The sequence below is a fragment of the Tepidanaerobacter sp. GT38 genome (genome assembly GCF_021991635.1).
Lineage (GTDB): Bacteria > Bacillota > Thermosediminibacteria > Thermosediminibacterales > Tepidanaerobacteraceae > DTU063.
Window position 1 is genome coordinate 1 of record NZ_JAFFJA010000010.1, and the last position, 54864, is coordinate 54864.

Sequence of the window (54864 nt, forward strand, 5' to 3'; positions counted from 1 at the left end):
ATTATCATAAAATAACCACATATTAGTAATCATTCTTCTTTACTAAATATCAGATAAATGATATAATTGTGATAAAATTTACAAGATAAGGGGACATATAATGAAGCTAATACAAAATAAATTGAGCTATAAAATCAATTTGTTAATACTTTCGCTTGTCATTTCGGTAATAGTTATTATGTCGGCATTAGTTATTCGAAATAGCTATGAATTACTCACCCAAACGCTGGGAACTACTGCAATGGAAGTAGCAGCAGTCACATCTGCCACAATCGACCCTTCTGAATTTAATAAAATCCAAACTGTAGATGACACCAAAAGCGATTATTACAAAAATTTACAGGAAAAAATAAGCTACATAAGAGAAAAGTCCGGCTCAAAATATTTATACACAATGAGGAAAAATGATAAAGGCGAATACATTTATGTTATCGATGGTTCTGAAGAACCGGCAGAGTTCGGCCAGGTGGAAAAACATTATACAGAATTTGATCGGGCCTATGCAGGGGATTCGTTCATCAACAATAAACTCCACATCAGCAAAGAGTACGGTGTATTAGTATCTGCTTACCATCCTATAGTTTACAATGGTGAAGTTATTGGCATCGTCGGTGTGGATTATGATGTAGAAAAGGGCTACATAATTTTGAGAAAAATGATCAACAATATTTTGATATTAGCTGTAACACTGGCCGCTTTTGCGCTAATAATTGGATTTATCTTTTCACGTAGGATTTCTCGTCCTCTTGAACGTTTGGCCTTTGCTACAAATAAAATATCTGACTTCGATCTAAATATAGAAACAATAGACATAAACACAAAAGATGAAATAGGCAACCTTACTAAAGCCTTTAATCTAATGGTGACAAGCATAAAAGATATTATAAAAGACACAAAGCGTTCTGCAAACACTGTTTTGGAAATGTCAAAGTCATTATTTAAAATTGCTGAGCATGTTGACAGTCAAAGCAGTGACATATCTCAGGCAATACAACACGTGGCTGAAGCTATAACGGAGCAGGCCTATGATATAGATAAAGGTTCAAAGCAGACTGGGGAACTTGCTGAAAGTATTGAAAAAGTAGCTGATTCAATCAATGCCATAACGGATATTTTCAGCCAAGTTTATAATTTAAATGACAGAGGTTCAGATGCCATAAACTTATTGATTCAAAAATCTAAAGAAGAAGATGAGGCAGTTAAAGAAGCAGAAATAAATATTAAAGATATGGATGAGAGTTCCCAAAAAATCAGCGTTATTCTCGACACAGTAGAACAAATATCAGATCAGACAAATCTTTTAGCATTAAATGCCAGCATTGAAGCCGCACGCTCCGGAGAATACGGCCGCGGTTTTGCAGTTGTAGCTGAAGAAATACGAAAACTTGCTGACGAGTCGGCAAAATCAACGGAGCAAATTAAAGAATTGATTAGTGCCATTGAAGATAGATCAAAAAAAGCGGTAAAATCCATGGAAATTAGCAAAAAAATAGCCGGAGAACAAAACAACATTGTAAATGAAGCTGGCAAAATTTTCAAAGAACTTTCGGATACTATCAAGAAATTGGCAGGAAACATTGAAACTATTGAGGCACTAAACAGAGATATGAATCTTAAAAAAGATGCCATTGTATCAATGATCGGGGCTATACAGGAATCTACTGAAGAAATATCGGCGGTATCCCAGGAGACCTCTGCATCATATCAGGAGATACTGTTCTCAGTAAATCAACTGAAAGAACACTCTCAAACTCTAAGCAATCTTGCAGAAGAACTGGGTGTAAAAGTTGACCGATTCAATACTTAATCCTTTTGCTTTATTGCCTGCTGACACTATCGCATAAATGCGGTAGTGTTTTTTATTTGCATGTAGTTTTTTGTCGTTTAACATTTTTTCTATTTTCGAAGAAAATATGGATTAAAATAGAGAATTACATGCATATATAGCCGAACGTAAAACTATAAGCATTTTTTGTAAAAAATGTATTTACTTAAAAATTTTGTCCAATTTTATGGTATAATAGGGAAAAACAAGAAAAATTTAGGGAAAGCTTGTGCATGGAGGTAGAGAACGTGACTTTTCTTAGAAAAAGCATAGTAATGCTAGTAATTTTAACAGTTGTTGTTTCACAATTTTCGCTGTATCCGCTAGTTGTTTATGGAGAGTTACACAGCACGCCAATAGACAATGAACAGACTCCTAAGAATGGTTCTGCCCAGGAGATCATTGAAACAACTTATCCTCTGAACAATCAAACCGATGTGGAAGTAAAGCCCGCGATAAAAATTGTATTTAAATACCCTGTTGAAATAATAGATAAAACTAAGATCACCTTAGTTTCTGGTGGCGAAAAATATCCATTAGACTCAGCTGAAGAATCAGAAGAAATATACCTCCTGCAAGATGATAAAAGAACCCTTTATATAGATGTAGGGAGAATCGGGAAACCACCTTTGAGGCGCGGCACCCTTTACAATTTAACTTTAGCAAGTGGTGCCATACAAATTGAAGGTTCAGATATAACAAATGACGATATCACCATTACCTTTGTTACCCGAAGTGAAGGCGAAAGCCCCAAAATCGTAGGTTACTCTTCTTCTGAATCGGGCGGTGATGACATTACATCACTTTCAACAACTAAACTTTCCCGAGAAGGTTATATACATATTCGCTTTGATCGCAATATTAAGTTTGAGAAAAATACCGATAAACAAAAGTTCCTTGAAGGGACAAAGCTTTATCGCATACCAAAGCCTGTGGAGCAAGATGAAGCTGGCAATGACAAAGTCTTTGAATTTGTGCCTGGTATTACCGAAGCTGATTTAAAGGGAGAAGACTACCTACAACAAATAAATGTGGAAGATGTAGAGATAATAAACAACAATACCCTTCGCATAAAGCCGAAATGGCCTCTTTTGAACCTGAACCAATATCGGTTGACTATTAAAAAAGAACTGATAGAAGATATAAACGGATATGCCCTGGAAAATGATGTGGACTTTTATTTCTGGACAGCCTCTTTTACTGAAAAACCGCAGTTTAGCTGGAAGCATGTTGAAGGTACTTTGCCCGGAAGCATTGTAGACAATCCTTCTACAGGAGGCAAATCCTGCACCGTCATCGGAACTTCCATTTACGGTCCTAGTGCACCGATTATCTTGATAATAGAAGGTCAAGCAATTCCCAAGGCTGGAGATATATCTTCACTTAGCAAAATAACTTTAGCGGAAGGATTTGAGCCAAATAAAACGCTAAAGATTTCTAAGGTTCGCTTCGAATATTATAATGAAGGCGATGCGAAAAATACGAAATTGGTCATATATCCTGAAACGGAATTAAATGCAGGCAAATACTATGTGCTCACTGTTCCAAGTGTGATACAAGACCGCAGTGGTCAATACCTGCCAAGGCTTGATTTATATTTTACGGTGGGCGTGGATATTTCAGAACCTGCGGGAATTTCACAAATAGAGCCGGATACTTTTGAGCTAAAAGACATCTATAAAGGCACGGCGGCCTTTACTATAAAAGGCTATAACTTCAATGAAGATATAGAATATATTTCATTAAAACTACTCAGTGGCGAAAATCCAGGGACAGTTCAAACTGCAGTTTATAAAAAAGATATAGTGTTTAAAAGCATTACCCAGTTAGATGTAAAACTGAGAGACCAAAAAGTAATAAATGATCTTCTCGCTGCAGGCGGTGGAGAATACACTGTTGAGCTGCATTTTAGCGGCCGCGAGCCGGTGTCAAATGACAGTGTAAAATTTAAAATTCTATCCCGGGGAAAACCAAAAGTCATTGCAACAGATCCTCCAGGCGGTGACATATGGTCTAATGAGAAAAGGCTAAATACAAAAACCATCGACGGCACAACCCGTTACTTTTTAAAGATCACCTTTGATGATTTTGATGGCAGTTTGCGCTTTGATAGAGATTTAGGCCTTAATTTGCTCAGGTCGTCCACTGTATATTCCGAAGGCCAAAATGAAGTGTCCATGATTGACACGGAGTTCATCAATTTTATACAAAACATAGATGATTCCAATCTAAAGAATTCGTATATTTCTCAATACATTTTTGTGAAAGACAGCAAGGCAGGAGAGGCTCATCTTTATGTGCCCGTGAAGCTCCTCAGGTCGCAAACAACTTATTATGTCATGATAAATGCCGGCATAGTATACTTTGATGGCGACCAAACCAGCGGAAATGATCCGATACAATGGACCTTTACAACCACTGCTAATCCGGTGATAACAGGCAACCAGGCGGGAAGTGTTGTGGAAGACTACGACGAAGACGAACCTATTATATTATACGGAGATTTCTTTGACGAAGATAATGTAGATGTTTATTTCAACGATACTCGGGCAAGCAGAGTTAGAGTAGATACAGATGAAAACGGCCAAAGATTTCTTAGGGTTTATTTGCCTAGCGGTCGGAATAGGTTAAAACCGGGTATATACACCATACTCGTGCGAAATGATGGAGATCATGAATTTGAGGCATTCGGCGCTTTAAGCGTAGTTAAAGCAGGCAGCCACATTCCAAATGAAGAATATAGGGTTAAGGATGAACTTAGAATAGGCGATGTTATAAGCGATCTATTTGTAAGTGAAGATACTTTGATTCTGGACAGGCCTTACACTGACAGAAGGTCTTTGGAAATTGATCTTGATGAGATAATGGGACATCAAGTTCTCACGAGGAAAATCCGCTTTGATGGCAGAAGAGATGACAGGATTTCAACTCTTGAGACCCTTTCCAAATGGGCAGATATCACATTATACGACATTGGCATAGATGATTATAGAAGTGATGAAGATGCTGAAATTATTTTAGGCAGAGTCGAACCACTCACAGCTCAAAGCCTAAGGCAAAGACTAGGCAGGACAAGGATCAAATCAGAATTTATCCAAGTATTGGGGCAAAATGTCCGCTTTAGTAGTTTCACAATTACTATGCCCTTTAAGGAAAGCGATGGATACAATCTAAAAGTGCTAAGATACGACCCCGATACAAGGCAATTTCTCGAACAAGACTTTTCTGTAGACCTGATTGAAAAAACTGTTACGGTTAGAAGCTATAGTCCCGGCATCTTTATAGTAGTTGAAAAGTAGGGAGGGGAGAAGATGAGAAAATGCCCGCGAATAGTGTCTTTGATATTAATATTTGCATTGCTTTTCACTACAATTCCTGTAGCTGACTTTAGAGAAGCATTTGCCTTTGATCCGAATGATTTTACCGTGACTAAAGTTACCATAAGAAAGGACTTTGACAGTGCCCAAGTTCAAACAGGAATGCATATAACAATCACCGGCAAAAACTTATCCGGAGCCAAAGTGCTGGCCATCAGTTCTGGAATACCGATAGATTTAGGCAAGCCGGCTATTGATTCTGATGGGGTACTGTATTTTGAATTTAAAACCAGCTCACAGTGGGAAAAACTTAAAGACATAACAGGAATCATGGTTGAAGGCGAGGAAATTCCCTTGGGAAACAAAGGCCAGGTGCCCACAATTACCTCGGTTACTCCTAAAGTAAAGGCTGAAGAGGATACGCTTGTCATTAAAGGTGCAGATTTTAAGCTATTAGTAGATTATGACAGTGAATTTGTAGTTAAATATGGCCGAGGTGTATCCTATAAGGAAATCGACAAAAGTTTGTTTGATGTTGTAAATAATGTTGCCAATATAGATAAACCTTCGGGAGAACTTGGCCTTCAAGACATAAACATTGAACGGCGGTTTGCAACTGCAGAAGTAGAATTTGGTGGAAATAAAAATCCTGTAGACATAGAGATATTATATGTGTACAATGGACAATTCCGACTGATAAAAGATCTTGATATTAGTAATGATATTGAAATGTATCCAAACCGTGGAATTCCGGGTAGTCGTGTGTATTTCACGGGCACAACACTGGGCGATTACGATGTGTACTTTTTAAAGGATGTAGATGGCATCGATACCTACAAGACAACCAATCGAGGCCAAAATCCCACCTACCAGCCGGGAAAAATCGTAAGCGGCACTAAAGAACCGGACATCCTCACAGTAGAAGTGCCAAATATTTCTGCTGGTGAGTATTTTGTGGTGCTTACCAACAAAGTAGGGAGTGGTAATCCTGCTGAGTTAGTAACCCGTGAGCGGGTTCATTCGGAAAAATTTACTGTAATCCAAGGGGCTCGAAGTGCGACTATAGATACTGTACAACCGAATCAAGGGCCTGATTCCGGGTCAAGGGTTACCATAACCGGTAGATATTTAGGAAGTTTGAATATTGATGATCTTAAATTAGGTTCCTATAAGGTAAATTTGATAGAAACAGATGAAGGAGAACTAAAGATAGACTACACAGAGCTAAACGATAGTACTTATCGAAATGCAAATGTTACTGCTTTAGTCAAGAAAGTGAAAGTCATCATTGGAAATCAAGCTAGAGTCCTTGCGACTTCGCAATTTAGTCCAGATATAGATAGATTAGAAGTGGAAATACCCCCAATTGACATAGGAAACGAACCTGTAAAAGATGTTGTCGTTGAAATGGAAACGGAAATCAAAACCGAAAATAATACATATGTTTTTACCGAGCGGGCAGAACTGCCTAAAGGTTACACCTTTATCCCAAGCAGAATTAAGCCTGAAGTTCAAAGTGTAGTTCCAGAAGAAATCCATGTAGTCAGAAAAGATGGAACTTACGATGAATACATAATCCCACAAGACTTAATGATAGGCATTTATGGAAAAAATTTCGCCGTTACTAGATTCATATACAATGAAGAAACAAGAGTATCATATCCTATTATAAGATTTGGAAATGTGGAGATAAACAAAAATCAGCAACCTGACATCGAACTATATGTAATGGACGATAGTGGCAATATTATTGACGGAACACCTGGCAATGAATTGGGCAGCAAAATCCTTGTGATTATTCCCGAAGGTACAAAAATACCAAAAGAATATGTTGACACTAATGTGTCTGTTGTAGTAACAAATCCAGTCAGAAATTCATTAAGTCCAGGTCTCCCTTCAGAAGAGCAGGTAATGGTAAAATTTACACTTGCAAAAGAAGGAAAAATACCTGTTATATCAAGTGTGACACCAAATGTGGTTACAGTAGACGGCGGTGAAACTGTTACCATAAGCGGAAGCAACTTCTTACCAGATGTAAAGGTATTCATCGACGGTAGGGAAGTTTCCGGGGTTACTCGGGCTGGAGACGGCAAAACCCTCACTTTTAAAGCACCTCCTGGCCGGGAGGGCACCACTCAGCTCCAAGTGATGAATCCTGATGGTGGCATTGCTATAAGGGAATTTAACTATGTCAAAACATACACGAATCCTAAGATTGCTGATTTCTCACCAAAAGCAGGTAATACCGGCACCTTAGTTTTAGTCAAAGGTGATAATTTTCTTCCACCAGATCCCACATCAACAGCTCAAACTACGTCAGAAATATATAAACTAGTTGGCACCAGGATACTTCTCCAAAATAGGGATATCAACGATTATAATGTCAACCCAAATACTCAGCGCATTGAACTTCAATATTATGCATCACCGGAAAACAATGAGATTTTAAGAATTGGAACAGCTGATGATGGAAGACAGTATTTGCAAATGGCCGATTACTGGCATAGTGTGGTTTTTACAGATGGTTTAGGCAAATTTTACACCCTGCGCCAAGATGCTCAAGGCAGTCCTATCCTTACCGATGGAGTAAAAAATACTTATAGGCTAAATGTTAAGTATGATGGTGGAGAATTTAAAATATTTGCCTCCAAGGAAGGGGCTAGTGACTATCTTGTAGAGGTAAAGACAGACAACGAAACAATTGGTGGTAAAGAGATAAAAGTTACTACATTAACCATACACGAACCCGATGAAGTGAAGCTCTACATGCAGACTCTGTATAAAGTAGACAACAACGGCATAATTGTAGGCAACAATGTAAAAGTAATCGATAAAAACACGATTATATTCAGAGTGCCTATTCTTACATTAGGTGACGGCTATTATGATCTAACGGTGCTAAACCCAGATACTAAAAGAGACAGCCGCACAGGAACTCAAGGGTTTTACTACTACACATTGCCTCAATCAAAACCTGAAATCCATAAAATTTTCCCGGATAAAGGTTCTATAGACGGAGGATATACCATCGATATAATTGGCAATGACTTCAAAGATGATGGCACATACAAGTCAAAGGTCTTCATAAATGGCGTACAGGTAAAGGCAGAAGACACATTTGTCAGCGTTGACGGAAAAACCATCACAGTAAAAGTTCCTCCTTTTACCGGTGATTTATCAAAGGAAAAGGAAACAGATCGCATTACCGTTCCTGTGGTGGTGCTAAACCCAGACGGTGCCAGCGCCAGCAAGGAAGACGGATTTACGTATATGGTGCCCACCAGCTATCCTGAGATAACAAAGATAGTGCCTGCCCAAGGAAGTGCAGCAGGCAAAGAAATCGTAGAAATCATCGGCAAAGACTTTCGTTACTTTGAACCCTACAGTGATGACAACAGGAATCAAACACGGGATGACAGTGAAACGTATAATGATTTAAACGGCAACGGAGAATGGGATGACTTTAGGAATAAATCGATAGAGGAATTAAAAGAAGAGTACGATGATAACTTTGAAAGCATGGTCTCACCAATTTTGCCAAAGGTTTATTTTGGCAATAAAGTAGCCGAAATAATGGAATTTGACGATGGATATCTTAAAGTCAGGACTCCTGCCGGCAGTGCCGGTACCGTGGATGTATACGTTGTAAACAATGATTCCGGCATATCCAATAAAGTCAAATACACTTACACTGCTACAAATCCGGTCATAACGCGCATAGTGCCGCCTGAAGGCAAGAAACAGGGCGGTGACCGGGTAGAGATTTTCGGCTCTAATTTTGTAGAAAGTGAGATTAAAATCTTAAACAAAGATGGAGAGCTTGAAACACTGCCAATGATGCAGGTTCGCTTTGGCAATGTTACAAACCGGGATATACCCAGAGAAGAGGAGAACTCGGGTAGAATAGACAACCAGCGCACTACCGTAAACTTGCCTGGAGGCCTAAGGGTACAATACGAAAATGGCAGGATACATCTTCAGATTTTAGAAGGCGGTATAACATATGTCACAATAATAGAACCCACGATTTTTGACGGCAGCCCGCTATTCGTATCAACAAGGCTTCTTAAGGATGGAGATAACCCTTATCCTCACGATGAGCTCATACGCCTTGAAATCAGCGACAGAAGGCTTTACGTAGAGCGGGGCTATGCTCCTAAAGTGGAGTTCTTAAACAGCGGTCAGCTGGTTGTCACAACACCGGCCTACTATACCATTGGGCCAGTTGATGTATTTGTGATAAATCCCGATGGAGGTACTGCAAAAGGTCAGTTTACTTACAAATACCCAGACAGCAAACCGTATATTACAAACATAACCAAGGATGGTCAGTCCCCTGAAATAGTAGAAATAAATGGCAGAGAGGTCAAAGTCCTGTATATGACCTACAAAGGCGGAAATACGGTCAGCATCATCGGTGGAGACTTTAGGGAAAACGCCAGAATTCAAATTTCCGATGTAGCAAGCATTGAGCCCCGAGATATAACCTATATGCTGCCAACAAAGCTTACCTTTAAAATGCCAGCAGTTCCTGAAGATGCTGTTGGTAAACTCCATCGGGTTGTGGTTATAAACGAGGACGGAGGTTCTGCCGCATCTGATGAGGCTGTGCCCCTTCCCATATACATCATGTTTATAAAAGGGGAAACTGCTCCAGCGATTACAAGGCTAGTTCCAGCTAAAGGCCCGACTTCAGGCGGCACTCGCGTGAGAATCGAAGGAAAAGATTTTAGAGAAGGCTTGAAGGTGTTCTTCGGAGAGATACCTTTGCCACAGGAAAACGTCCAGGTTGTGGATTATAAGACAATACTAGTGATAACACCGCCTCATCCGCCAGGAAGTGTAGAGGTGAAGGTTGAAAATCCCGATGGTGAGCTTTCAAATCCCAGCGGCATATTTACCTATATTAGCAGTCCTAAAGTAGCTGCAGTAGTTGATCCAGATGACCCCACCGAAACCACTCGAATAACGCGAATCTCGGTAGAAGGCGGTCAGAGGATCAAAATCAAGGGAACATCCTTTATGCCTGGGGCCAGGGTAGTATTTGCTCCAACTATAAAACGGATTGATAGCGAGGAAGATGTATCAGGAAATGTAATTTACATCGATGGAGAGCCCTATCTCTTAGAGGAAGGCACAGAGGCAAGAGAGGTAGTCTTTATTGACTCCGAAACTTTAACCGTCGTTACTCCGCCTGGGAAATTAGACAGCAGAGGCATAATAGTCATTAATCCGGACGGAGGTGCAAGCGACATCTATGACCAGATAGTTTACGGTTTGCCGGAACTTGAGGCTCCTGGCAATGTGGTGGCAGAACTTATTTATGACCGCTACATAAAAATCACCTGGTCTCCTGTGGAAGGCGCCGAAGGATATGAAATATTTGCGATTATAGATGACAATGAAATGGACTTTATAGGCACTACCAATCTCACCGCATTTGTCTTTAGCGATCTGGAGCCAAATACGAGATACTCCTTTGTAGTAAAAGCACTGGGTCGGTTTGGTTCATCACCACCTTCGGCCCGCAGTAACACTGTAAAGACGGGTAAACAGGTAGGACCGCCCGATGACGATGGAGAACTGGTTGAGGAAACTGTTAAAGAGCGTATAGGCGATACAGTAAGCGTAGTAATAGGCACTGAGGATTACAGGAAAGATATCACTGTAGACTTAAATGACGTCAGTTTCGCAGGCACCAAAAAAGTAGTTGTTACTCTACCGGCAGAAGTGATAGCAAGGTCCAATGCGGGAGATATAAAGATTGTAGGAAAGGATTTTGACCTGAGATTTAATCCGTCTGTTTTTGACACTTCCAGAGTCAGACAGTATCGCAATAGCAGCGATGCCGGAGTCAGATTCGAACTGGCAGTGGCAAATGGCAATGTGAGTACCCAGGGGAAAACCCTGCTTTCCACCCAATATACAATGAGTGCCAACTTTTACGTAGGAAAAGATGTGACTGCTATTGACTCTTTAAGCGGCTACATGGAATTTACGTTAGAGTATGACAAGGCAAAAGCGGATTTGAGGAAAATTACAGATATTGCCCTTTACCGCTACAATGAAGCAAACGGTGATTGGCAGCAGATTTTTGCAAGATATAACAGCTACGATACCGTCATACGGACAACTATTAATAGGCTAGGAACATATGCCATACTCGGGGCCAGGAGGTAATAACATGAAAAGATTTACAATTAGTATCGTGCTAATAACTCTGCTGTTTGCAATTGTATTCACATACAACAGAGCGGAAACTTTGGCCTATCCGATAATTGAAGGGTATATTAAAAGTATAAATATGGCTGAATCCCGGATAGAAGTGGAAGAGTACAGGGGCAATGTAAGAGCGTTTAACATAGCACCAGGTGCAGTTTTATTAATTGACGACATTCCCGTCAAATTAAATGACTTTAAAATTGGCATGGAAATATACGCTGAGTACTACGGAAACACCTTAACTCGCTTGGAGAGCTGGTCCACTGAAAATCCGGGATATATCCCTCCTGGAGGCAAGGTCAGAACGGGTGTTATAAAAAGCATCGATAGAAATCAGCTGATTTTGCGGCTTACTACCGGTAAGGAGGAAACCTACTTTACCAGCCCTGCTACAATTGCATTAAAAAATGGGACAAATGTGCCTCTTACCACCTTGTATGAAGGGGACAGGGTGAGGCTGTATTTTGATGAAAAGGACACTGATATTATAAGCAGGATAAGTATTGAAGGGGATTCTGCAAAGCTTAAAGGCCTATATAAGGGCATATTGGAAACCCAGAACCTTATGAACAACACCATCTTATTAAAAGATGTGGAGGTTTTTCAAAATGGAGCCTGGCATGAGCTGAAAAATATACTCAAAATGGAATTTACGCTGGAGGCTCCGATCTATTACAGCGGGCAGAAAATTTCGCCCAATAATTTAAAGTATTTCAGCGGCAAGACCGTATATGTAGCTGTTAAGGACTTTTTTGGCAAAGAAACGGCTGAACAAATGGTCATAAAAAGCCTGTATGAAAGTACATTTAGCGAAAAAATAGAGGAAATAAATTGGTACGCATCAGCTTTTGAGCTAAAGAATAAGCGGAATATCGATTTTAATGAAGGCACTATCATTGTTAAGAACAACCGACTGGTAGAAAGCTTTGCACTTTCGCCAGGACAGGATGCCTTTGTGGTAGCTGATGGCAGGGGAGCAAAAGCCCTCGCCAGCGTGGTATATATCTACAACCAGGATATTAATAATTCGAACATGGGTCAGTACCTGTTGTATGCAGGTAAATTGGACATGGTTATAGACAATAAACTTGTGCTAACGGACTTTTTCGTTCTGAACCAAAATGAATGGGAGTCCTTTGATGATGAAAAAGAGCTCTACTTTGACAATGACACTTTCATATTAGATTTAGAAGATATGAAGAGGATTACCCTTGAAGAATTTATAGCAGGTCATTATGCAGTAGATGAAGACAGCAATTATGGGCGTCGTCAAGGCTTAAGGTCTTGGTATGCATACGCATATACCGATGGAGATCGGGTTGTGGCAATAGCCCTGAAAAAAGACATGGACTCACTGCTCAGACAACGGGTGACAGTTGCAGCTATAGACAGATTGGAAGATGATGCATTCGTAGGAAAAACTGTAATTCTCCGGGATGCTCGTGACTGGAGCAGCCGCAATGAAAAGTGGATGGAAAAAGGCCTTCCGGTCAGAATGCGGGTTGAAAAGGCCCTGCTAATAAAAGATGACAAAATGATATCATGGGATGAACTAAAACCAGGGGATGACGTGTATTGCATTAGGGACGACTTTGAATGTATATTCTTATTAGTCAAATAGGAGGAATGAACTTGATAAAAAAGATTATAGCCGCGATTTTAGCAATAGTGTTTGTTGCCAGCCCCCTGGTTTCCTTTGCAGCCCCTGCAGGATTTGAAGGCGGTGTGCATAATGAATATCGATATCAGGAAGTTGTATTTATTACAGGAGAGCCCAGGGTGTTTTCAGGCGAGCTGAAGATTACTGAAAATAGTCGCAGTGGGACAGATAGGATTACATACAAGTTTACTTTAACAGATAAGGATGCTCTTGAAAAGACCAAACTTACCAGAACGGTGACTTTTGAAACTGTATATACTGATAAAAATGACAAGGGCCAGACTATAGCCCGCACTTCCCTTACAAGATTTTCCGAGCGCATTGAAATAGGAAGCGATAGATTCGAACTAGAGGATTATCAGTTCTCAAAATCGGATGTAATTGACAACCGGCCCGCGTCGGATTTTTACTCAGGGAACTTTGAGGCTAAAAAGACCTATAGTATCAACCGGGATGAGGGTGAAGTTATTATTACCATTTCCGGAGGCAATGTAGGATATGAAAACTTTTGGGGCAGCACCGAAACTCAAACAATCAATTACTATATTACCTCTAAGCGAAGAGTGACAGATGAGGACGGCGAAACCCAAGTTGTCAGTTGGGAAGGCACCGTAAAGGCAGAGGTTTCAGACAGCATGACAAAGCGGCTTGTATATTCAGAAAATGAAGCCAGCCTCTCCAGTTTTTACGGAGGATATGTGCGGACCACTAATAGAGAAATTGTATCAAGATACGAATATGATTTGCCTCGAATGAGAGACAATATTCCCGACAAAAAACAGCGAATAAAGGACAACATCAAACTGGCTGAAAGCATGGTGCCAAAGGTAGAGCGGCTGCCTGTGCCCAAATTCAGAGATGTGATGGGCCACTGGGCTGAGGAATATATAGCAAAACTATATTCTTTGGATGTTTTCGATGAAAGCCAAAATTTCTTTGCGCCAGAAGCTCCTATGACCCGTGAAGAATTTATTAAAGGCGTCATCCGGGCCTGTGATATTAGAACATCTATGGTTGATGAAAGTAAAAACAAAAGCACCAAGCGACGGAGAAACGAACCACCCGAAGAATCTCCTTTTAAAGATGTAAGTGTAAATGATGAAAATTATCAATACATCAAACAGGGCCTGGAGAAAAATATCATCACAGGTGTATCAAAAGACCTTTTTATGCCCAAAGCTTCACTGACAAGGGCGGAAGCCGTGACTATACTGATGAGGGCTTTGGGTTTTGTCAGCAAGGCACCGAATCCCGGGTATTACACTTGGTTTTCCGATGATGACAAAATACCTTCCTGGGCCAGAGACAGTGTATATGTAGCAAGGGAAGTAGGAATCATCCAAGGTGACAGCTATAACCGGTTTAACCCCGACAAAGTCATGACAAGGGCTGAAGCTTCAGCTATGTTGGTGAGATTCTTAGAGTTTCTGGAAAAAGACCTTCAGCGGGATTATAGAGAAAATATAATATTATTTAACTGAAAAAGGGAAGGGCTCAGCTATCAACCAACTGACAGCTGAGCCCTATCTTATTGAGAAACCAAGGTTTTCCAGACCCGAGGGAATCTCCTATGCGTTGTATACGTAATAGCAAAAACTATACCACAAAACAAAAGTTTCTAGGTCCAAATTCCCATTGAATATTTATATCAACATTATTGTGGATAAGTTATCCCCAATGGGGAAAAGTTACCTGTCCCTAGTAAAAATCTTTGGGACATGGTTTGAAGTTATTAACACCTGTGCATAATTCTGTGGATAACTTTAAGAATTTAGGCCTACAAGACAGTTCCAAAATTTTATGAAAAATGACCATTTTCGACTAATAACTTTCAAAAAATTTATTTTTTAATTTGTGAGGCTCTGTATAGGTGGAGGAACTTGACCGCCGCGGCGTACAAATACCGTGGAGTCAAAGGAATTTACGGGCATTATAGGAGCACGTCCCAAAAGTCCACCAAATTCTACAAAATCCCCCGCTTTTTTACCAGGAGCAGGTATTATCCTGACGGCAGTAGTCTTTTTGTTAATAACACCAATGGCCATTTCATCGGCAATAATAGCGGCAATTGTTTCAGCGGAGGTATCGCCGGGAATTGCTATCATGTCAAGGCCTACGGAACATACACATGTCATCGCTTCAAGTTTTTCTAAAGAAAGGGCACCATCTGCCGCAGCACGAATCATACCTGCATCTTCACTTACTGGAATAAAGGCTCCGGAAAGGCCGCCTACATATGATGTTGCCATGGCGCCGCCCTTTTTTACCGCATCATTTAGCAGTGCCAATGCTGCCGTTGTTCCAGGGGCACCACAACGCTCAAGACCCATAGTTTCTAAAATGTTGGCAATGCTGTCCCCGATGGAAGGAGTAGGGGCCAATGACAAATCTATAATTCCAAAGGGTATTCCAAGTCTTCTTGATGCTTCACGGCCGATAAGTTCACCGACGCGGGTAATCTTAAAGGCCATTTTCTTGATAGCTTCAGAGACCTGACCCAGATCTGCATCTTTTGGGAGATTAGACAAAACGGCATTTACCACGCCGGGGCCGCTAATTCCCACATTTATTGTGGTTTCCGGTTCCCCAGGCCCGTGAAACGCTCCTGCCATAAAGGGGTTGTCTTCTGGAGCATTTGCAAAAACTACAAGCTTTGCCGCACCTATGCCGTCCTGGTTGGCTGTTAGCCTTGCAACTTCTTTTATAATCCTGCCCATGGCAAGGACTGCATCCATATTGATTCCAGCTTTGCTGGTAGCCACGTTTACCGAGGCACAAACCCTTTCAGTTTGTGACAGAGCATCAGGAATGGAATTTAGCAGGTTCATGTCACCGCGGGTAAAACCCTTATGCACCAAAGCCGAAAAGCCGCCTATAAAATCGATGCCTAAATCTTTGGCTGCTTTATCCATGGCGCGGGCTATGGGAGTATAGTCGCTCTCTGCACAGCTTTCGGCTACCAAAGCAATGGGGGTTACAGATATTCTCTTATTTACAATTGGAATGCCAAATTCCTCTTCCAGCTGGCAGGCAGTAGGCACAAGATTTCTGCCTATCTCCATTAACTTGTCATAAATTTTATCAGCAACTTTTGAAATTGAAGAATCTGCGCAGTCTCTGAGGCTTATTCCCAATGTAATAGTCCTGATATCCAGCTGTTCCGCCTGGACCATGCGAATTGTTTGGATTATTTCGTCACGGGTGAAGTTCATCGAAAATCCTCCTATATCCTATGCATGAAGTGAAATATTTCTTCCCGTTGGGCATCAACTCTAACTGACAGCTCTTGGCCCCGCTGTGCCAGTTGATTTTTCAACTCATCGAAACTCACTGTTGATTTAGCAATATCCACTACCATAATCATAGTAAAGAGGCCTTCGATAGCTGTCTGAGTAATATCTAAAATGTTGACATTGGCTTTTGCCAGTACATCTGATATGCCGGCAATAATTCCGACCCGGTCTTCGCCGATTACCGATATGACAGCTCTGACACTGGGGGTGCCATTAGAGTTAGCGGGCTCGCTTACCTTTTCATCTCCAATGAAAAGCTCTATGCCATTTTTTGCGGCGTAAATTCGGGCTTCTTTAGTCACAAGGGTATTTGGGGGAAATTTGACTACTTTTTTATCACTGTGCTGTTTTAAGACATCTAGAGTTACCAGGATTTCCATAAAAATGTAACCGATTAGTTAACAATCGGTTAATTTACACCACCTTTCAAACTTTGAATATTATGTAACTAGTATAAATCAAAAAAACCGAGGTATCAAGGGCAGCCAGAACCTTATCTTATTAGCGTATGCAAGTCTGCATCACAGTAATGTCTAATATAAATACGTTCTGAAATTTCTTTACACCGCTACAATGGCAATGATAAAATAGCAATAATTAAAGGCTTTTTAAGGGAGGTCTAACATGGGGATTTTACCTTTGGCCATAAGCATTATCATGTTTATCTTGGGTTTATTGGGAACCGTATTGCCTGTTTTACCCGGTGCCATACTGATTTACGGTGGAATGCTCATATATGGGATAATGACCAGCTTTGAAAGCCTCAATGTGAATTTCTTCCTATTACAGGCTTTAATTCTGATAATAATTTTTTTAGTGGATTTTATAAGCACTTTTATTGGTACACGGCACTTTGGCGGAAGTAAACAAGCTATCTGGGGTGCGGGGATCGGCACCATTTTAGGTTTATTTTTAATGCCTCCTATAGGCATTTTTATAGGTCCATTTCTAGGTGCTGTCATTGCGGAAATAGTTCTTGGCAAGGAATTAAAAGAAGCAGTTCGGGTTGGAATAGGAAGCCTCATCGGCATAATAGGGGGAACCTTATTAAAATTATGTATGGAAATCATAATGATTATTTATTTTTTTGTTCAAATTTATTAATGCAACTCTCCTTAAAAGTTAAGCCATTTTCCAAATGCATAAAGTGTGCCCATAAAAAATGGCGCCAATGAAAAATGATTGGCGCCATTTTATCGTTTTTCATTTGGCTGCAGCACAGGTCTTTGACCACTTCTCATCGGCAATTTTTGCCCACCTATCTGAATAGTCTTTAAGCTTTTGGGCGAACTCTTCAGGTGTCTCATCGTCGCTTAATTGGGTTGAATATGCACCGCTTTCCTTTACAATTTCCACCATTATTTCAGGATTGTCAATGAGCGGACATGGCCTGTGATGGTTTAAGTTAAAAGGCTGCCGCTTTTGATATGCCTTCATCAGCGGCGAACCCAGGGCTTCTTTCAATGACACGTCTTTTATATTGCATGTGGCATAGTGCACAAAGGCACAAGGTTCCACATCGCCTCTGGCATTAATATGCAGATATCGCTTTCCTCCTGCGATACAGCCGTGGGAAATCTCACCGTCATTCCAAAAGTCCATTATAAAGATGGGTTTTGTCTTTCTATATTCAAGGATTTTCTCATACATATAGGCGCGCTGTTCAGGAGTCGCCATCAGCTCTAAATCCACATCTTTCCCCACAGGTATGTAAGTAAAGTACCACGCATAGGCTGCTCCCTTGTCGACAAGCATATCTACAAATTCCTCGCTGGCTAATTCTTCAGTATTTTGCCGGGTATATGTTACTGATACTCCAAAAATGAGGCCGGCATTTCGCAACCGAGCCATGGCTTCCATTACTTTTTTGAATACACCTTTGCCGCGCCTTGCATCAGTGGTTTCCTCAAAGCCTTCAATGCTAAAGGCCAAGGTGATATTGCCAACTCGCTTCATCTCTGCTACAAACTCATCATCTATCAAGGTGCCGTTAGTAAACAGAAGGATTACCTGTGATGGGTGCTTTTCAGCAAGCCTTATAATATCTTTTTTCCGAATAGTGGGCTCACCGCCAGACATGAGGATAAAATATATGCCCAATTCTTCGCCTTCTGTCATTACCCTGTCTAATGTATCAAAATCCAGTTCTTCGGTTCGCTGATAGTCTCCTGCCCAGCAACCGGTACAGTTTAAATTACATCTTTCAGTAGGATCGATTAAAATTGCCCAGGGCACCGAATAACCCAGCTCTTTTGCCATTTTATTCTGTTTTTGAACACCTAAAAAGTTTGCATTTAAGAAAAAGTTCATGCCGATTTTGTCTTTTACGTGGGGATCAGTTTCCGAAAGAAGTCTTTGGGCAAACTGATACCAGTTGGAATCTTTGTCTTCTAAAAATTTCTTAGCACTTTCAAGATATTCCCTGTGATTTTTCGGCATTGGCAATTTTTCCGCCCAGTCAATTAACTGGTCAATATCATCCATATCTTTTGACAGCAAATATTTTAAACCCTGGCCTATAATCTTTTCACCAAGTTGAGTGCGGGCCAAATCCATTTATGAAGACCTCCTTTAAATTTCGTCATATAACTATATAACGATATGTTAGTTTTATTATAAACTCCTGGAAAAATTTCGTCAAGAACTGAACCATCTGGAAAAAGCATAAAAATTTGAAAGCGGCCCATTCATAAAATAAGCCAATTAAGACAAGAATAAATAGAGATAACATTTTTGTGAGGATGTTAATTATGGTGGAAGTAATAAAAATGTTGGCAGACAACGTAGTGCACAACATATCTTTTACCACCTTGGCCGTCTTTATTTTAAGTGGCATTTATCTTCTAACAATAGATAGGCTGGACCTTTCCATAAAGGGCCTGAAAACTGAAGAAAAAGCCGTTACCATTATTGGTATCTTATACATATTTGGTTCCCTGGCGGTTTTTGTGTTTTTCAGATACTTTGTCATGTGAGAAACTGAACCATCGAAAAAATAAGTTTGAGCGAACGGTATCTCCTGACAACGTTAACAGTGAGCTGACAGCACAAACGTATCACACGACAATACAGCTTTACCACCAAACAACAATAACAGCAGTATCTGAAGACATTTACTGTATCACTTGAGCAATACTAACGGCATTACACGACAACAATTAATTCTCTTTGATTATTTTGTGCATAATCCAGCAGCAAATTGGGAGTGTCCGTATGACCAATATATTTTCAAAGCTATATAACAACAAAAAAGAAGAACTTTTCTTTGAAAGGGACATGTCGCCGGATAAGAGCAGAAAGCTTAAAACAAATATAGGGGAAAATTTACGAATTGTTAACGAGTATCTTTCCGATTGTGATGATGTCATTACTCGCAATTTTTACATGGGTCAAGGCGGCAAACATCAGATGTCTTTGATGTTTATTGATGGAATGGTCCAAATGCAGACAGTGCAAGATGATATTTTAAAGCCGCTGATGTTATTTACCCGTCAATTTCCGCTGGAATACAATGTGGGGGAAAAATTTTTTAACATGGTAAAAGAAGGCCTTTTGACGGCAGGAGACGTAAAAGAAATTGACAATTTCGGTGAGGTTATACTGGGCATTTTATCCGGTGACACCATACTGTTTATAGATAAAATGGAAAAGGCATTGATTATAAGCACCAGGGGATGGGAAAAGCGGGGAGTCCAGGAACCTTCCACAGAAGCGGTTATTCGAGGGCCAAGGGATGGCTTCACGGAGACATACCGAACGAACGTTGCTCTTGTCCGGCGGCGGTTAAAAGATCCAAACCTTAAGGTTAAGACAATAAAGCTTGGCAGGCATACAAGAACTGACGTGGGCATTATGTATATTAAGGGCGTAGCCAAACCGTCTATAGTCGATGAAGTTTTAAAAAGGCTAAATACAGTTGATATAAGCACTGTTCTGGAAAGTGGCTATATAGAGCAGATGATCGAAGGAGACTGGCTTTCACCATTTCCGCAGCTTCGGCGCACAGAGCGGCCTGATGTGGTGGCTGCATCGCTTATAGAAGGCAATGTGGCAATATTATGTGACAATACGCCCTTTGCGCTGATTGCCCCCACAACCTTTCTGAGTCTGTTTCAGTCGCCGGAAGATTATTATGAGCGCTGGTATATTGTATCGATGATCCGCATTCTGAGATTTATAGCGGGATTCTTTGCCTTTACCTTTCCGGCACTGTATATTGCCATGACCACATTTCATCCGGGTATGCTTCCCACAGATCTTGTGCTATCAATAGCCGCAGCCAGGGAAGGTGTGCCCTTTTCGGCAGTAGTAGAGAGCTTGATTATGGTAATTGCCCTGGAAGTATTAAGAGAAGCGGGAGTAAGGCTGCCGGGGCCCATAGGCCAGACAATAGGTATAGTGGGCGGCTTGGTAGTTGGAGAAGCCGCTGTGAGAGCCGGTATTGTCAGCCCTATTATGGTCATTGTTGTGGCAGTAAATGCAATATCGTCTTTTGCTATTCCCAACTACAGTGTTGCCATTGGTTTTCGCCTGTTGACCTTTATATTGATGGCACTGGCCGGTGTCGCAGGGCTGTACGGGATAATGCTGGGACTTCTAGGGCTGACAATTCATCTGGTTACATTAAAGAGCTTTGGAGCCCATTACCTGTCACCTTTTGTTTCTTTTAGATTTTCCGAAAGTAAGGATACCTTGATTCGCGGCCCAATGCCATCAATGGAAATAAGGCCTGGATATACGAGGCCTCAGGACCTTGACAGGATAAACGACAGGCGGCATGATACCATAGATAAAGCGGGGGATGAAAGTGCTGACCAATAATGATTTGATAACTGTGCCACAGGCAGTAGCTTTGATAATAATGACCGTTTTAGAAGTTGGCTTACTTAGCCTGCCGAGGGAAGTGGCCACGTATGCGGAATCAGATGGTTGGATTCTTGTTATCATAGCATGGCTATTAGCTTTTATCTGCAGCCTTGTCTTAAGCACCCTTATAAGAAGGTTTCCGGGCGAGACCTTCATAGAGTATTCCCAAAAGGTAATAGGTAAATTCCTGGCATTTGCAATTGGTGTTATTCTTATCATTCATTTTGTTTTAGCTACTGCAGTTGTTATCAGAACCTTTGCCGAAGTAACCAATGCCTTTATGCTCCCAAACACTCCGCGGGAATTCATAATAATAGCGCAAATGCTGCTTACGATTTATTTAATTCGTCATGGCATAGAACCAACTGCAAGAATAGCGGAAATTCTATTTCCATTGTTGTTAGTACCCATATTTGCCATGTACATGATTGCTTTACCAAAAGCTGATTTTACGGAACTGCTTCCGGTTTTTAATACACCTATAAAAACAATGGCAGTTGGAAGCCTCTATACCATGCTCAATTTTTTTGGATTAGAGATTTTACTAATATTAGGCCCCTATTTAAAAAGGCCGGATAAAATTTATTGGACTATGTTTGTAAGCGTAGGTGTTATTGCTCTGATTTTTTTATTTATTGTAATAATAACTTTTTCAGTACTTGGAGTGCAACCTGCCAAACAGTTTATATGGCCGGGCATGACGATTATCCGTATGATAACGGCGCCTGGTAGGGTCTTTGAAAGGCTGGATGCTCTGGCAATGGCTTTGTGGACGATTGCATCTTTTACTGCATCAAACAGCATGTATCTGGCAGGGGCACTGACATGTTTCCATCTTACGAAGGCCAGGGAATTCAAGTTCTTTATAACCATATTGTTTCCTTGGATTTATTTTCTCGCCTCACTTCCCCCCAGTATCATTGCAACAGAAAAGTTGAGGCATATTGTGCGATGGGGTAGCGTTTCCGTTGGTATTGCTGTACCTGTTATTGTTCTGTTGCTGTCCATCATTATGAAAAAGAAAGGTGAGACAGCATGAAAAAGTATGGAAAGATACTGACTATATTAACATTCCTTTTGGTTTTAGTTGGTTGTTGGGATATGGTTGAAATAGATAGGCGGTTATTTGTAGGTATTGTTGGCATTGATGTAAGTGATGAGCCCAACAAATACACCTTTCACTTTTCCATACCCATAGCTAGAGAGATAATGGGTGGAGAAGGCGGTGGCGGTGGCGGCGGTGTCGGCGGCGAAAGTGTGAGCCAAATAACAACAGAAGCCTATTCTTTAATTGATGCAGCAAGGAATCTTGCCCTGAGGATAAACCGGGATATGTACTTCGAACATATGAGGATAGTTGTTATCAGTGAAGAAGTGGCAAAAAAAGGCCTTAAAGATGTGTTAAATCCTTTTGCGCGCCAGACAGAGTTTAACAGGCGAAGTCGCATAGCAATTTGTGATGGGAAAGCGGAAAAGGTTATGCAAGTTAAACCTTGGGCAGAAAAGCTAAAGGCAGAATATATGGAGTCTCTATATGCGTCTAGAGTCATGTCAGGAAAATTTATCCAAATGGATTTAGGAGATTTTTTCCACAACCTCTACACCCAAAATGGCAGTACCCTTGTGAGCAAAATAACCCCTAACGGCACTGAAGTAAATATAGGGGGAGCAGGAGTGATAAAGAATTTTAAGTTTATTGGGTGGCTTAATGAAGAAGAGACCCAGGGCATTAACTTTTTTCTGGGCAAAGTACGAGGTGGGGAAATAGTGGCAGAGGATATAGGAGGCACCGGAACGGTAACTTTCACAATATTGGGGGAAAAAGCGCAGCTTTCACTTAAAACAGCAGAGCCCATCCCTGAATTTGACTTTAAAGCATACGTGACGGGGGATATTGCTAGCACCTCTCATGCTGTTACCTACGACCATGACAAATTAGGGACAAAATATATCGAAGAGCTGGAAAAAGTTATATCAGAAGAAATAAAAGCACAGATATTAAAGGGAATAAAAAGACTTCAAGAGGACTATCGAGTAGACTTATTAAAGCTTAACGAGCATTTAAAAAAATACCGGCCAGACCTATGGAAAATATATGAAGAGGATTGGGAAGACATCTTTCCACAAGTCAGCATTGAAGTAGATGTCAAGACCTCCATAAAAAATGTGGGTATTTTACGATAAAAAGATATTCGCTGATTATAAAGGCCGATTATGGGAATAATAATAACAAACTTATTTATGGGGGAGAGGACAAAGTGATATATAGGGCAAAATTACTAAAAAAAATCTTCACAGTAACATTGGGGATATTGATACTTTCAATGCTTTGTGCAATTATAAGCACCAGCGGCCTGGCTGGAGGTATAGATGATAGTGCTAAAATTACAGCAAAAGAGCTGTCAAATAAACTCATAAGGCTTCATGTCATTGCAAATAGCGATTCTTCTGAAGATCAACAGTTAAAACTTAAAGTAAGAGATGCTATCATATCTGCCCTCAGCAGCGAATTTGAACATATGGATAATATAAATTCATCACGAAGATTTATAAAGGATAATCTTAAATATATTGAGGAAATAGCAAGACGGGAAATCAGAAAAAACGGCAAAGACTACGATGTCAAAGCAATATATGGCAAATTTCCTTTCCCAGTGAGGACTTATGGCTATGTAACCCTACCTGCCGGAGAATATGAAGCCCTCCGGGTAATTATAGGCAGCGGCAAAGGTGCCAACTGGTGGTGTGTGCTGTTTCCACCACTGTGTTTCGTAGATATAACCCAGGGACAGTCAGAAGATGAGGCAACTGCGGCTATGAGCAAATACTTAACAGAGCAGGAGCTGGAAGCTATAAAAAATCATAGGGCTACCAGTAACCGAGCTGTAGAAATTCGCTTCAAAGTGCAAGAATTGTGGCAAGAGGCAAAAGGCAAGCTCAACAAGGCCGTGAAACTTGCTTTTTCAATATAACATCAAATCCAAGATAGTACCACTTTAACAGAAACTATAAGCCCGGCATTTATTTGTCGGGCTTTTAGCTTTTCTATAAATATGTATCTTTATCTCTATTTACTACAAGATACTGATGAGTCGATGCAATATAGCTAAAACAACCTGATATAACCAATAAAAAACGATTTATACTATTGAAATCAGACAAAATTTGTGCTTTAATTGTATTGTTTGATATTTGACTTAACATAGAAAGGGGAGTGACTCCGGATGAAGCTTGAAGAGCAGCAAAAAACCCCGCTTTTTGCCGCACTGAAGAAGTATGTGGAAGATAAGACGGTACCATTTCATGTGCCCGGTCATAAAGGCGGTAAAGGTATACCTGAATTTCGCAGTTTTGTAGGGGAAAATATATTGTCTATAGATGTTACTTCAGGGCTTTTGGACTTGGATACCATTTGTAATCCTTTAGGAGTAATACATGAGGCAGAAGACTTGGCAGCTAGTGCTTTTGGGGCAGATTATGCTCATTTTCTGGTAAATGGTACTACTTCAGGCATCCAAGCTATGATATTGTCGGTGGCAGGACCCGGTGATGAAATCATTATTCCAAGAAATGCTCACCGTTCAGTAATTGGAGGCCTGATATTAAGCGGTGTGCGGCCGGTTTATATAAAACCAGTAATTGATGACTATATGGGGATAGCCATGGGTATCACTCCGGAGAGTGTAAGACGGGCTTTGGTGGAACATCCAAACGCTAAAGCGGTCTTTGTAATAAATCCCACGTATTACGGCATCGCTTCTGACCTTCGTCAAATTGTAGAAATAGCCCACTCTTACGGCAAACCTGTTATTGTGGATGAGGCCCATGGTGCTCATTTAGGATTTCATCCGGATTTGCCGATGTCGGCTATGGAGGCTGGAGCCGATATGAGTGCTGCTAGTGTCCACAAACTATTGGGCTCCATGACTCAAAGCTCCATCCTCTTGGTGAAAAGCGATTTGATAGATGACAGAAAGGTCAAAAGTGTCATCAATTTAACCCAGACAACCAGTCCTTCATATCCGCTGATGGCCTCCCTTGATGTTGCTCGGAAGCAAATAGCCTTAAATGGCAGGCAAATGCTGCAAAGGACTATCGAGCTTTGTGAGAGAACACGAGAGCGGTTAAATGAGATAAAGGGCATTTACGTTATGGGCAGGGAAGTTGAAGGGACTGAAGGCTGTTTTGCTTTTGATCCCACAAAGATTGCCATAAATTTAAGAGAAATAGGGCTATCAGGCTTCGAAACGGAAAAGATATTAAAGTATGAGTACCATATCCAAATGGAACTTTCCGATTTATACAATGTGCTTGCAGTAGGTTCTATAGGTGACAATGAAGCAAGCATGAATATGTTGGTAAACGCGATCAAAGACATTGCACAAAAATACGGCAATAAAAACGTTGTAAAAATAACAACGGAACTTCCGGAAAATCAAGAAGTGGTGGTTTCACCTCGATTTGCGTTTTACAGTGAAAAGCGTGTAGTTCCTTTAGAGCAAGCAGAAGGGGAGATAAGTGCAGAAATGCTGATGGCTTATCCGCCTGGAATCCCAATCATTTGTCCCGGTGAACGCATAACTAAAGAAATTATAGAATATGCCAAAACACTAACTGCCGAAGGGTGTCATCTGCAGGGCACTCAAGACCCAGAAGCAAAGACAATAATGGTACTGGCAGATAGAGAATCGGTTAAATTTTACGAGAGAATAAAAGAAGTGGTTTAGAAGTAAGTGGTGTCGTAACTATTTTTTTATAGTTTAGACACCTTTTTTTATCTTTTGTCACATTTTTGTAATAAATCTATTTTATTTATGGATACTATCAAAGTTCATCTTGATAAGGTATAATAAAAGCAAAAAACAATCTAAAAAATCTTTTGGAGTTGAGAGTTATGGCGATTTCTATGATTGTTCCCGTATTAATTTTCGCTATTCTTGTATGTGTAGTTGTGGCTGTTGTATCGGCAAAGAGCGAATATAGTGAAGGAGGAGAAGATGTGATAAAAAATGCTTATGTATATTTGGTTTTATTTGCCACTTTAATGATGGTCATCGGAGGCAGCGTATCTGCCTTTATGGCAGCAGCGGATATTTTAGTTCCCACTCCTTATTACCAATCCTTTGAAGATTATAAAAGGTTCGAAATGGAAAGGAAAGATATGACAGGTTCTGAACAGGACTCGGTAAAACTTACTGAAGAAGAGCTGAGAGAAAAATACGATGACATGGTTAGAGCAGAGAAAGAAAAGCAGATTCTTCGGGCAAAAAACAGTCTGATTAAGAGTTTTGGTTGGATTGTAATACCGCTGCCGGTTTTTATATACTATCAAAAAAATTTAGTCAAAAAAACTGCTTAGAAATTACCATCATAAAAAACATTGCTTAAGGCAACATAATAATGGTGCGTTAAAAAAATAAGGAGGTATGCTCATGGCTCGTCGTCGTAGTGTCATGTCTGAGGACCTTAAGTATGAGTTGGCTAAGGAACTTGGTGTGGCTGATACGGTGGCGACAAAAGGATGGGGAGAAGTTTCATCCAGAAATTGCGGTAATCTGGTGAGACTTGCCATTGAAAAAGCGGAAAAGGCCCTTGCCGCTCAAAATGGCAACCCACAGAAGTAGCAGTACTCCTGAAGACGCACAAAAAACCAGGGTAATTCTTTTAACCCTGGTTTTTACCTTTTCTTTTAACCCTTACCCACCCCGTAAGTATAGATTGGCTTTTGGCAATATCCTCAGTGTGGGCCAGGTATATGTGAAGCATAATTGTCATGATAAAATAGATAGAGATGAAATATTTGGTAGTTCGAAGCTGCTGCGGCAAAATCAGCTTTGACATGATAGATAGCACAGTGCTTTTTGATACAAAGGCTGGGTTTAACAGCATTATACCAGCAAACGTTTGATAAAAGATGCCGATTAGCCAAGACAGTATAGTGATTTTCTGCCCAATATTGTATTTAGTTCTCAAGGGCGGCGGATTTTGTCTTAAAAAAAGATAGTATTTGGCAAGCTCAGGAAAAGTCTTAAAATCTTTAAGTTTTATGGAAAAGTTGATATAGTCGCCAGATACAAAAGCATATCCCAGGCGATACAGCACGATGCTAAAGGCCACAAATCCCGCGGATATATGCACAAACCTTATGGTCCTCATGGGGAAAAGGGCGTAAGCAAAGCTTATCATCAGACCGCTGATTATTGTAAGAGACAGACTCGCCACGAGTACCCAGTGGAAAACCCTAATTGGTAGCGGATATAAAAGTATATTTACATATGAAGCTGAAGTGCTTTGTACAGTTTTCAAAGGTTCAGGCTGTGTCCGCTTTAGTTCCTCAGAGGATTTCAATGTAATTCTCCCGCCCTTTCATGTCAATCATATGTATGGCACAGGCAAGACACGGGTCAAAACTTCTGGCTACTCGTCCAACTTCTATGGGTTGGTCAAAATCTTCTATAGGTGTGCCTACCAGAGCCTCTTCTACGGGTCCTCGTATGCCCCGGTCATCTCGCGGTGAACAATTCCACGCAGATGGAGTAATTATCTGATAGTGAGTTATCCTGCCGGCTCTCAACCTCATCCAATGCCCCAGGCCCCCTCGCATAGCTTCCACCATTCCGATTCCCTCTGCATCTTGTGGTATGTCATATGGAGTAAATACCGGTTTTCCTATTTCCACGTCCCCGCACCATTCTTCCATCATTTGTGCTACTATTTTGGCCTCAATTACACGGGCGGCGATCCGGTCCATGGTGCTGTAGCCGCCATCGTAATAGCCGCTTAAGATAAGCCTTGCCAAGGGACCACTTTCCACCGAATGGCCTTTGTACCTGGGGGCCTTTACCCAGGAATATGCCTCCTTTTTGTTGGTATCAGGCTGAGTTTCCCCTTTTTGGGGCTCAAGAGGTGGAGAATTTTTGTACCAGGAATACTTTACATGCTCAGTGATTGAATTGGCATCTAACTTTTCCTGTTTGCTGCCGATTATGACCCCTGGCTTAAAGTAAAAAGCATCCTTTTTATCCGGATGCGGAAACATACCGAACGCCATTAAATTTCCGTGACCGATGCCTATCTTATAATAATCTTCGTAAGCTGTGGCGACTTTTTCCAGATCCGCCATCATCTTATTTTCAATAAAGTTACGCACTCGGGAAAGCATTGACAAAAACATGCGTATATTGTCACCGGTTGGAGTAACGGTAGCGCCACCTGCCAAAATGCCGTGATTGTGGGGGATTTTACCGCCGAATATGGTGACCATGTCGTGAGCAGTTCGAGATATATGTATGCTTTCCAAATAATTTTCATAAATCTTTTCGCTTTCAGCTTTTGACAGCCGATAGTCTACTTCATATCGCGGCGTAAAAGGGGGTCTATCGGGCCCTCGCACAAAATCCGGTATTGTTAAAAAGTAAAAGTGTCTAATGTGGTTTTGAAGCAAATCTGCTCCAAAAATCAAATTTCTAATAATGATGCCGTTTCGGGGAGGTTTTATCTTAAAAGCGTCTTCCAGGGCAAGACTTGCTGCCATACTATGAGCTGTAGAACATATACCGCATATGCGCTCCGTCAAATAAACAGCGTCCCTTGGATCCCTGCCCTGCAAAATCTTTTCAATTCCCCTGAAGAATATTCCGCTGGAATATGCATCAATGACCTGGCCATTTTCTATATTTACATCTATTCGCCAAAATCCATTTAGCCTAGTTATTGGGCTGATGATTTTAGTAGGCAAAGAATCACCTCCTGAGCTTCTTGGCGACTAATTTTTTCGGCTTTTTGACCTTTGGCCCGGGTGCCAGTTCCTCGGCTATTTCCTCACTATTTTTAGAGCTTTTTTCTTCAATGGGCTTTGCTGTTGGATTTTCATCGGTCATCAATGCAGATTTATCCGCATCCTGCAGGTCTTCATCAAAACTTTCAAATTCATTTAGCTTCTCCTTCACAATATTTCCCAATGCTTTGCCTACATCTTTAGTTTCACTTGATTCTACAAGATGCTTGTAAATACGGCCTTTACTGGCACTTACTATAGCATGAGTTCCAATTGCAAAAGCTGCAGTGCCTACTGCTGCCTTGCCGATTAATGATGCGTTGGCATTTATCTTTGGCAATTTTACATCAGGCAAATGGGCAAAAAACGGTGACATCCGATCGGGAAACTCAGGGCTGGCACATCCAATGCAGGGGGTATTGGCCCCTATTGGCCAGTTTATATGCATGCTGTTCCACTTCCTGGTAGGGCAGTCGGAGTAAGTAACAGGGCCTTTACAGCCTATTTGAAATAGGCATCCGTCATCCCCTGGATATTTTGCAAAAATGCCATTTTCAAAGTGCTGCCGTCTGGGACAAAATTCATGGATAGTATGCTCGTAAAACATGCGAGGCCTTCCCATGGCATCAAGATTCGGAACGCCATATAAAATTACATGGGATAAAGTTCCCACAAACCAGTCCGGGTGCGCGGGACACCCCGGCACATTTATGACCTGGATTCCCTTTAGCACCTTATGCACCGGCACAGACCCGGAAGGATTAGGATCTGCAGCATAGGGGCCGCCAAAAGACGCACAAGATCCTATAGCAATGACATGCTTTGCACGCTCACCCAAAAACTTTACCGCTTCCAAATTCGTAAGTGGCGTGCCGTCCTGGTAATATCCAATATTTCCATAAAAACCATTTTCTCTGGTGGGAACGGTGCCCTCTGCCACCAGTATGTACTTTCCCGCTTCTCGAGTTGCCACATCATAAAGATGCTTTAATGCAAGCTCACCTTCGGCCGCCATTAAAGTGTTCTGATATTCCAACCTTATTGTATCTTTTAGGAGTTGCTCCACATCAGGGTTTAAAGTGTTGGCAAAGGAGAGAAAGTCACCGGTGCAGGTCATCATTTCAAGCCATATAACCGTTACCTTTTCTCCTCTTTCATCTAAAGCCTCTACGACTTTTGGCAGCAAAACTCCTGATAAGGTAAGGGCCGCTGAAGAAAGGCACAATTTTATAAATTCCCGTCGCGTTATCATGGAATTCTCCTTCTACAAAATCTGATCGCAGCAGCGTAAATAGCAAATATTTTATGCCTGCATAGATAGGTAATTAAGTTATTAATAGAATTTACTATCTACGATAGATTTATTCCAGTATATAGGCTTACCGTAACCTGTTGCCTGTGGCCTGAATATACTATATATACGTTTTGATATTAATTGGTGTAGGTGATAGATTTGAATTTACCTCAATATGCTTTTGGCAGTCGTCACCTAAAAAAACAAAAGCCTCTCATTAAAGGGACCGATGTTCGCCATCTGCAGCAGGCCTTAAAACACTTGGGCTTTTTCCGAGCTCGAGTTGACGGCGTATTTGGGTATAAGACCTATGAGGCGGTTAGGGAATTTCAAAGGTTTTTTAACTTACGACAAAGCGGGACAGTTGCTGATGATGAGCTAGGTATATTAAAAGAATTTACCCGGGTCGGCATCAACAAGTGGTATACTCCTTGGCGCGACTTTGCCTATTCCAGCTATTTGCCCGTTTCAATTTCTGCGGAGCTGGGAATTATAAAAACCTGGAATATTCCCGAAATTGTTGCTTTAAACTCCACATCTGATAGATTAATAGCAACTACAAAAAACAAATCCTCGCAATTAGTTTAATATCAGGAGAGGTACTTTGGAAAAATGCGAGGATATTTCCGGAAGCACCGCCTGTTATCTCTGAAGGGCAGCTATTGGTACCAATGCAAAGTATTGAGGTGCTTGACTTGTATTCCGGCAAAGGCATATGCAGCATAGATCAAGATGTGTTTACAACATCTGTGGCAGCAAGTGGCGGTAAGATATATGCGTCTTCGGGAGGAGCCGTTTACGCCTTTGACCGAAAGGGCAATGTATTGTGGAAGTACAGAACCGATGGGGCTTTTTGCACTTCACCTGCATTGGGTTATGATCTGATATATTTTGCGTCATATGACAGGAATATCTATTGCCTTGATGACAAGGGAGAGCTGTATTGGAAAACCAAAATTTCAGATATAGTTAAACTGCCTCTTACCCTCTGGGACGGCAAGATCTTTGCAGTATTACAGGATTCCTGGATCTTGGCTATAAATCCCCTACTTGGGCAAATCATATGGCAAAAAAAGCTTTCCGATGAAGAGTATATGATGCCGGCTTTTCATCAGGATTTTATGATCCTGGTAAATTACAAGGGCCAGATTACGGCATTAAGTTTCCAAAGTGCCAACATAAAATGGGTAGCAGAATTGCCGGCTGCTCCGACAACTTCTCCAATTGCATTAAAAGACACATTTTTTATAGGTACTGAAGAAGGACTCGTTGCATATGATCTAAAAACTTTAGAAAACAAGCTGTATCTAGCAGGTGAAAAAATAACGGCAGTTATGCCGACAGCTTTGAGCATATTTGTGGCAACGGATAAAAAATTGGCAAAACTCGTACCGAAATAAAAGAAAATCTTAAGCCTTTTTATTGTTTTAAAAAGCCAGATATGATATTATTTTTTCAAAACTGTTTATGTATACTGGAGAGGAGTATAAACAGTGAATAATGGCAATAAACCCATCGGTCTTTTTGATTCAGGAATTGGAGGCCTGACCGTTGCCAGGGAAATTATGAAGTTGCTACCCAACGAAAATATAGTTTATTTCGGAGACACTGCGCGAGTGCCCTATGGCTCCAAATCACCGGAAGTTATTACGCAATATACCCTGGAAGCCGTAAGTTTTTTGCTAAGTCAGGATGTTAAGCTTATTGTGTTTGCATGCAACACTGTCACTGCTACATGCCTTGAAAAACTTTCTGCATCATTATCCGTGCCGGTTATTGGAGTTATAGAGCCGGGAGCCAGAGCTGCAGTAAATGCCACCAAAAACAATAGGGTCGGGGTAATTGGAACGGAACGCACGGTGCAAAGCCGCGCCTATGAAACCGCAATTAGTGCTTTAAATAGTCAAATCAGTGTACATTCAAAGGCTTGTCCATTATTTGTCTCATTAGTTGAGGAAGGATGGCTGGAAAATGAAGCCGCCTATCATACTGCCAAAATTTACTTAGAGCCTCTAAAAGAGCAGGGAATAGATGCATTAGTGTTAGGATGCACTCATTTTCCCCATTTAAAAACTGTAATAGGAAAGGTTATGGGCGAAGGTGTTGAGCTGGTAGACCCTGCTGAAGAGACAGCTAAGGAAGTTTTCCAGATTTTAAATGAGAAAAACCTACTTAGGCAGGAAGAAACACCAGCAACTTATCGATATTTTGTAAGCAGCAATCCGGAAAAATTTGCCCGGGTTGGAGCGAGTTTCTTAAACAGACCTATTGAACCCATAAGCGTAATTGACCCTCAGCAATTTAAAGATAAGGTTTGATTTGCCAAAAAGGCATCAGCATAGAACAAATACGGAAGATAAAGTATATTTTAAGATACATAAGATCACAAAAAACATTTGACAAGGATAGGTCTACCGTGGTATATTAATAAAAATTAAAAATCGAACCAATGCAAGACCTTTAAATCTGGTCCAGCGAGGCCGGCAAGGTTAAGCGCATTTACGTTTACTAGGGATACAAATGCCTTTTTCCGCCTCGGAAAAGGCTTTTTTTGTAAAATAATATAGTCTATTTATATCTTTATGCGTTGAAATTTCCCTTTACACCAAAAACCCTGCCCCTCGTGGGCAGGGTTTTTTTTACTGAAATTTTAAGACTGGAAGGGAGGAGCTTTATGCTCAGCCAAAAACACCTTTTGGGCCTTGAGAATCTACAAAAATCCGACATCGAACTTCTTTTGGAAACAGCAGAATCCTTTAAAGAGATAATAGATAGAGATGTAAAAAAAGTTCCCACACTCCGTGGAAAGGCCATAGTAAATCTGTTTTATGAACCAAGCACCAGGACCCGCACCTCCTTTGAACTGGCAGGCAAATACCTAAGTGCCGATACTATCAACTTTACATCTTCTGCAAGCAGTGTGCGAAAAGGTGAAACCTTGAAGGATACCGCCAAAACTATAGAAATGATGGGCGTAGATGCGGTAATAATAAGGCACAGCAGTTCAGGAGCTGCAAGCTACTTATCCCGACATGTTACAGCATCGGTAATAAACGCCGGTGACGGCACCCATGAACATCCTACTCAAGCCCTTTTGGACATGTTTACGGTAAAGGAAAAAAAGGGAACTCTTTCAGGCCTAAAAGTGGCTATTTTCGGAGACATTCTCCACAGCCGCGTGGCCAGGTCTAATATTTTCGGCTTTACAAAGATGGGTTCCGAAGTTTTTGTGGCAGGTCCCAGCACATTGATGCCTCCTGACATAGAACAGATGGGGGCAAAGCCCGTAGAAATCATTGAAGAAGCTGTAAGGGATGCGGATGTGGTAATAGCCCTTCGAATACAGCTGGAGCGCCAGCAAAAAGGCCTTTTTCCCACAATCCGTGAATATTCCAAGTTTTTCGGATTAAATAAAGACAAGCTGGCTTTGGCCAAATCAGATGCTATTTTGCTGCATCCTGGGCCGGTTAACCGTGGAATTGAACTGACATCGGAAGTAATAGATGGCAGCCAGTCTGTCATAAACCAGCAGGTTAAAAACGGCGTTGCCGTGAGAATGGCAGTATTATATCACCTGATAGGAGGCAGCCGAGAATGAAAAAACTTTTAAAGGGAGCAAAAGTTTTAGACCCAAGTCAAAATTTAGATGGCATGAGGGATATACTCGTAGTTGACGGGCGCATAGCTGAAATTAAAGAAAACATTGAAATAAGCGGCGCAGAAGTTATCGACCTTTCAAATTATATAATCACCCCTGGCTTAATAGATATCCACGCCCATTTCAGGGAGCCCGGGTATGAATATAAGGAAGATATAGAGTCAGGCAGCATGAGTGCAGCCGCCGGAGGTTTTACAGCGGTGGCATGTATGCCAAACACCAAACCTCCCATCGACAACAGCGCCCTTATTGAATACGTCAAATTCAGAGCTTCCCAGGTGGGGAAAGCCAAAGTACTCCCAATAGGGTGTGTGACAAAGGGCCAAGAAGGCAAGGAAATCACCGAAATGGGAGACATGGCCCGGGCAGGAGCGGTGGCCTTTTCCGATGATGGAAAGCCGGTGGCAAGCAGCTCTTTGATGCGAAAGGCCATGGTCTATGCTGCCATGTTTGATAAAGTTGTCATCGACCATTGTGAAGACCCGTCTCTTTTTGAAGGAGGCCAGATGAATGAAGGCCGCGTGTCTACGTTGCTGGGCCTTGCGGGCATACCTGCTGCCAGCGAAGAGATAATGGTAGCCAGGGACATTTTACTGGCTAAGGCAATGAAGGTTCCCATTCACATAGCTCACATAAGCACAAAAGGTTCAGTAGAACTGATAAGAAAGGCAAAAAGCGAAGGCGTCAGAGTGACCTGTGAGGTTACGCCTCATCATTTAACCTTAACCGAGGAAGCAGTGATTGGCTATGATACAAATGCCAAAGTCAATCCTCCCCTTCGGACTCAAGAAGATGTAGATGCGCTGCTGGAAGGTTTAAAAGACGGCACCATTGATGCGATAGCAACTGATCACGCGCCACACCATATTGATGAAAAGGATTTGGAATTTGACCAAGCTGCTTTTGGCCTGGTGGGGCTGGAAACTGCTCTGGGTGTCATATTGACAAATGTAGTAGGAAAAAATGGCATTTCTCTAAATACGGGAATCCAAAAAATGACCATAGGTCCCGCTAAGGTTTTAGGCCTCGAGATGGGGACGCTGAAGGTTGGAGCTTCAGCAGATATAACGGTGATAGATATCAATAGGGAATGGATAGTTGATAAAGACAGGTTTTTTTCAAAAGGCAGAAACACTCCCTTCCATGGGCTTAAATTAAAAGGCAAGGCGGTTATGACCATCGTCGATGGCAATGTAACGTATTCCGAAATTGAATAAATATGCATAAAATATATTGAATAACCTGGAATATAGTGATAAAATATACAAAACAATGAATAAATATACTATCAGTTTATGCCCTTTGAGGAAGGAGATTTTTATGCCTAAAGATAAGAGCATTAGAAAAATTATGGTTATCGGTTCAGGGCCAATTGTAATTGGCCAGGCGGCAGAGTTTGACTATGCCGGTACTCAAGCCTGTCTATCTCTCAGAGAAGAGGGTTATGAGGTAATTCTAATAAACAGCAATCCGGCCACTATAATGACTGATTCACATGTAGCCGATAAGGTATATATAGAGCCCCTCACACTGGAGTTTGCAGCAAAGATCCTGCGGCAAGAAAAACCCGATGGGCTTTTGCCAACATTGGGAGGTCAGGTAGGCCTTAACCTTGCGGTTGAGCTGGCTGAAAAAGGCATCTTGCACAGAGAAGGTGTAAAACTTTTGGGGACACCTCTCACTGCCATAAAAAAGGCAGAAGATCGGGAACTCTTTAAAAATCTTATGGAGGAAATAAATGAACCGGTCCCTGAAAGCCGCATAGTTCACAGCCTTGAAGAAGCCAGGGCCTTTGCTAAAGAAGCAGGGCTGCCTTTAATCGTTCGGCCTGCCTACACATTAGGCGGTACTGGCGGAGGGGTGGCTACTACTGAAGAAGAATTAATGGAGATAACCTACAATGGTTTAAGACTCAGCCGTATCCATCAGGTTCTACTGGAAAAGAGCCTGCTTGGCATGAAGGAAATCGAATTTGAAATTATTCGGGACCGAAAAGACCAATGTATATGCGTATGTGACATGGAAAACATTGATCCGGTAGGAATTCATACAGGTGACAGTGTAGTTGTAGCCCCAACTCAAACACTAACTAGAGAGGAATACGAAAAACTAAAAATGGCTTCCTTTAAAATCATTCGCGCCCTTGGCATAGAAGGTGGCTGCAATGTGCAGTTTGCCCTAGATCCTTCAACAGGCAACTACTATGTCATTGAAGTAAACCCACGGGTGAGCCGTTCCAGTGCTTTGGCTTCCAAGGCTTCGGGCTATCCAATTGCAAAGATTACAGCCAAAATTGCAACGGGCCTGACTCTTGATGAGATAAAAAGTCCCGCAGGAGATCAGGGCAGTGCCTACTATGAACCAGTCTTGGACTATGTAGTTGTAAAAATGCCTCGCTGGCCCTTTGACAAATTTACCGATGCCGACAGAGTGTTAGGCACTCAAATGAAGGCTACCGGAGAAGTCATGGCTCTAGATAAAAACATCGAGGGAGCCCTTATGAAGGCAGCCAGGTCTTTGGAACAGGGTCTAGTAGGTTTTCAGCTAAAAGGCCTAAAAAATGCAGATATCAATACGATTAAATCAAAGATATCAAAGGCCACAGATGAGAGGCTGTTTGCCATAGCCGAAGGCCTGCGCCGGGGCTTGGGTCTTGATGAGTTATATGAGTTGAGCAAAATAGACAAAGCTTTTATAAAGAATATACAAAATATCGTCAACATGGAAAAGCGGCTTACCAATGAAGCCCTCTCACCGAAACTTTTAAGAGCGGCAAAAGCCATGCAGTTTCCAGATAAGCTCATCGCAGATTTAACAGGCAAAAGTGAAAAAGACATAAAGAATTTGCGGGAAATGCACAATATTTTCCCGGCTTACGAGGCTGTAAACACATATCCTTCTAAGACTTCATCGCCTTTACCCTATTTTTACTCCTCCTTTGAGGGAAAAGCTGAGAACTTCGCAGAAGAAAAGCCTACTGTGATCATATTAGGTTCAGGCCCTATCCGAATAGGCCAGGGCATCGAATTTGACTACTGCTCTGTTCACTCAGTATGGGCGGCCAAAGAAGCAGGATACAGAACCGTAATTATCAACAACAATCCGGAAACGGTCAGCACCGATTTTACCACAGCAGACCGACTGTATTTTGAGCCCCTTTATATTGAAGATGTAATGGCTATTATCCAAAGAGAAAAGCCACTTGGAGTTATCGTGCAGTTTGGTGGCCAGACCGCCATAAACCTTGCTGCAGCATTGGAAAGTCAAGGCGTTAGGATTTTAGGAACTGATGTAAAATCTATTGATTTGGCAGAAGACCGGGAGAAATTCGACGAGCTGCTAAATGAACTTGGGATTTTGCGGCCCAAAGCTTGTGCCGTTCGCAGTGTAGAAGAAGCACTGGCCAAGGCCGATGAAATAGGCTTTCCCTTGCTGGTGAGACCCTCATATGTGTTGGGCGGAAGGGCTATGGAGATTGTGTACAGCTTAGATGAACTGAAAAATTACATGGAAACTGCTGTAGAGGCTTCCAGTGAAAAGCCGGTGCTCATGGACAGATATATAGCCGGCACGGAAGTGGAAGTTGATGCTGTAAGCGACGGCAAAGAAGTGCTCATTCCTGGCATTATGGAGCATATAGAGCGAGCCGGCATCCATTCGGGCGATAGTATTGCAGTTTACCCCCATCAGACTTTAAGCGAAGCTGCTGTGGAGAAAATAGTAGATTATACTACGCGCATAGCCCAGAGGCTTTCTGTAAAGGGCTTGATAAACATTCAGTTTGTAGTCGAACAAGATGAGGTTTATATTATTGAAGTCAATCCTCGCTCAAGCCGAACCGTGCCGTATATGAGCAAAATTACCAACATTCCCATGGTAAACATTGCTACAAAAATAGCTTTAGGAGCAACTTTATACCAATTAGGGTATAAAGGGGGACTTGTGCCGAAACCTGATTTTGTGGCAATAAAGGCCCCGGTGTTTTCCTTTTCCAAACTTCACATGGTGGAGCCCTCGCTAGGCCCTGAAATGAAGTCTACCGGTGAAGTACTGGGCATTGAGCGAAACTTTGAAAAGGCGCTGTATAAGGCCTTTACCGCTTCAGGCATAACAGTGCCTACAGATGGGGCTATACTTGCCACTATAGCAGACAGAGATAAACAGGAAGCGGTAAAATTGCTGAAAAAGTTCTGGGAGTTAGGATTTAAGATATATGCCACCAATGGCACTGCGAAAGCCTTAAAAGCAGCAGGTGTTTCTGCGGAACCTGTAAACAAGGTGGAAGAAGGTTCACCTAACATTATAGATTTATTTAGACAAAACAAAATCGATATGATAATAAACACGCTGACCAGAGGCAAAGTTCCTCAAAGAGACGGCTTTAAAATACGCAGAGTGGCAGCTGAAGACGGCATCCCCTGCTTAACCTCACTAGACACAGCAAAAGCCCTTTACAAAGTGATAGAAGCCACCTCAATCAGCTGTCGCCCTCTCGATGCCATTTCGTTCGGTGCCAGGCACCTAAGTTATTAAGCTGTTGAGTATTCTTGAAAATCGAGACGCTATTAAAATCAAAGAAAGGGGGATGCCCTTTGAGCACTCCAGCTGCTTTATTTGCAAATATTACACAGAATACTCAAATTGCACCGGATATTTATCTCATGGAAATAGAGGCTGAAATAGCCGAAGCTGCACAGCCTGGTCAATTCTTACACATACGTTGCTCCGATACCTTTGCGCCGCTACTTCGCAGGCCAATAAGCATATCCGATGCAGACAAAAAAACCGGTAAAGTAGAAATCATATACAGGGTAATAGGTCAGGGAACCCATCTTCTTTGTCAAAAGAGGCCGGGGGACCGGTTAGATATAATCGGGCCCCTGGGCAGGGGATTTCCCATGCCGGAAGAGGGTAAAACTTCTATTATAATCGGCGGAGGAATCGGTGTAGCACCACTTTTGTATCTTGCCAAACAAATTGCAAAGGACCATAAAAACGGCCACCTGCCTTTGACCTTCCTTGGATTTGCCACAAAGCAGGAAGCCTTCGGTATAGATTTTTTAAGCTCACTGGGGATTAAAGCCACGATTTGCACCGATGACGGAACTCTAGGCTATAAAGGCTTTCCAACAACACTTTTCAAAGAGCATTTAAATCAATACCAGGACAAATCAAATCTAATTATATATGCCTGCGGGCCAAAGCCGCTACTTTCCAGCATAAAGGATATTGCGGCAGGTGAGCACATAACCGCATATCTTTCTCTTGAAGAGCGCATGGCCTGTGGCGTAGGTGCGTGTTTGGGATGTTCTGTTAAATCCTCTCAGGCTGGTTACAAAAAAGTTTGCAAAGACGGACCGGTGTTTGAAGCCGGTGAAATAGAGCTTGAATAAAGGAGAATACCAATGACTGACAACACAGATTTAACCGTAAATATAGCCGGTATTAAAATGCAAAACCCTGTAATGGTGGCATCGGGCACCTTCGGCTTTGGCAATGAGTACAAGAACTTCTACGACATAAACAAATTAGGCGCATTAGTTACGAAAGGCCTTACTCTAATGCCTAAGGCCGGCAATCCTCCACCGAGAATTCACGAAACTCCTGCTGGTGTATTAAACTCCGTCGGCCTTGAAAACCCAGGTGTAGAACAGTTTATAGCAAAAGAGTGGCCATGCCTTTCAAAACTCAAAATTCCAGTAATAGCCAATATTTCAGGGGATACTGTAGAGGACTATTACAAAATAGCAAAACAGCTCTCAACCCTTGAAAATTTAGCGGCACTGGAGGTAAACATATCCTGCCCCAATGTGGAAAAAGGAGGCCTGGCCTTTGGACAGGAGCCGGAAAGCGCCTCTGAAGTTATCAAAGCTGTTCGGGAAGCTACAAGGCTACCTATTATTGCTAAACTTTCGCCAAACGTATCTCATATTCAAAAAATCGCTGAAGCAGTCGTGTCGGCAGGAGCAGACGCCATTTCACTTATAAATACACTATTAGGTATGGCAATTGACATTCACAGCATGGGGCCTGTATTTTGCCGCAAATTTGCAGGCCTATCTGGCCCAGCCGTAAAGCCTGTTGCCCTGCGGATGGTATGGGAAGTCTATGAAGCCGTAAGCGTTCCCATAATAGGCATGGGCGGCATTACCACCTGGCAGGATGCAGTGGAGTTTATCCTGGCTGGTGCAACTGCCGTAGCCGTAGGCACCGCCAACTTCGTAAACCCAATAGCACCCATAGAAATAATTGAAGGCCTAAAAACCTATTTGTATCTGAAGGAAACAAATCTTCACGACCTGATCGGCGCTGCCCATTAATTGGTGCCAGGCACCTATTAAGTCATTAAATATTATGAATATTATTCCGCTGCTTTTTAAGCAGGCCGAATTGAATAAACCTTTGAAAGGAGCCATATCATGTCATACGACTATAGCAAAGTCATCATAGCCCTGGATACTCCTGAAGAAGAAAAAGCCCTTAACATAGTAAAGCTTTTAAAGCACAAAGTTTCGATTTTTAAAGTAGGTCTTGAACTCTTTTGCTCCCAAGGGCCGGAAATTGTTAAAAAAATCAATGACCTAGGATGCAAAGTATTTCTTGACTTAAAGTTTCACGATATTCCAAATACAGTGGCCGGAGCAGCGAAAGCCGCCCTCAGCACACAAGCTTTCATGTTTAACGTCCACGCATCTGGCGGTCGTGAAATGATGAGAAAAGTTCGAGAAACGGTGGATGCTGCCTCGGTTTCCGAAAAGCCAATTGTCTTAGCGGTAACGGTGCTTACGAGTCTTGATGAGCGAGACCTAAAGGACATTAACATATCCAAATCTCCTCTGGAGCAGGTAAAGACCCTGGCCCTCTTGACTAAACAAGCAGGCCTTGACGGGGTTGTGGCTTCCCCAAAAGAAATCACTGCCATAAGGGAAGCGGTAGGGCAAGATTTTATTATCGTTACCCCGGGAGTAAGGCCCAGTTGGGCTCAAGCAGGAGATCAAAAGCGCATCATGACGCCTCAAGAAGCACTGGAAGCTGGAGCAAGCTATATTGTCGTGGGCAGACCTGTAACTGCTGCACCTGACCCTGTAGAGGCCCTTGACAAACTTTTCGATGGTGCCTGGCACCAGCAGGAAGGAGATATAGTATGACCAGGGAAGAAATTTTAGAGCTTTTTACTAAAACCGATGTTTTAAAGAGCGGCCATTTCCTTTTGACTTCAGGCCTTCACAGCGGTAAATATCTGCAGTGCGCGCAGCTTCTCCAGTATCCCGATGCTACAGAAAAGGCAGTAGGTGAACTGGCTAAACGTTTTAAAGAAGTCGGTATAGAAACGGTAGTAGGTCCTGCCATGGGAGGGATCATTATATCCTATGAAATGGCAAGACAGCTAGGTGCCCGCTCGATTTTTGCAGAGCGGGAAGATGGTAAAATGACCCTTAGGCGTGGATTTACCATAAAGCCCGGTGAAAAAGTGTTAGTAGTGGAAGATGTGGTCACTACGGGTGGTTCAGTAAAAGAAGTCATATCCCTTATAAAAGAGCTGGGCGGTGAAGTGGCCGCCGTGGCAGCACTAGTTGATAGGAGCGGCGGCAAGGTTGACTTTGGCGTCCCTGCCCATTACTTGTTGGACTTAGAAGTCAAAGCTTACGCTCCTGATGAATGTCCTCTTTGCAAAGACGGCATTCCCATAGTTAAGCCCGGCAGTAGAAAACTCACTTAACAGTGCACCTATACCCCTCCTCAGCATAGTATAAACAAAGGAGGGGGTTTTTTTATGAATTGGTCATGGCTTAACTTTATCGTTAAAGTTCTTACAAATGAAGCGGTAATGGAACCACTTATTGCTGTGATTTTGGGTTACGGTGTAACTGCCTACTCAAAAAATCGCCGTTTCAGAATTATTATGGATTTAACCGCGGATATAGTCGATTATATAGAGGAAAATTATAAAGAATGGGGAATAAAGGGCAGCGAAAAAATGGATAAATTTTTGGAGCTGTTTGTAAAAGAATACCAAAAGCAGATGGGCCGAAAGCCGAAAGATGCAGATATTGAAACAGCCCGCATACGTGCCGAAGCTTTAGTCCAACGGGCCCGACGAGCCAGTGGTGGCAAAAAACGTTAATTGTTGCAATAAAAATCACAGAGTGGTAGAATTTACTTACGAAATAGGCCTTGCAGTTTAAACATTTTTTGGTAGGAGGATTTTATGAAGGACATAAAGACAAAAGTTCAGCAGCGACTAAAAGAGCTTATTATAGCTGCCTTAAATGAAGCCGTCAATGAAAATGTCATTAATATAGAGGAAATACCCGACTTTTATATTGAGGTGCCCCAGGACAAGGAACATGGAGATTTTGCGGCAAACATCGCCATGATTCTTGCCCGTCAAGCCAAAATGCCTCCAAGAAAAATTGGTGAGGCTATTATGGAAAGGATCAAAAAAGATGCGTTTATAGAAAAGGTGGAAGTGGCGGGCCCGGGCTTTATCAACTTTTACCTGGCACCTACATGGGCAAATGAAGTGATTTTTGATGTGCTTAAAAATGGCGAAGAATATGGCAGATTAAACGGTCAAAGCGGGAAAAAAGTTCAGGTAGAATTTGTAAGCGCAAATCCTACTGGCCCTATGCACATGGGCAACGCCAGAGGTGCTGCTTTAGGCGATGCCTTAGCATCAATTCTTAAAATGGCAGGCTATGATGTCACAAAAGAATTTTATATAAATGATGCAGGCAATCAGATAGAAAATTTTGGTCTTTCGCTGGAAGCTCGTTATCTAGAGCTCTTAGGCCACGAAAGCCAAATACCGGAAGGCGGCTACCATGGGGAAGACATAAAGGAGCATATGAAAGAACTAATTGAGCAAGAGGGAGACCGGTTTTTGTCTATGGATTCCCCAAGCCGCCGCGCTTACTTTATAGATTATGCCCTAAAGAAAAACATTAAGCGCATGAAGACGGATTTGGAGAATTTTGGAGTGCACTTCGATGTATGGTTTTCTGAACAAAGCCTCCACGACTCCGGAAAGGTAAACGAAGTCATAAAATTGCTGACAGATAAGGGATATACTTACGAAAAAGACGGTGCTTTGTGGTTTAAAGCTTCGGAGTTTGGAGCCACAAAAGACGAGGTGCTCATTCGCGCAAATGGTTTGCCTACATATTTTGCTGCAGATATTGCCTATCATAAAAACAAATTTGACAGAGGCTTTGATCTGGTAATAGATATTTGGGGAGCCGATCATCACGGCCATATAGCCCGGATAAAAGGAGCCCTGAAAGCGCTAGGTTATGATCCGGACAAGCTGGTAATCATCATCATGCAGCTGGTCAGGCTCTATCGCAACGGTGAGATAGCCCGCATGTCAAAACGCACCGGGCGTGCGGTGACACTAGCCGATATTGTAGATGAGGTAGGCAAGGATGCAGCACGGTTTTTCTTTAACCTGCGAAGTGCCGATACCCATTTGGACTTTGACTTGGATTTGGCAATAAAACAATCAGATGATAATCCCGTATATTATGTCCAATATGCCCATGCTCGCATATCCAGCATATTAAGGCAAGCCAAGGAGCAAGGCGTAAACCTGCCTGATATCGCGGGCTTGAGTTTAGATGAGTTTAAAAAATCATCAGATTTATTAGTAGAAGGATCTGAAATCGAATTGATTAAGAAACTTGCAGACTTTCCCAGCGAAATAAAACTCGCGGCAGAAAATCTTGCGCCATACCGCATTACGGTTTACACACAGGAGCTTGCGGCAGCATTTCATTCCTTTTACAATAAATGCAGAGTCCTTACCGATGACGATAATTTAACAAAAGCCAGGCTCCTTTTGGTCATGGCTACTCAACAGGTGTTAAGAAATGCCTTTTCAATTTTGGGCATTACAGCACCGGAGCGCATGTAGATATATCCCAAGAATTAACATTGCTGGGAATACATAAAATATCCGTAAAAAGAAGGAATTTGAAGTTTTGACGAGAATATATTATTGTTAAGATGCTTTAGTTTGAAAATTGAGGATGAAAACGGCTGTATAGAGATAGAAGCCTTTATCAGGATTTGGGTGAAGATGTGTTTGATTATTTCGGACACTAAAGAAAGGGAGGTTTTCCGGTCGTGAAAATTCGATGGTTCGGTCATGCTTGCTTTTTGTTGGAATCACAAGATGGCACCAAGATAATTACCGACCCCTTTGACGGCAGTGTGGGATATAAGATACCGATGATTGAAGCAGATATCGTTACTGTCAGTCATGACCATTATGATCACAATTATGTGGAAGGAATTCAGGGTGACCCCCAAGTCATCAAATTTCCTGGAGAATGCACCATTGGCAATATAAGCATAAATGGGGTTTCTGCTTACCATGATGAAGTCAAAGGAGCCAAACGAGGTCCTAACATAATCTATACATTCAATATTGATGGAATTAAAGTATGCCATTTGGGTGATTTAGGACATCTACTGTCAAAAACGCAACTGGAAGACATCGGTCATGTTGATGTGTTGCTGATTCCTGTTGGTGGCACATTTACTCTGGATGCAGAGGGAGCCGCCGCGGCAGTGGAACAATTTTCCCCTAAAATTATAATTCCCATGCACTTTAAGACACCGGCCGTCAGCATGCCCATAGATCCGGTAGAAAAGTTCTTGGAAAAAATGGGCCACGGAGAGCATTTGGGCTCTAATATCGTAGAAATTACCGCTGACGATCTTGGAGACCAGCAGCGCATAATAGTATTAGATTATGAAGATTAAACGGAATATATCCCCCGAGACATAGTTTTCGGGGGAATTTTAATATAACAAGGCCACAAATGTTGTAGTAATGTAAATTATATGTTCTTATTAGAAAAACTATCACAGGAGGAAACCAGATGAAAAAATATATTTTCCTCTTATTAGCCATATTTATATCGTCTTTATTTTTCATGTTTCCGGCTTTTGCAAATGCTGATACTCGGGAAAACAGTGTTTTCTCTCTGGACAATCTCATCTCCAAGGTAACGGTAAGCTTTGAAAGTTCCAGCTATGAAAATCGTTACACAAAATATACGGCAAAGAGTCCTGGAGTTTTGAGAATTAATAACCCTAATAAATTAGCATATGTAGATGTTTACAAGGTAAACCCGCTTGAGTTTACGAATCCCAGCCAATACTTATACGGCGGCATAGAGCGGACACCTTTAAAATGGGATGATATAACATATAAAGTTAGTATGTATAATGAACACTTGGAGAAAATAGATACGATAGAAACTAAGGAGTATCCTGGAGATCAGTATATAGGAAAGTATGAAATAACCTCCGGCTATATAACTTTAAATGAACCTGGGCTATATCTGGCATCAAGTACTGCTTGGGGCGCCTCATCAGATATATGTCTTATAGAAATTTTAGACGAAGGTGGCAAACCCGCAGAGGGTTTAGATCAAATTTCTTATAGAATTATCAGCCTTGACAATTTTGTAGCTCGAAATACATATTCACCGGGTGCTTTTACTGACGTAAAGGAAAACGATTGGTTTGCAAAGAATGTTGCAACATGCTATGAATTGGGGCTCATGGAAGGCAAGGGTAAAGGTAAATTTGATCCTCAGGGCAATGTAACCATTGCTGAACTCTTCACTATGGCGGCTCGGATAAACAAAATCTACAATGGCGAAGGGCCAGATATAGAAAATACCGGTCCCAGTTGGTATGACGGTGCAGTTTATTATGTTATTAGTAAGCGAATCATCTACGGAGATGAATTTACTGTGCTGTCAAAACCTGCAACCAGGGCAGAATTTGCATACGTTTTAGCAAACACCCTGCCTAACAGTGAATTTAAAAAATTAAACAATATATTAAGTCTTCCTGATGTAGACCATACAACAAAATATAATTTTGAGATCTTTAAATTGTATAATGCCGGTATACTCATGGGCCAAGACAAAAATCTAACCTTTAATCCCGATGCAAATATAAGCCGAGCAGAAGCTGCCGCTATATTAATAAGGTTGGTAAAACCTGAAAACAGAATTCTTTTGAAATAAGTCAATAAATTTTAAAATGTATTGTGAAAAACAATCCCCGAAGGTAATAGCCTTTCAGGGGATTATTTTTTTTATAATGGATACAATAACTAAATGAAATTATATACATGATAATCAGGTGAAGTAATGTTTGGCTTTATTAATAAAATAAAAAATATATTTAGCAGACAAATCTCAGAAAATGAAGATATAAAAATTGAAAAGAGCAGCGAAAATGTTTTGTTGTCCTCAAATCTTGACGAAAACATCAAATACCTAAGAAGCGTATTTGACCGCTGTAACGATGTGGCCATGAGGAGCTTTCAGATAAATGCTGAGGAGCCCATTGACGGGTTTTTGATATACATTGACGGCATGATTGATGAAAAGCTTACTGCTACCAATGTACTGCGTTCACTACAGCTTAATCCCGCCATTCTGAAAGGTCAAGAAATAAACAGATCCAATGCTTTCAATATAATTAAGGATAGTTTTTTGAGCACCACTGAGGTGCACATCGTAAATGATATGACCAAAGTGGTGGAAAATATATTATCGGGACAGGCTGTCCTGTTAATTGAGGGCACACCCCAAGCCATTGTTTCAAGTGTCAGACAAATGGAAGACCGTAGTGTGGAAGAGCCCCAATCCGAGCCCCTTGTCCGCGGTCCAAGAGATGGCTTTGTAGAAAGCCTTCGCACAAACACTACACTGATACGGCGCCGCCTCAAAACCTCCCGCCTTAAAATGGAAATATTTAAAGTGGGCACACTTAGCCAAACTGACGTGGCTGTAATTTATATCGACGGCATTGCAAATGACAAAATAGTAGATGAAGTTAAGCGGCGAATAAAACGCATAGAAATTGACGGAGTCCTTGAGAGTTCATATTTGGAAGAATTCATTGAAGATGATCCAAGCTCGATTTTTCCCCAGGTAAATACTACGGAGCGCCCTGACCGCATGTGTGCGTGCCTTCTGGAAGGCCGTGTGGGCATACTGGTTGACAATACACCTATATGCCTGATAGTACCTGCTACATTTCTGCAGTTTCTCCAATCACCGGAGGACTACTACAATAGATTTCCCTATGCTACTTTTACGCGAATTTTAAGATTCGTAACCATGAACATAGCCCTTTTGCTTCCATCAGCTTATATTGCAGTGCTAACCTTCCATCAAGAGATGCTGCCCACCCCTCTTTTAATTTCCATTGCAGGGCAGCGGGAGGGAGTGCCGTTTCCTGCTTTTCTTGAAGCGATTATGATGGAAATGGTGTTTGAATTTTTAAGGGAAGCCGGTGTCCGCCTGCCAAGGCCTATCGGTCAGGCAGTAAGTATCGTAGGGGCCCTCGTTATAGGTCAAGCGGCAGTCAGTGCGGGCCTCGTAACTTCTGCCATGGTTATGGTGGTGTCTCTTACTGCCATAGCCTCCTTTACCATTCCTACTATAAGCGGCTCCTACGCCGTCCGCATTTTAAGGTTTCCCATGATGGTTTTAGCAGCATCCTTTGGCTTATTTGGCATAATGGTAGGCTTAATGGCCATATTGATACATGTTTGTACTTTGCGCTCTTTTGGAGTGCCATATATTACACCTTTAGCCCCCTTTAGTTCCAGTGATTTTAAAGACAGTTTTATTCGAATGCCCTGGTGGGCAATGATAAGACGGCCTAAATTTATGGGGTTACAGGACAGCAAGCGTCAAAAGTTGGGTCAAAAGCCCGGCCCCTCTCAAAACAAAAAAGACGACAAAGGAGGGAAAAGTGGTGCTTGAAAAGGGGAAAGTTAGCAGCCGACAAGGGGTACTGTTACTTACCTTTACGGTGGTCGTATCAACAGCAGTTCTAACAGTGCCTGCCATTACGGCAGCTGCAGCAGGTCGCGATGGGTGGATTTGCACTCTTGTTGTGGCTACAGTTTATGGCTTACTCACTGCCTTGGTAATCATAAAATTGTGGCAAAGATTTCCCAACAAGACGATAATCGAATACTCACAAATTATTGCTGGCCCTTTGGGAAAAGTAGTTGGAGCCGCTTATATCCTTTGGTTTATCCATATAAATTCTGTAGTTGTACGGGAATTCGGAGATTTTATCCTTACATCATTTATGCCGGAGACGCCGCTAATTGCCTTTAATATTATTCTCCTTTTTCTGGGTGCCTGGGCTACAAAAAGCGGCCTGGAAGTTATATGTCGTGCCAACGAATTTATCTTTCCCCTTTTTACTTTGTCCATTGCCGGAGTATTTCTTTTAGCAATGCAAGAGGCGGATTTTTCAAATCTGCTGCCGGTTATGGAAAACGGCATAAAGCCAATCCTTAGAGGATCTTGGGCACCCATGGCATGGCGAGGGGAAATTATTGTGGTTTCAATGCTTTTGCCTTATGTAGATGACTCGGATAATGTCGGAAAATACCTGGCATATTCGGTGATTATTATAGGAATTATCCTCACATTTGCCACTGTGTTTACGACTGCAGTAATAGGAGAGCTCACGAAATATCTCACTTTTCCCTTTTTTGAGCTAGCAAGGTGTATAACTATTGGGCGGTTTATTGAACGAGTGGAAGCGCTGGTCTTAGTAATGTGGGTAGCGGGAGTTACCATAAAAGTTGCAACTTTTTTTTATATAGCATCTTTGGGAACAGGTCAGCTCCTTGGCCTTTCTGATTATCGTCCTGTAGTGCTGCCTCTAGGGCTTCTTTTGGGAGTGTGGTCACTGGAGCTTTTTGAAAGCTCAATCCAGTCAATCCAGTGGCTTACTGAAGTGTTTTCATTTTATGCTTTTGTTTTTGAATTAGGTATTCCATTGGTCTTATTAATAATCGCTGTATTGACCAAAAAAGGAGGCCAGCAAAAAAGTGGGTAAGCGTTTCGTAACAATTCTCATCATTGTGTTTATCTTGTTTTCTTTTACTGGGTGCTGGAGCAGAAGAGAAATCGAAAAATTGGCCATGGCTACGATAATTGGAACTGATAAGGTAACCATAGACGGTCAGGACAAGTGGTTGATAAGTGCAAATATGATAAAACCCCGTGATTTAGCCAGTCAAGGCCCTTTAGGGGGAAATGGCAGTGGAAGTGACAAACCGACAGTGCTGGTATCAAGTATCGGAGCTACTGCCTGGGAGGCGGGGCGAAACCTGGCTGCACGCCTGCCCCGCCGGGAATATATTTCCCATGCAAATATTTTTGTAATTGGTGAAAGATTAGCTCGGGATGGTGTCGACCAAATCATAGACGTCATTTTGCGTTCAAAAGATATTCGCCTGAATACCTGGGTTTTAGTTGCTAAAGGTCAAGCTTTGGATATATTGGAGACAGAGCCGGAATTCGAAGAACTGTTATCCCAAGAAGTCATGGGTATTGTTCAGAATCAACCTGTTGCGAGCAAAGTTTTTACAATAGATATTAAACGCTTTGCAAATCAACTAATCACCCCAGGACAGGATGCAGTGGCATCTTGCATAGAAATCTTTGAACGCAAGGAGGAGGGGCAAAGCCAGCCTGGAAATAGTTCGGACAAGGGCAATGGTCAAAAGGCGGTTCGCTTAGGTGGCACCGCTGTCTTTAGAAAAGGCAAATTGGCAGGTTGGCTGAATGATGAGGAAACTAAGGGATATTTATATGGGATTGGAAGAGCAAGGCAAGGTATAATATCACTTAGTGTACACGAGCTTGATAAAAAAGATGTGGCCTTTGCCATGACAAGGGCCAGCAGCAGGATAGTGCCTAGGGTAGAAGGTGATGAGATTTCTTTTATTATAGATATAAAAGCGGAAGGTGATCTTCAACAACATGATGATACAAGGCCTATAGCAAGGCCCGATGTCATAAAAGCCGTTGAACAAAAGGCGGCCCATGAAATAAAAGCCTTGGTAGAGAATGCCCTAAACAAGGCTCAAAATGAGTTTGAGGCAGATATATTTGGTTTTGGCAATCGCTTGCACAAAAGGTATCCTCAATTTTGGAAACAGATACAGCAAGATTGGCGCGAAATTTACCCTGATATTAAAGTGACGGTGAATGTAGAGGCTAAAGTCCGCCGCACAGGCATGATTACGGATACGCCTGCTGTCAACTAGTTTATTTATCTTTGTAAAGTAGGGGATTATATTGGCATTGTTAATTATAACTGTTATCATAATCCTGATATTGGAACTGCCATACCTTATAAAAAATCAAATGAGGCGCGAACTGGCAGTTTTTAGCGCAATTTTAATTATAGGAGCTGTGTACGGCATATTTCATATTTTTCAACTCCATTATTTAAATCCAACTAATATAACCCAAAGTATTTTTAAGCCCCTTTTTGATACCATTGACGGCTTGTTAAAATAGAGACTGTTGCTATTGACAACCATACTTGCAAATGACTAAAATAAATTGTATGAGACTTGTGCTCGGAAAATTTTAAGGAGGATTTTGTTCATGTCAACAAAGTATATATTTGTTACAGGAGGCGTAGTATCTTCGCTGGGCAAGGGCATAACGGCAGCCTCTTTGGGGAGGCTCTTAAAAAGCAGGGGTCTATCTGTTACCATGCAGAAGTTTGACCCCTATATTAATGTGAACCCAGGCACAATGAGTCCTTACCAGCACGGTGAAGTATATGTTACAGATGACGGCGGTGAAACCGATTTAGATGTGGGCCACTATGAGCGCTTCGTAGATATAAATCTTACCAAAAACAGCGATACGACTACTGGGGACATATATTGGTCAGTCATTACTAAGGAACGTCAAGGTGGATATAACGGCAAAACGGTGCAGGTCATACCGCATATAACAAATGAAATAAAAGAGCGCATCATCAGGTTGGGAAAAGAGTTTAACGCAGATGTTGTAATAACCGAAATCGGCGGCACAGTGGGCGATATTGAAAGCTTGCCCTTTTTGGAAGCCATAAGGCAGATGAAGACTGAAGTAGGCCGTGACAATGTCCTCTATATCCATGTAACTTTAGTCCCATATATATCATCAGCTGGTGAATTAAAGACCAAACCCACTCAGCACAGTGTAAAGGAACTTAGAAGCATAGGTATACAGCCTGATATCATAGTTTGCCGCTCCGAACGGGCTTTGTCCCAGGATGTAAAGGATAAGATAGCCCTCTTTTGCAATGTGGAGCCTGAGTGTGTCATTCAAAACTACGATGCTGAAACTATCTATGAAGTGCCTCTCATACTTAAAGCTGAAGGCCTTGACCAAATCGTAGCTAAAAAACTGGGCGTAGATGGCATGAAATCTGAGCTTTCCGAGTGGGAAGAAATAGTAAACAAAATAAAGAATCCCACAAAAGAGGTAAATATAGCATTAGTGGGCAAATATGTTGAACTGCACGATGCCTATCTTAGTGTGGTCGAAGCCCTTTGCCACGGCGGAATAGACAATAATACCAAGGTCAATATAAAATGGGTCCATTCGGAAAAACTGGAGAAAACACCAAATCTAGCTGAGGTTTTTGATGGCATAGACGGTATAATAGTTCCCGGAGGCTTTGGACAGCGGGGAATTGAAGGAAAGATAATGGCTATAAAATACGCCAGGGAAAACAAAATTCCGTTTTTCGGCGTAGGAATAGGAATGCAGTGTGCAGTAGTTGAATTTGCTCGGAATGTATGTGGCTTAAAAGATGCCTATACCACCGAAGTAAATCCTGACACACCACATCCTGTAGTAGATTTCCCCAAAAAGGCACAAAGCGAAGATGTTGCCGCTATGCGCTTAGGCAGCTTCCCGTGCAGGCTATCGGAAAACACCAAGGCAAGAGTAGCCTATGGCAGTGAATTAATACATGAGCGGCACCGCCACCGTTATGAGTTTAACAATGACTATAGAGAGACCTTAGCCCAATACGGGATGGTCTTCTCAGGAATTTGCCCTGATAATGATTTTGTGGAAATCATTGAGCTACGAGATCACCCATGGTTTTTAGCAACTGTATTTCATCCCGAGTTTAAATCGCGGCCAAACAACCCCCATCCCCTATTTAGCAACTTTATAAAGGCAGCTTTAAATAGCCGCTCTTAAGATGAATTTAGGAATAATATCAAATCAATTTTAATATCATAAGTATATAAAAAAGGCAGACCTTCTATAGGGTGGCCTTTTTTATTTTTCCAAAGTCTTAATTTCCACATTTCGACAATTTCCCAGGAAATTAGCAGGAAAAGACAAACATTTGTCGTAATATAAATTATAAAATTTATGTAATATTTGTTAATTCTATGCAAATATTAATGTTAGGAGGAGCATTATGAAAGGCATTCGAGTGCGAGTCGTACTTGGAATCATTCTTCCCACAATGTTACTAGTGGCGGCGTCTTTGGCAGGGTACACATACTATTTCCACGCAGGAGATCTGTCAAATCCGATAAATCTTTCGGCAATAGCAATAGCCGCTTTAGTCTCAGGTTTTATATCTTTATTGATTTCAAAGAGAGCTTCACGTCCTCTTAAGGCCCTCGGACAGAGCCTTGAGGCCATAGCACATGGTGACTTTACCGTAAAGGCCAAAGTCATAGGTGCTGACATGGGGTTACTTGTGAATGCATATAATGAATCCTTGGAAAAGGCAAGGAGTATCTTAAAAAATGTAAAAGATACAACTGATGAAATCATATCTACAACCGATCATATAGAACAAATAGCGCAGCAAAGCCAAGAAACTTCATCAACATACGAAAGTGCTGTGAGAGAAAGCTTAGCAAAGAGTTCCGAGAGCATAAACCAAATGCATACTCTTCTAGATAACATAATGGACATGCTGTCTCAAATGAGTGCAGGTGTCGAGCAAATTGCTGCAAATTCATCAGAGACGGCGGCTACTGCAGCAGAAACATCTCAGCTTGCCCATTCCGGAAAAACCGCCATCGAACAGGTTGCACTGCAAATGGAAAAAATCAGGGAATCCAGCAATTATACTTCAGATGTAATAAAATCTTTGGGAGAAAGCTCTGAGACCATAGGCCAGATCGTAGAGACAATTACAGGTATTGCAGACCAGACCAACCTTTTGGCACTAAATGCCGCCATTGAAGCTGCCAGAGCTGGTGAGCAGGGGCGCGGCTTTGCAGTTGTAGCTGATGAGATAAGAAAACTTGCAGAGCAATCCGGCGAGGCTGCAAAACAAATAGGAGAGCTAATTGCCACAGTAATAAATGAAGTGGAAAAGGCCGTAAAGGCCAAAGATAAAGGATCAGCCAATGTAGAAAAAGGCATAGAAGCTGTAAAAGAAGCATCTGCTGCCTTTGAGAAAATCTTGAGTTCCGTGACCGATGTGGCGCATCAGATGCAGGAAATTTCTGCAGCCACACAGCAAATGTCTGCATCAGCTGAAAACACCACTCAAAACTTTAATAAGATAGCTGATTTTAGCAGAGATAATACCAACCTGGTACAGGAAATGGCTGAATCTGTTAAAAAACAGCACGCGCTCCTTGAAGAAATTGCAAGCTCTACTAATAGACTAAAACAAGGTGCGGATAAACTAGCTCAGGTTATGAATGGGATAAAAATCCAGTAACATCTTATTTAATCCCCGCGCAAATCCTGTACAAATCGTGTATAATTATAATTGTATTGATTAAGGAACTAAAATATTTCGGAGGTTATACATTATAATGGAGATAAAAATCATAAATCAAGAGGAGAAAGACCTGTTTAATCATTTCATGGCGTGGGGACCAAAAGGCCATGTACTCCAGTCCTATGAATGGGGCGAGGTAAAGCGACATACTGGTTGGGAACCTATAAGGCTGCTTGTAATTGACAAGGACAAGCCCATAGCGGGAATCTCCATATTAAAACGCAGGCTTCCCATTCCGGGCTTTAATAAATGCATCTTCTATGCACCGAGGGGCCCGGTAGCCGATTATACAGATAAGGATACTTTAAAGTTTTTATTTTCAAAAGTCAAAGAACTTGCCAAAAAACACGGGGCTATCCTTTTAAAAATAGATCCGGATATAAAAGCGCCTAATGAAACGGTGGTGAAAAACCTCCGTTCACTGGGCTTTACCCCTTTAGACTCAGGCAAAAATTTTGAGGGAGTCCAGCCTAAATTTGTATTTCGCCTTGACATATCAAAGCCCTTGGAAGATATAATGGCTGCCTTTCACCATAAGACCCGATACAATATTCGCCTTGCTTCACGCAAAGGCGTTACGGTAAAAGTAGGCAATCGAGAGGATTTAAAACCATTTTACGAAATCCTCGAAGAAACATGTATAAGAGACAAATTCTTAGTAAGGGGCTTTGACTACTTTGAAACACTGTGGGACGAGCTGGTGGAAAAGGGGCTGGCCCGACTTTTCATGGCCGAATATAATGGAAGATATGTTGCAGGCACCTTGGCCTTTATCTTTGGCGATAAGGCCTGGTATATATATGGAGCTTCATCAAATCAGGACAGAAACGTCATGCCCAACTATGCACTTCAGTGGGAAATGATAAAGTGGGCAAAAGAAAACAACTGCACCATGTATGACTTTCGTGGCGTATCCGGAGACCTTTCGCCTGACAATCCCCTTTACGGCTTATATAGGTTTAAAAAAGGCTTTAGCGGTGAATTTACCGAATTCATCGGAGAATTTGACTTGCCAATTTCGCCGTTTTTCTACTACTTATGGGTGCATATCATACCGGCTTACAGGAAGTTTAGGGGCAAAGTGGTCAATTTCTTCCGCAGCTTAAAAAAATCAAAAACTTAAAGGCAAACAGGGGCAACACATGCCCCTGTTATTTGTCTACGGCAAAAAGAAGGACTTTTTAACAACACATCGAATACATAATACATTGTCGAGTTAAAGCATGTCATATTACACGAAAAAAGCCATATAATGAAATATACAGCGGATATTCTGCTTTAAACCATTATTACATTTATATTACATTTCCGCCATAGTGTAAAATAATTGTA

Annotated in this window: 41 protein-coding genes; 35 read left to right on the plus strand and 6 right to left on the minus strand. The window is 41.7% G+C overall.

The annotated features are described in order from the left end of the window. Nucleotides 1–100: 100 nt before the first annotated feature. From JT739_RS01990 to JT739_RS02010, 5 genes are all read left to right on the plus strand, one after another. Nucleotides 101–1807 (plus strand): methyl-accepting chemotaxis protein, encoded by a 1707-nt coding sequence (locus JT739_RS01990; RefSeq protein ID WP_237659413.1) that lies wholly within the window; start codon nt 101–103, stop codon nt 1805–1807. Nucleotides 1808–2073: 266 nt separating this feature from the next. After that, the gene (locus tag JT739_RS01995) at nt 2074–5124 is read left to right on the plus strand and encodes a hypothetical protein (RefSeq protein WP_237659414.1); all 3051 of its coding nucleotides are present in this window, start codon (nt 2074–2076) and stop codon (nt 5122–5124) included. Between the two features lie 12 nt (nt 5125–5136). After that, the gene (locus tag JT739_RS02000; protein ID WP_237659415.1) at nt 5137–11322 is read left to right on the plus strand and encodes an IPT/TIG domain-containing protein; all 6186 of its coding nucleotides are present in this window, start codon (nt 5137–5139) and stop codon (nt 11320–11322) included. Between the two features lie 4 nt (nt 11323–11326). After that, on the plus strand, nt 11327–12985 hold the full coding sequence (locus JT739_RS02005; RefSeq protein ID WP_237659416.1) for a hypothetical protein: 1659 nt from the start codon (nt 11327–11329) through the stop codon (nt 12983–12985). Nucleotides 12986–12996: 11 nt separating this feature from the next. Beyond that, on the plus strand, nt 12997–14505 hold the full coding sequence (locus JT739_RS02010; RefSeq protein ID WP_370642554.1) for an S-layer homology domain-containing protein: 1509 nt from the start codon (nt 12997–12999) through the stop codon (nt 14503–14505). A gap of 366 nt (nt 14506–14871) precedes the next feature. Here the strand turns inward: JT739_RS02010 and JT739_RS02015 are convergent, their stop codons facing one another. Both JT739_RS02015 and JT739_RS02020 read right to left on the minus strand, forming a co-directional pair. After that, the gene (locus JT739_RS02015) at nt 14872–16236 is read right to left on the minus strand and encodes a PFL family protein (protein WP_237659418.1); all 1365 of its coding nucleotides are present in this window, start codon (nt 16234–16236) and stop codon (nt 14872–14874) included. An 11-nt stretch (nt 16237–16247) separates the two neighbouring features. Then, a complete protein-coding gene (locus tag JT739_RS02020; RefSeq protein ID WP_370642555.1) occupies nt 16248–16568 on the minus strand; it encodes an ACT domain-containing protein in 321 nt (106 codons plus the stop codon). A 373-nt stretch (nt 16569–16941) separates the two neighbouring features. Here JT739_RS02020 and JT739_RS02025 point away from each other — a divergent pair, with 373 nt between their 5' ends. Then, nucleotides 16942–17421 (plus strand): DUF456 domain-containing protein, encoded by a 480-nt coding sequence (locus JT739_RS02025; RefSeq protein WP_237659420.1) that lies wholly within the window; start codon nt 16942–16944, stop codon nt 17419–17421. Nucleotides 17422–17520: 99 nt separating this feature from the next. On the opposite strand, the gene JT739_RS02030 is transcribed toward JT739_RS02025, so the two are convergent. After that, entirely contained in the window at nt 17521–18873 is a 1353-nt protein-coding gene (locus JT739_RS02030) for a radical SAM protein (protein ID WP_237659421.1), read from the minus strand. A gap of 194 nt (nt 18874–19067) precedes the next feature. Between JT739_RS02030 and JT739_RS02035 the strand changes: the two genes are divergently transcribed. From JT739_RS02035 to JT739_RS02070, 8 genes are all read left to right on the plus strand, one after another. Continuing rightward, a complete protein-coding gene (locus JT739_RS02035) occupies nt 19068–19292 on the plus strand; it encodes a CLC_0170 family protein (RefSeq protein WP_237659422.1) in 225 nt (74 codons plus the stop codon). Nucleotides 19293–19530: 238 nt separating this feature from the next. After that, entirely contained in the window at nt 19531–21138 is a 1608-nt protein-coding gene (locus tag JT739_RS02040; protein ID WP_237659423.1) for a spore germination protein, read from the plus strand. Further along, nucleotides 21125–22222: an endospore germination permease gene (locus JT739_RS02045; RefSeq protein WP_237659424.1), complete on the plus strand. Its 1098-nt coding sequence runs from the start codon at nt 21125–21127 to the stop codon at nt 22220–22222. Before JT739_RS02040 ends, JT739_RS02045 begins: the two co-directional genes overlap by 14 nt. Then, nucleotides 22219–23367, plus strand: coding sequence for a Ger(x)C family spore germination protein (locus tag JT739_RS02050; protein WP_237659425.1), 1149 nt, complete (start codon nt 22219–22221; stop codon nt 23365–23367). Before JT739_RS02045 ends, JT739_RS02050 begins: the two co-directional genes overlap by 4 nt. 74 nt (nt 23368–23441) lie before the next feature. Beyond that, nucleotides 23442–24155 carry a stage II sporulation protein R gene (spoIIR, locus tag JT739_RS02055; protein WP_237659426.1) on the plus strand — a complete coding sequence of 238 codons (714 nt, stop codon included), beginning with the start codon at nt 23442–23444 and terminating at the stop codon, nt 24153–24155. Nucleotides 24156–24407: 252 nt separating this feature from the next. Further along, nucleotides 24408–25910, plus strand: coding sequence for an aminotransferase class I/II-fold pyridoxal phosphate-dependent enzyme (locus JT739_RS02060; protein ID WP_237659427.1), 1503 nt, complete (start codon nt 24408–24410; stop codon nt 25908–25910). A 167-nt stretch (nt 25911–26077) separates the two neighbouring features. Continuing rightward, nucleotides 26078–26542 carry a hypothetical protein gene (locus tag JT739_RS02065; RefSeq protein WP_237659428.1) on the plus strand — a complete coding sequence of 155 codons (465 nt, stop codon included), beginning with the start codon at nt 26078–26080 and terminating at the stop codon, nt 26540–26542. Between the two features lie 73 nt (nt 26543–26615). Continuing rightward, nucleotides 26616–26807, plus strand: coding sequence for a small, acid-soluble spore protein, alpha/beta type (locus JT739_RS02070; protein ID WP_237659429.1), 192 nt, complete (start codon nt 26616–26618; stop codon nt 26805–26807). 40 nt (nt 26808–26847) lie between these two features. Here JT739_RS02070 and JT739_RS02075 read toward each other — a convergent pair whose 3' ends face one another. The 3 genes from JT739_RS02075 to JT739_RS02085 are packed head-to-tail and all read right to left on the minus strand — an operon-like array spanning nt 26848 to nt 30212. After that, nucleotides 26848–27531 (minus strand): cytochrome b/b6 domain-containing protein, encoded by a 684-nt coding sequence (locus JT739_RS02075; protein WP_237659430.1) that lies wholly within the window; start codon nt 27529–27531, stop codon nt 26848–26850. Then, nucleotides 27518–28921 (minus strand): nickel-dependent hydrogenase large subunit, encoded by a 1404-nt coding sequence (locus tag JT739_RS02080; RefSeq protein ID WP_237659431.1) that lies wholly within the window; start codon nt 28919–28921, stop codon nt 27518–27520. Before JT739_RS02080 ends, JT739_RS02075 begins: the two co-directional genes overlap by 14 nt. 4 nt (nt 28922–28925) lie before the next feature. Beyond that, on the minus strand, nt 28926–30212 hold the full coding sequence (locus JT739_RS02085) for a hydrogenase small subunit (protein ID WP_237659432.1): 1287 nt from the start codon (nt 30210–30212) through the stop codon (nt 28926–28928). Between the two features lie 201 nt (nt 30213–30413). On the opposite strand from JT739_RS02085, the gene JT739_RS02090 reads away from it, so the two are divergent. From JT739_RS02090 to JT739_RS02190, 21 genes are all read left to right on the plus strand, one after another. Next, on the plus strand, nt 30414–30842 hold the full coding sequence (locus JT739_RS02090) for a peptidoglycan-binding protein (protein ID WP_237659433.1): 429 nt from the start codon (nt 30414–30416) through the stop codon (nt 30840–30842). A 32-nt stretch (nt 30843–30874) separates the two neighbouring features. Continuing rightward, complete coding sequence (locus JT739_RS02095; RefSeq protein WP_237659453.1) at nt 30875–31654, plus strand: PQQ-binding-like beta-propeller repeat protein; 780 nt, start codon at nt 30875–30877, stop codon at nt 31652–31654. 93 nt (nt 31655–31747) lie between these two features. Beyond that, nucleotides 31748–32572 carry a glutamate racemase gene (gene murI / locus JT739_RS02100; RefSeq protein ID WP_237659434.1) on the plus strand — a complete coding sequence of 275 codons (825 nt, stop codon included), beginning with the start codon at nt 31748–31750 and terminating at the stop codon, nt 32570–32572. A gap of 356 nt (nt 32573–32928) precedes the next feature. After that, nucleotides 32929–33852, plus strand: coding sequence for an aspartate carbamoyltransferase catalytic subunit (locus JT739_RS02105; RefSeq protein ID WP_237659435.1), 924 nt, complete (start codon nt 32929–32931; stop codon nt 33850–33852). After that, nucleotides 33849–35129: a dihydroorotase gene (locus tag JT739_RS02110; RefSeq protein WP_237659436.1), complete on the plus strand. Its 1281-nt coding sequence runs from the start codon at nt 33849–33851 to the stop codon at nt 35127–35129. Before JT739_RS02105 ends, JT739_RS02110 begins: the two co-directional genes overlap by 4 nt. Before the next feature lie 103 nt (nt 35130–35232). After that, complete coding sequence (gene carB / locus JT739_RS02115; RefSeq protein ID WP_237659437.1) at nt 35233–38445, plus strand: carbamoyl-phosphate synthase large subunit; 3213 nt, start codon at nt 35233–35235, stop codon at nt 38443–38445. Nucleotides 38446–38504: 59 nt separating this feature from the next. Continuing rightward, nucleotides 38505–39305 (plus strand): dihydroorotate dehydrogenase electron transfer subunit, encoded by an 801-nt coding sequence (locus JT739_RS02120; protein WP_237659438.1) that lies wholly within the window; start codon nt 38505–38507, stop codon nt 39303–39305. Nucleotides 39306–39317: 12 nt separating this feature from the next. Continuing rightward, on the plus strand, nt 39318–40232 hold the full coding sequence (locus JT739_RS02125; protein ID WP_237659439.1) for a dihydroorotate dehydrogenase: 915 nt from the start codon (nt 39318–39320) through the stop codon (nt 40230–40232). Between the two features lie 99 nt (nt 40233–40331). Further along, complete coding sequence (gene pyrF / locus JT739_RS02130) at nt 40332–41060, plus strand: orotidine-5'-phosphate decarboxylase (RefSeq protein ID WP_237659440.1); 729 nt, start codon at nt 40332–40334, stop codon at nt 41058–41060. Further along, entirely contained in the window at nt 41057–41632 is a 576-nt protein-coding gene (gene pyrE / locus JT739_RS02135; RefSeq protein ID WP_237659441.1) for an orotate phosphoribosyltransferase, read from the plus strand. The genes pyrF and pyrE overlap by 4 nt, the downstream gene beginning before the upstream one ends. A 54-nt stretch (nt 41633–41686) precedes the next feature. Next, nucleotides 41687–42037: a hypothetical protein gene (locus JT739_RS02140; protein WP_237659442.1), complete on the plus strand. Its 351-nt coding sequence runs from the start codon at nt 41687–41689 to the stop codon at nt 42035–42037. Between the two features lie 84 nt (nt 42038–42121). Continuing rightward, the gene (gene argS / locus JT739_RS02145) at nt 42122–43825 is read left to right on the plus strand and encodes an arginine--tRNA ligase (protein ID WP_237659443.1); all 1704 of its coding nucleotides are present in this window, start codon (nt 42122–42124) and stop codon (nt 43823–43825) included. Between the two features lie 212 nt (nt 43826–44037). Then, on the plus strand, nt 44038–44679 hold the full coding sequence (locus JT739_RS02150; protein ID WP_237659444.1) for an MBL fold metallo-hydrolase: 642 nt from the start codon (nt 44038–44040) through the stop codon (nt 44677–44679). Between the two features lie 119 nt (nt 44680–44798). Then, the gene (locus JT739_RS02155; protein WP_237659445.1) at nt 44799–45959 is read left to right on the plus strand and encodes an S-layer homology domain-containing protein; all 1161 of its coding nucleotides are present in this window, start codon (nt 44799–44801) and stop codon (nt 45957–45959) included. Between the two features lie 126 nt (nt 45960–46085). Beyond that, nucleotides 46086–47714: a spore germination protein gene (locus JT739_RS02160; RefSeq protein ID WP_237659446.1), complete on the plus strand. Its 1629-nt coding sequence runs from the start codon at nt 46086–46088 to the stop codon at nt 47712–47714. Then, nucleotides 47707–48810 carry an endospore germination permease gene (locus tag JT739_RS02165; protein ID WP_237659447.1) on the plus strand — a complete coding sequence of 368 codons (1104 nt, stop codon included), beginning with the start codon at nt 47707–47709 and terminating at the stop codon, nt 48808–48810. The genes JT739_RS02160 and JT739_RS02165 overlap by 8 nt, the downstream gene beginning before the upstream one ends. Next, nucleotides 48803–50026 carry a Ger(x)C family spore germination protein gene (locus tag JT739_RS02170; protein ID WP_237659448.1) on the plus strand — a complete coding sequence of 408 codons (1224 nt, stop codon included), beginning with the start codon at nt 48803–48805 and terminating at the stop codon, nt 50024–50026. Before JT739_RS02165 ends, JT739_RS02170 begins: the two co-directional genes overlap by 8 nt. Before the next feature lie 31 nt (nt 50027–50057). Continuing rightward, on the plus strand, nt 50058–50282 hold the full coding sequence (locus JT739_RS02175) for a hypothetical protein (protein ID WP_237659449.1): 225 nt from the start codon (nt 50058–50060) through the stop codon (nt 50280–50282). Between the two features lie 90 nt (nt 50283–50372). Next, nucleotides 50373–51974, plus strand: coding sequence for a CTP synthase (locus JT739_RS02180; RefSeq protein WP_237659450.1), 1602 nt, complete (start codon nt 50373–50375; stop codon nt 51972–51974). 226 nt (nt 51975–52200) lie between these two features. Next, a complete protein-coding gene (locus tag JT739_RS02185) occupies nt 52201–53469 on the plus strand; it encodes a methyl-accepting chemotaxis protein (protein ID WP_237659451.1) in 1269 nt (422 codons plus the stop codon). A 97-nt stretch (nt 53470–53566) separates the two neighbouring features. Then, a complete protein-coding gene (locus tag JT739_RS02190) occupies nt 53567–54655 on the plus strand; it encodes a peptidoglycan bridge formation glycyltransferase FemA/FemB family protein (protein WP_237659452.1) in 1089 nt (362 codons plus the stop codon). Nucleotides 54656–54864 lie beyond the last annotated feature (209 nt).

Bases quoted from the DNA above. Each gene is read 5' to 3' on its own strand.
- JT739_RS01990 (WP_237659413.1), top strand. From the start codon at position 101: ATGAAGCTAATACAAAATAAATTGAGCTATAAAATCAATTTGTTAATA.
- JT739_RS02000 (WP_237659415.1), top strand. From the start codon at position 5,137: ATGAGAAAATGCCCGCGAATAGTGTCTTTGATATTAATATTTGCATTG.
- JT739_RS02005 (WP_237659416.1), top strand. From the start codon at position 11,327: ATGAAAAGATTTACAATTAGTATCGTGCTAATAACTCTGCTGTTTGCA.
- JT739_RS02015 (WP_237659418.1), bottom strand. From the start codon at position 16,236: ATGAACTTCACCCGTGACGAAATAATCCAAACAATTCGCATGGTCCAG.
- JT739_RS02025 (WP_237659420.1), top strand. From the start codon at position 16,942: ATGGGGATTTTACCTTTGGCCATAAGCATTATCATGTTTATCTTGGGT.
- JT739_RS02030 (WP_237659421.1), bottom strand. From the start codon at position 18,873: ATGGATTTGGCCCGCACTCAACTTGGTGAAAAGATTATAGGCCAGGGT.
- JT739_RS02035 (WP_237659422.1), top strand. From the start codon at position 19,068: ATGGTGGAAGTAATAAAAATGTTGGCAGACAACGTAGTGCACAACATA.
- JT739_RS02040 (WP_237659423.1), top strand. From the start codon at position 19,531: ATGACCAATATATTTTCAAAGCTATATAACAACAAAAAAGAAGAACTT.
- JT739_RS02050 (WP_237659425.1), top strand. From the start codon at position 22,219: ATGAAAAAGTATGGAAAGATACTGACTATATTAACATTCCTTTTGGTT.
- JT739_RS02060 (WP_237659427.1), top strand. From the start codon at position 24,408: ATGAAGCTTGAAGAGCAGCAAAAAACCCCGCTTTTTGCCGCACTGAAG.
- JT739_RS02065 (WP_237659428.1), top strand. From the start codon at position 26,078: ATGGCGATTTCTATGATTGTTCCCGTATTAATTTTCGCTATTCTTGTA.
- JT739_RS02070 (WP_237659429.1), top strand. From the start codon at position 26,616: ATGGCTCGTCGTCGTAGTGTCATGTCTGAGGACCTTAAGTATGAGTTG.
- JT739_RS02085 (WP_237659432.1), bottom strand. From the start codon at position 30,212: ATGATAACGCGACGGGAATTTATAAAATTGTGCCTTTCTTCAGCGGCC.
- JT739_RS02105 (WP_237659435.1), top strand. From the start codon at position 32,929: ATGCTCAGCCAAAAACACCTTTTGGGCCTTGAGAATCTACAAAAATCC.
- JT739_RS02110 (WP_237659436.1), top strand. From the start codon at position 33,849: ATGAAAAAACTTTTAAAGGGAGCAAAAGTTTTAGACCCAAGTCAAAAT.
- carB (WP_237659437.1), top strand. From the start codon at position 35,233: ATGCCTAAAGATAAGAGCATTAGAAAAATTATGGTTATCGGTTCAGGG.
- JT739_RS02125 (WP_237659439.1), top strand. From the start codon at position 39,318: ATGACTGACAACACAGATTTAACCGTAAATATAGCCGGTATTAAAATG.
- pyrF (WP_237659440.1), top strand. From the start codon at position 40,332: ATGTCATACGACTATAGCAAAGTCATCATAGCCCTGGATACTCCTGAA.
- pyrE (WP_237659441.1), top strand. From the start codon at position 41,057: ATGACCAGGGAAGAAATTTTAGAGCTTTTTACTAAAACCGATGTTTTA.
- JT739_RS02140 (WP_237659442.1), top strand. From the start codon at position 41,687: ATGAATTGGTCATGGCTTAACTTTATCGTTAAAGTTCTTACAAATGAA.
- argS (WP_237659443.1), top strand. From the start codon at position 42,122: ATGAAGGACATAAAGACAAAAGTTCAGCAGCGACTAAAAGAGCTTATT.
- JT739_RS02155 (WP_237659445.1), top strand. From the start codon at position 44,799: ATGAAAAAATATATTTTCCTCTTATTAGCCATATTTATATCGTCTTTA.
- JT739_RS02160 (WP_237659446.1), top strand. From the start codon at position 46,086: ATGTTTGGCTTTATTAATAAAATAAAAAATATATTTAGCAGACAAATC.
- JT739_RS02180 (WP_237659450.1), top strand. From the start codon at position 50,373: ATGTCAACAAAGTATATATTTGTTACAGGAGGCGTAGTATCTTCGCTG.
- JT739_RS02185 (WP_237659451.1), top strand. From the start codon at position 52,201: ATGAAAGGCATTCGAGTGCGAGTCGTACTTGGAATCATTCTTCCCACA.
- JT739_RS02190 (WP_237659452.1), top strand. From the start codon at position 53,567: ATGGAGATAAAAATCATAAATCAAGAGGAGAAAGACCTGTTTAATCAT.